Here is a 55,744-nt window from a genome sequence, read left to right as displayed (position 1 = left end):
GCGCGTGCTGGCCCGCGAAGCCGACGTGCGGGACCTTCCGCGGCTGCGCGAGGTCGTCGCGGAGGGGCTCGCCGGGTTCGGGCGGCTCGACATCGTCGTCGCCAACGCCGGGATCGGTGTGATCGCGCCGGTCTGGGAGATCACCGAGGACGAGTGGCGGGACATGTTCGACGTCAACCTGACCGGGGTGTGGAAGACGGTCACCGCGACGGTGCCGGCGTTGATCGAGCAGGGTGAGGGCGGCTCGATCATCCTCACCAGCTCGCTGTCGGGGCTGATCGCCGAGCCCAATCTTGCGCACTACACCGCCGCGAAGCACGGGGTCAACGGGCTGATGAAGGTGCTCGCCCAGGAACTGGCTCCGCATTTCATCCGGGTCAACTCGGTGAATCCGTGCACGGTGGACACTCCGATGATCCAGAACGAGACGATCAAAGACCTGTTCAACGGTGGCAGGCAAGGCGCCACCGAAGCGGACTTCCGGGCGGTGGCGACGGAGCTCAACGCGTTGCCGCTGCCCTGGATCGACGCGGCCGACGTGAGCAACGCCGTGGTGCACCTGGCCTGCGACGAGTCGCGGTATGTCACCGGGATCGTCCATGTCATCGACGCCGGCGCGCAGAGCCCGGCGAAGGTACCCGGCCGGACTTCTTTCGCGCGGAGCCCGGAGCACGACGACCTACGCCTGGAGAGGATCCCGAAATGACGAGCGAGGGCCGGCTGGCCGGGAAGATCGCGCTGATCACCGGGGCGGCGAGAGGGGTGGGCCGAGCGCACGCCGTCCGGTTCGCCGAGGAGGGCGCGGACATCATCGCGGTCGACGTATGCCGGGATCTCGACACCGTCCGTTATCCACTGTCCACTTCGGACGATTTGGCGCTCACCGCCAAACTGGTCGGCGAGCTGGGCCGGCGGGTGGCCACATACGAGGCGGACGTGCGGGTACTCAGCGAACTGGAAGCCGCTGTCGCGCACGGTGTTTCCGAGCTGGGGCGACTCGATATCGTGTGCGCCAACGCGGGTGTCATCGCCGGGCACGGCCTCACCTGGCAGCTGACCGAGCAGGAATGGCAGGACACGCACGACGTCAACGTCCGGGGCGTGTGGAACACGATCCGCGCGGTTCTGCCGGTGCTGCGCGACTCCGGCGGCGGCGCGGTGGTACTCACGGGATCCGTCGCGGCCTACCAGGCCGAGCTGGATCTCGCGCACCACACCTCCGCCGCGCACAGCCTCGACGGACTGATGAAGTCACTGGCCGTCGAGCTGGCACAGTTCGGTGTCCGGGTCAACAGCGTCAATCCCGGCCGGGTGCTGACCCCGCTGGCCGACAACGACGAACTGCGGCCGCTGTTCACGCTGTCCACCCACATCCTGCCGGTCTCGTGGCTGGACCCGGCAGACGTGAGCCACGCGGCCGTCTACCTCGCTTCGGACGAGTCCCGTCATGTCACCGGCACGTCGCTGCGCGTCGACGCCGGCGCCACCCACCCCTTCAAGCTCACCTGAGCCCCGGCCTGAGAACGGAGTCAACGATGACTGCGACCTACCAGGAAGTGATCGACAGCGCCCCACCATCACGGTTCCACAAGCGACTCGTCGTCGCCTGCTGCGGGGGCCCATTTCTCGACGGCTACATCATCAGCATCATCGGCGTCGCGCTCGTCGGCATCAGCGGCAGCCTCCTGCTGTCCAGTTCGGACAGCGGCATGGCCGGCGCCGCCGCACTCGTCGGGATCGGACTCGGCGCGCTCCTGTTCGGGGCACTGACCGACCGGATCGGCCGCGAGAAGATGTACGCCGTCGACCTCACCGTGCTCGTCGTCGGCTCCGTGCTCTGCGCACTGGTGAACGAGGCCTGGCAACTGATCGTGCTGCGGCTGATCCTGGGCCTGGCGATCGGGGCCGACCTGCCTATCGCGACCTCGCTGATGACCGAGTTCGCCCCCGCCAGGCGGCGCGGCATGATGCTCGGCTTCGCGGCCGTCGCCTGGGCCGCCGGTGGCGCGGCCGCCTATCTCGTCGGCTGGATCATGGTCGAACTTTCCGGCGGCTACGGCCTGTGGCGATGGATGCTCGCGAGCGGGGCGGTCTTCGCGCTGCTGGTCGTGGTGCTGCGGCGCAATGTGCCCGAATCTCCGCGCTGGCTCGCGAGCAAGGGCCGCATCACCCAGGCGCAGGCGGTGGTCCGGCGGATCTACGGTGTGGACGTCGACGAGGCCGGGTTCACGACGCGCTCGTCGGTGGCCGACACCGCCGTCAGCGGCCTCGGCGGCCTGCGGGTGCTGTTCCGTGGCGGCTATCTCAAACGCACGATCATGTGCACGGTGCTCTACATCGCGAACGTCACCCCGAACTATGCGATCTTCATCTTCGCCCCGGTGCTGCTGGCGAACTTCCACCTCTCCGGCGGTTCCCTCGACGTGCTGGGCGGGCTGGTGATCACGGTGCTCAGCATCGTCGGTGCCTTCCCGGCGCTGCGCTGGATCGAGACCGCGGGCCGGCGCAAGACCGCGCTCATCCCGCTGACCGTGACCCTGGTGCCCTTCGTGGCGCTGTGGCTCGTGCCCGAAGGCCCGGCATGGTTCGTGATCGTCGCGTTCAGCCTCTACGCGCTGACGATCGCCGGGCCCGGCATGCTGATCTGGTCCTACCCGAACGAGATCTTCCCGACCGAGGTGCGGGCCACCGCGCTCGGATTCATGGTCGCAGCGAGCCGGATCGGCGCCGTCGTCGGCACGTATCTGCTGCCCGTCGGGCTGGAGACGATCGGCGCGGGCAACGTCATGCTGATCGCGGCCATTCTGACCGCGGCCGCGATCGTCGTGTGTTACTTCTGGGCCCCGGAGACCCGTGGCCTGGCACTCGACGAGGCGGCCGGTTTCGGGCACGCCCGCGTGCGGAAGCCCGTTCGGGAATCGTGACCCAGGCGCGCACGGTCGAGCACTTCGAGGCGATGGCCTCGGCGGTATTCGCACCACTGCGGATCCGGCCGCTGGAACCCGGCCCCTTTGCGGCCGGGTTCCGCAGCGCGTCGGCCGGTGAGGTGGTGGTGTCCCGGATCCGGGGCCGTCCGTGCCGGGTGGGGCGGTTGCCGGCCCTCATCGGGGCGGGTGACCGTGAGCTGGTCAAGGTGACGGTGCAGACCGCGGGCAGCATGTGCGTCGAATAGGACGGCCGGACATGCCGGCTCGGCCCCGGCTCGCTGGCCGGCTACGTGACGGACCGGCCGTACGACCTCGTCCTCGAGGAACCGTACGACATCGTGGTCATCGGGATACCGCAGACGCTGCTCGGCGTGCACGCACACGCCTTGCGCGCCCGTACCGCGATCGCGGTCCCCGCGGCCACGGACACCCGGCGCCTGGTCCGGGGGTTCTTCAGCGGGATCGCCGAAACACTCGTCGCCGGCAGCCCTGCGGGCCGCCATCTCGCGGATGCGCTTGTCGCGATGGTGCGGTGGGAGCTGGCGGGGATTCCCATGGCATCGGCGGAGAACCTGGCCGACCGGGTCGAAGCGTATTGCCTGGCGGGGCTGGCCGACCCGGCGTTGTCCGTGGAGTCGGTCGCGCGGGCGCATCGCGTGTCGGTGCGCTATCTGCACAAGCTGTTCGAGTCACGCGAGCTGTCACTGGCCGCCTGGATCCGGCGGCAGCGGTTGACGCGGATCCGGCATGACCTCGCCGATCCGGCGTTCGAGGGCCGGACGGTCGCCGCGATCGCGGCACGCTGGGGCGTAACCGACGCGCGACATCTGAGCCGCGCCTTGAAGGCAGAGTTCGGGGTGACCGCGGCGGAGATTCGCCGGGCGGCGCGGAAGCCGCCCGGCGAAGTCGTCACGCCAGGCTCGTCCAGATGCTCTTGACCTCGGTGAACGCCTCGATGGCCGCCCAGCCCATCTCGCGGCCGAGTCCGGAGGACTTCATCCCGCCCCACGCGGCGGCCGCGTCGAGTGCGGGCGGGGTGTTGATCCACACCGTGCCCGCCTTGATCTCGTGTGCGAGCCGGTTCGCGGTGCCGATATCGCGGGTCCAGATGTAGGCCGCCAGCCCGTAGTCGGTGTCGTTCGCCTGTCCCGCGAGTTCCTCGGGATCGTCGTAGGGAAATACGGTCAGCACCGGGCCGAAGATCTCCTCGCGGGCGATGCGCATGTCCTGCGTGACACCGGCGAACACCGTGGGCCGGTAGAAGTATCCGCCGGCCAGTTCGCCGTCCGCGCGGCTGCCGCCGGTCACCAACTGCCCGCCATCGGCCTGGCCGATCCGCACGTACTCGTCGACCTGCTCCAGGTGCTCCAGCGAGACGAGGGGACCGAGCTGTGTACCGGGATCGAGGCCGGGGCCCAGTGTCATCGCCCCTGCGGCACTCGCCATCTTTTCCGCGAACTCGTCGGCCCTGGCGCGGTCCACGTAGAACCGCGTCGCCGCCGCACACACTTGGCCCGAGTTGAGCAGCCCGCTCATCAGGTTGCCTTCGAGCACCGTATCGAGGTCGGCGTCGGCGGCGATCACGCTCGGCGCCTTGCCGCCCAGCTCCAGCGACACCGTCTTCAGCGCGCGCCCGGCTTCCGCCGCGATCTCACGGCCCACCGCCGTGGAACCGGTGAACGAGATCTTGGCGACGTCCGGGTGCCGCACCAGCGCCCTGCCCACGTCCGGGCCACCGGTGACCACGTTGACCACCCCGGCCGGAATCCCGGCCTGCTCCAGCACTTCTGCGAGCAGGAGCGTGGTGAGGGGTGCCTGCTCGGCGGGCTTGAGCACGACGGTGTTCCCGGTCGCGAGCGCCGGCGCGAGCTTCCAGACCCCGATCATGAGCGGGAAGTTCCACGGGGTGATCAACGCGCATACCCCGACCGGTTCCCGCCGGGTCCGGTAGTCGAGCCCAGGCGCGGAAACCGGTGCCGTGACACCGGTGATCTTGGTTGTCCAGCCGGCGTAGTAGCGGAAATGCTCGACGGCGTTGGGCACGGAGAACCCGCCGCTGATCGCGAGCGGTTGGCCTTGGTCGATGGTCTCGAGCCGGGCGAACTCGTCGGCCCGCTGCTCCAGCAGATCCGCGACCTTCAGCAGCAACCGGGTCCGCTGCGCCGGCAGCATCGCGGTCCACTCGGCGAACGCGCCTTTGGCAGCGGCCACCGCGGTGTCCACATCGGACGGTGCGGCCTCCGGTAACTCGGCAAGAACCTCCCCGGTGGCCGGGTTACGGGTGACGAACGTGGCACCACTGCCGCCGTTCCACTTACCGCCGATGAACATTTCCGTACGCACGCGGACACTCCTTTGTGGTCACAACCGATGGTCCTCGGCGGAATGCTAGGCACGGCGAAAGTGCGGTGGTCTCCTTCAGACGCACGAATAGTCGCCAGTTCCGGCGCCCGGGACGATCGGTAGCGGTTCGCGATCGGCGTGCCTTGGCCGAGCGCGGAGCGCCAAGTAAAATGCATTGATTCTGAGGAAGAGCGCGAACCCGCGTTGCCGTGGCCCACGGGCAGGAGGTCACCATGAACTCGGACATCGAGACATTCACGGTGGACACCGTGGACCCCGGCGACCGGATCGATCGCTGGCAGGAGGTTCTCTCGACCACGCACGTACCGCAGACCGTGCATCCACTCGGGAACGCTTACCCTCGGCCATTCCGAGCGAGCCTACGACGCCGGCGGGTCGACGACATCGCGGTGATCGATGCGCGATCGGACGAGTTCCGGGGGAGACGCACCCATCGTGACATCAGCGCGCGCACCTCCAACTACGTAGAGCTGACGATCCCGCTGCACGGGCGGATGGCCGTCGGGATCGACGACAAGACCATCATCGCTCCCGGGGCGATGCTGTTGAGCAGGCACGACCGGCCATCGCAATACGAAATGCTGGAAAGGGTACGGCTGCGAACGGTCCTTATCCCGCAGGCCGCTCTGGGGTTTGCGGCCGGCACACTCTCCGCACCCCCGACAAGAGTGTTCATGAAGGCCGAGCCAAGCGTTCGACTACTCATCAGCCACATCGCGGCGCTACAGGCCGTGCCGACCCCGCTTTCCGGCTCCGCGGCGGCCGCCGCGCGCAACGCGGTTCTGGAGTTGCTGGTCGGCGCTGTGCGGTCCCAGGTGGCCGACGCCTCGACGACCGCCCTCGCTGCCCTCAGGTGCAGCATCGAGTGCTGGATCGACACCCGGCTCACTGCCGGTGTGCCCGACCAACAGGTCACGGCTGCGGCGGCGGCAGCGGCTCACAGCGTCTCCGTGCGAACCCTGCACCGGGCGTTTGCCGACGGCGAGACCTTCGGGTTCGTGGTCCGGAGTCGCCGAATAGAGCGGGCGAAGCGGGACCTGGTAGGCGAGCCCACGGCGACGATTCAGTCGATCGCCATCCGCTGGGGGTTCGCAGACGCGAGTCACTTCTGCCGAGCGTTCAAGGGCGTATACGGCGAAACACCGAGCGACTACCGGATCGCGGCCTCGGCCGGCTTCTCGAATTCTTGATTCAGGAGATCTCGACACCTCGGGGAAGGACGTATGACCACCAGTCGGCCACCAGCGCCGGGGTGTCGGTGCCCTCGACCGTGAAGGTGATCCTGCGAAGGACCTTGTAGCCGCTGCCCTTGGGCGTGACCTCGAGCGTTTCCAGTCTGGGCAGGATCACGTCGCCACGGTGCACCATGCGAATGAACCGGACCCTGTCGAGCCCGTAATTCAGAGCCCACATGTTGTCGGGATGGCCGTTCGCTGATCGTGCGACCGCGTCGAGCATCGAAAGCAAGTGGAACCCCTCGACGAGAGTCTCCGGAAACTCGGGGACGTAGCCATGGGGATAGGCCTTGTGGAGCCAAGTTCCTCGTTGGAAGTGGCTGCTGTCCTCATCATCCAGCGTAAACGGCTCCCCCTCCAAGACACTGCCCACGGTTGCGGGCAGGCTCTCGAAAGCCAGGCGCTCCTCTGCCATCTTTCCTCTTCCTTGGTGCGCTGAGATATGCGACATTCCGGGGTCAGTCCTCGAGATACAGCATCTGCAGTGCTGTTTCCACCGATATGGAGCGATATGTTTCGCGAATCCTTCCCTGCGCGGTCCGGTTGTTTTCATAGCGTTCTTCGGCCTGGCCGGCGTGGTGCATGACTTTCGCGTGCCGCTCGGCTGCGGCGGCAGACTGGCTCAGCATGGCCTGATAGGTCGACGGCCACCGCTCAGGATGCAGCGTCATCGTCGCGTTCGACTCGGCCCTCTGATCGCAACTGGTAAGCGCGATCGTCGACGCGTTCGTTCTGCCGGAAGGTGCGTAGGCATACGCGCTGACGATGCGGTCGATCGCCGATGCAGGCTCCTTCCAGACGTGCTCCAGTTCCCGGGGCGCGCGGTCCGGAACGAGGAGCCTCGTGACGCCGCGATCGTTGATCGCCCCGAGGACAGCGCGGTGGCCGGCAGTCACTTCGACCTCCTTGCGCGACGGAACGAAGTCGAAGGGGGCGAAATTTCCCCGGTATTCGCCGAAGTGGAACAGAAAGAAATCCGGGTAAGCCGGCTGCTCGCGACTGCGCCGTGCCTGCCGCTCGTCATAGAAGGCGGTGATCGCGAGCTGAATCAGCAAGGAGGCGCCGAGGGCGCCGAAGGGCCGGTCGACGACTATCCCGAGCCGGTCGAGTGGGCCCCAGCAGGGCAAGACATCATTGCGATCGGCCGGCGCGCCGTCGATTTCGATGGCGAACATTTCGGTCGACAGTTGTCGGGCTGTGTGCACGAGGGGATTCACCTCCGAAAGGTATTTACCGGCCGACGTCTTCCGACGAGATCGGGCGGTAGCACGTGGTGTCCACCTTTTCCCAGCGCGCCTTCAGCTGAAGGCCGAGGAAACGTGAGTAGTACCGGATATCCGCCAGGCCTCCGCCCGTCAGCCAGAAGTTTGGCTGCGGGGTCGGCGTCCAGCGGTTGCGATGCTCACCCAGCCAGGGCCCTGGATCCCGGTCCAGACCAGAACCGATGCCGTTGCACCTGCCGATGCGAGCCGCGATCTCGGCGGATGTGAGCCGCTCGATGACCGAACTCAGTGGCTTGTAGCCGGTGGCGAGGACCACCAGATCCGCTTCGATCTCGGTACCGTCGTCCAGGATTACCGAATGCGGCCGAAGCTCGGCAATGCTGCCGTGTCGCAGGCCGACCTCGCCCGAGGTGATCAGCTCGGTGGCACCCTCGTCGACATACCAGCCTGCTCCCCGGCGCAGCGCCTTGATGGCGATGCCGGCGCCGTCCTCGGCGAAGTCGAGTTTGAAGCCGACCGCCGCCAGCCGCTCGTAGTATCCGGCCTCGCGTTGCCTGATCCCGGCCCAGAGCTCCTTGTGCATTTCGGTGAGAATCCGAAGCGGATAAGAGGCGCGGATCAGGTCAGCCTGGTCGGTCGTCAGCCCGCCCGCAATGGCTTCCTCCGAGTAGAGGGCACCCAGCAAATCGTTCAACAAGACGCCAGACCGGACGATGTGCGTGGAGGAGCGCTGCACCATGGTCACCTGCGCGCCGTGCTCCCACAGATCTTGGCAGATGTCGTGACCGGAATTACTGGCGCCGATCACGACGCACTTGAGGCCCGTGTATGCAGCTCCGCTGGAATACTGGCTGGAGTGCATCAGATCGCCGGTGAACGACTGAGCACCGGGGACGTCGGGAGTGTGCGGTGCGCCGTGGTTACCGACCGCCAGAATCAGGTGCTTCGGCCGCAGTGTGGTAGCGACGCCGTCCCGAACAAGATCGACCGTCCACTCCTGAGCGGCGTTGTCGAACTCGGCCGCAACGCATTCCGTTCCGCCCCAGAAGTTGAGCTCCATGAGCGACGCGTAGGCCTCCAGGAAGTCCCCCATCTTGTCCTTGGGACAGAACACAGGCCAGTCATCCGGGTATGGCAGGTAAGGCATCGCGTTGTACCAGACGCCGTCGTGGAGGCAGAGACTCTCGTAACGCAGGCGCCACGCGTCCCCTGGCCGCTCGTGGCGATCGACGATCAGCGCCGGCACACCGAGTCGGCGGAGCGTGGCGCCGAGAGCAAGGCCGGCCTGGCCTCCGCCGACGATGAGGCAGAAGGGCTGAAGGTCGTAGCCCAGGCTTTGCGCTTCACGGCGCCGGCGCTCCTGCCAGCTGACTCGCCCACGCCGGGCTCCATGATCGGTCCCCGCGACACGGCGAGGCCCCGTTGCCTCCTCGAAACCCTTGAGCTCTACGGCGGTCGTGAGGAGGACCCACGCGAGTCCGTCTCGTAAACGCAGAATTCCCTCGCCTCTCAGCGCCGCTGTCTCGAAGGTGATTGATGCTTCGGTGACGTTGCCGGCCTGCCGCGCAGGCCCACTCATCGTCCATCGACGGGGGCGTACCCTCTCGACGGTCGCGTGCAGCATGTCGCCGATGGCCGCCTTACCCTCGAGCGTCGTGATGTTCCAGGTGAACGCAACGAGGTCTCGCCAGAAGCAATCCTCCGTGAAAAGGCTCAGGACGTCATTCACGCGTCCGGCGGTCAGCGCGGCCTCGAGGTCCGTCAGCCACGATTCGGCAACCGATGACGGGGTCGGCTGCCCGGGATCTGAAACCGCAGTCACTGTCATATTCACCTCGGGATGACGCAGGGGTACGAAGCGGCGATTCTGAGCTCTGTTACAGGGTGTGGCCGGACGGCGTAATGCCCATTGATCCGGCGCGCCAGATGAGAAGAACGAACGTGCCACGGTTGCTTCCTGACCGAATGGACGGTAAACAATTCGTCTTGGGGCGAGGATGTCAGCGATATGACGAGGAGTCTGAATGACGTTGTCGAACGGCTTGCGTGAATTGTGGGGCCAGGGCTTGCGGGTGGGTGCGGGAAGTGGCGCGGTTGGTGCGCTCTCGGCGTTGCTCGGGCGGGTGGCGTGACGTGGCCGAGGTACCCATCGACGACATCCTCGCCACCGTCCGGAGACTGGTCCGCGACCGGGTCGTGCCGGCCGAGGCGGAGATCGAAGAGACCGACGCGATTCCTGACGATCTGCGCCGGATGGCGAAGGAAATGGGGCTTTTCGGCTTCACGATCGACGAAAAGTACGGCGGTCTCGGGCTTTCCGTGGTCGATGAGGCGCGCGTGGTCATGGAGCTGGGTTACACGTCGCCGGCTTTCCGCTCGATGTTCGGCACCAACAACGGCATCGCGGGACACGTGTTGCTGCTCGGCGCCACTGACGAGCAGCGGGCCGAGTACCTGCCCAAACTCGCGTCGGGGGAGTGGACCGCGTCGTTCGCCCTGACCGAGCCCGAGGCCGGTTCGGACCCGAGTTCGATCCGCACGACCGCATACCGCACCGGTGACGGCTGGGTGATCGACGGCAGCAAGCGGTTCATCACGAACGCGCCGTTGGCCGACGTGTTCTTCGTATTCGCCCGCATCGGTGACGACGCCGGCGGGATCTCGACCTTCCTGGTCGAACGCGGCACGCCGGGCGTCACGGTCGGCCCGAAGGACCGCAAGATGGGACAGGCCGGGGCCTGGACGGCCGACGTCGGTTTCGATGGGGTGGTGGTCGGGCCGGACGCGCTGATCGGGGGAGAGCCGGGGCACGGCCTTTCGGTCGCGATGCGCTGCCTCGCGCACGGCCGGATCCACATCGGAGCCCTGTGCGTCGGCCTGGCCGAGCGGCTGGTCGACGAGTCGGTCGCCTACGCGACGTCGCGCACTCAGTCGGGTCGGCCGATCGCGGACTTCCAGCTCGTGCAAGGGCTCATCGCCGATTCCTACACCGATTATCTCGCCGCTCACGGAGTCGTGATGGAGGCCGCGCGCCGCTACGAGGCCGGGACCGACGTGCGGATCGCGCCCTCGGCGGCGAAGTATTTTGCCAGCGAAGCGGTGTTCCGTGTCGCAGACCGGGCGGTGCAGATCCACGGCGGTTCGGGCTACATGCGCGGCAACGCGGTGGAGCGGCTGTTCCGCGACGCCCGCCTGTTCCGGCTTTACGAAGGCACCAGCCAGATCCAGCAAGTGATCATCGCGCGTGAGCTGGGCCGCGCGGCACGGCGGCAGCCGAAGACCTGACGCCAGCACCAGTGTTCCCACGGAAGTGGCAGGCGCGGTAACCGCGGCGGGCAAAATAGAACCCGCGGGCCATCACGACCCCTGACGGCGGTCGATCACGCGGCGCAGCTTCCCGACCGATCGCTCGAGGGACTCCGGGGCGACGATCTCGACCCCGACGGAGACGCCGATGCCCTCCTTGACCCGGGTCATGATTTCGAGCGCGGCAGCGTGACGCTGAGTCGGGGTGGCGTCCGCGAGGCATTCCGCCAGGACTGTCATGTGGTCCATCCGGTCGCGCTTGGTGAGCTCGATCCGGAAATGCGGGGCCAATCCTTCGACGTCGAGTACGATTTCCTCGATCTGCGTGGGGAACACGTTCACACCACGCAGAATGATCAGGTCATCGCTGCGGCCCGTGACCTTTTCCATCCTGCGAAAGGCAGGCCGAGCGGTGCCGGGTCGTAGCGCGGTGAGGTCGCGGGTGCGGTAGCGGATAATCGGCATGGCTTGCTTGGTCAGCGAGGTGAAAACCAGTTCGCCGGTTTCGCCGTCGGGCACGACCTGCTCGTGCACCGGGTCGATGACCTCGGGGTAGAAGTGGTCCTCCCAGATGTGCAGGCCATCCTTGGTTTCCACACACTCCTGCGCAACGCCGGGCCCGATGACTTCCGACAGCCCGTAGATGTCGACGGCGTCGAGATCCAGGCGTTCTTCGATCTCGCGGCGCATCTGCTCGGTCCACGGTTCGGCGCCGAAAATGCCGGTCTTGAGTGAGCTGCGTCGGGGGTCGAGGCTTTGGCGCTCGAATTCGTCGAGCAGTGTCAACATGTAGGACGGGGTGACCATGATGATTTCTGGCCGGAAGTCCGTGATGATCTGCACCTGCCGGGCGGTCATGCCGCCGGAGGCGGGAATGACGGTGCAGCCGAGCTTTTCCGCGCCGTAGTGGGCACCGAGGCCTCCGGTGAACAGGCCGTACCCATAGGCGTTGTGCAGCTTGTGGCCGGGGCGACCACCCGCGGCGAAGATCGAGCGTGCCACGACCGTCGCCCAGGTGTCGATATCCTGCTCGGTGTAGCCGACGACGGTCGGTTTGCCGGTGGTGCCGCTGGAGGCGTGGATGCGCCGCACTTGCTGCGGTGGCACGGCGAACATGCCGAACGGGTAGTTCTCGCGCAGGTCCTGCTTTGTCGTGAACGGAAACTTCGCGAGATCAGACAGGTCACGGCAATCGTCTGGATGCACCCCGGCCTGGTCGAACTTCCTGCGGTAGCGCGGCACATTGGTGTATGCGTGCTGGAGTGTCCACTGTAGATGCTTCAGCTGGCGGGCACGCAGTTCGTCGGTGCTGAGCCGCTCATCGGGCGAAAGGTCGTCGATGGTGGGTGCGGCGCCGACCCGTCTGGTGTTCGGCACTTTGCTGTGCGCGGTGGTCATTCCTGGGGACTCCCGTTCTTCACACGCGGCGAGACCTCTTTCGCGGACTCGGTCAGGTGCGCTCCGTCGACGGCGAGAGCGGACTTCTGGATTCGCATGCTCGGTGTGCGGGGGAACGGTTCAGTCCGGTGTTCGAAGTAACGGGGTACCTTGAACGCGGACAGACGTTCCGCGCAGAATGCGGCAAGTTTTTCGGGTTCGAAGACCTGCCCCGCATGCAGTTCGACGTACGCCTTGATCTCCTCGCCCCACAACGGATCCTGTACGGGCACCACGGCACTATCCACAATGGACTCATGCTGTCGGAGTACGGCCTCGACTTCCTCCGGTGCGATGTTCTCCCCGCCGCGCCGGATGATCAGTTTCTTGCGGCCGAGGAAGTACACCACGCCGTTCTCGTCGCGCCGGACGACGTCGCCGGTGCGCAGCCAGCCGTCCTGAAGCACCTCCGCAGTGGCCTTGGGCCGGTTGAGGTAACCGCCCATCATGTCCGGGGTGCGCACGATCAGCTGACCGGTTCCCGGTCCGGCAATGTGGTCGCCGTTGTCGTCGATCAGTGCGATGTCCACGTCGGGGACCGGGATGCCGATGGCGCCGGTGCCGATGTAGTGCTCGCTCGCGGCGATGGGCATCGCGATCGCGGAGCCGCATTCGGACATGCCGTAACCCTCGACCCACGGGAAGCCGAACCGGTCGACCAGTTCGCGATGCCGGTCGGGCGGGACCCCGATCTGAGCGGCGAACCGCACCCGGTGCTGTCTGTCCTGTTCGGACGGTGGGGCGCTGAGCAGGAGGGTGGGGATCGCGCCGATGCCGAGGAAGGTGGTCACCCCGAACTCGCGCACCACCGGCCAGAACCGTGACACGCTGAACCGGCGCATGCTCACGAACCGTGCGCCCGAGCGCAGGCACGCCAGCCACAGCCAGATCGAGTCGCCGTAGTAGAACTGCAGAGGGTTGAGCAGGACGTCATCGGGGGCGTAGGGCAGGATGCGCAGCTTGAGATCGGCGTAGCGCAGGTACTGCCGCTGGTCGTGGACGCAGCCCTTGGGGGGACCGGTTGTGCCTGAGGTGTAGGTCAGGCCCGCCATATCGGACGCCGAGGCACCGGTGCCGGTCAGCGAGGCCGGTGCCAGGTCCCGTCCGAACTCCGCGAGACCGGATGGCTCGTCATCGGCCACGGTCACGACCCGTTCTGGGAGCAAGTCGCCCAGTACCGCCACCGCCTGTGGTTCGCAGACCGCGAGCACGGCGCCCGAATCCCGGACGACGTGGGCCGCGTCCGCGGGTCCGATCCGCGGGCTGAGCTTGACCGCGACTCCCCGCGCCGCCAGCACAGACAGCCACGCGACGAAGAACTCGGCACGGTTGCCGATCGCCAGCACCACCCGGTCGCCCGGCGTGATCCGGGTGCGCAAGTACGCGGTGAATCGTCGGCATTCCTCGAGCAGGGTCGCGCGGCTGACCGTCAGCCCGTCCTCGAAGGTGAGCGCCGGTGCGTGCGGGTCTCGTTCGAGCAGCGGCACCACGGCATCGGCCACGGGGACCGCCGGGAACTGGCTCCAGATCGGTGGAAGTGGTTCCGGCCAGCGCGGCACGACACGTTCGACGGCCTGCATGCTCCTCCTTGGCTACAACGATTTCCGTAGCCGACAGTGAACTCAGGCCCGTGCCGGACCGCATTGAACCTGCGTGCCAGTCCCTCGCACGCGGCCGCCAATCAGCAGAGTTCTTGAACCACGCCAGATCGACGTCGAACACGAATCCATTGTGCCTTGTTGCCGCTTACCTCCTCGGTCGCCATCTCGCCGATGATGACCGGCTTGCCCACTGTGGCGAGTTTCGCGTACCTGGACCGAAAACCCCGGTATGGAGCCAAAAGCGGCATGACATCGGCGGACTGGGGATCGTGATCAGGAGACCCTGCTCCCCACAAGCACCGACGGCCCGCCGATGAAGATCATCGACAGGCCGTCGGTGACCGCTGGCCGGGAGCCGAAACCTACTAACCGAACCGCCGGAAACACCGATCACGGGATAGACCCCGACCTGGAAATCAGCGAACTCCAGCACATTCAAGCCGTGATGGCCCGATTCCGCCGGAATCACGGACCCGAACTCACCCTCGACGAGATCCGAGAGATCAGCACCGTCATGACAGCCGTGCGCATCCTCATGCGTCGCTACACCCACGCGCTGCCCGCCGCCATTTAGCCGTGGATCCACGGGTCGATGGGTGACTCCAGGCAAAAGGGGGCGGAAAACTGGTCCCAGTCCGGTAGATCGGGCCCGGACAGGCTCGAAACACCATGTGATCACCGAGGGCGGCGGCCTCCCGCCGGCGGTGACGGTGGCGGGCGGCAACCGTCACGATGTCACCCAACTACTCCCGCTGATCGAGTCGATTCCGCCGGTACAGGGACGACGCGGGCGGCCCCGCCGCCGCCCCGACGAGCTCTACGCCGACCGCGCCCACGACTCCGACAAGCACCGAGACCTGGTGCGCGCGAAGGGGATCGATCCCCAGTTCGCCCGCAAAGGCACCGCGCCGAGGCGCCGCTGACCGACCTGGATCCACTGGCCGGACACGACGCCGAACTCGTCGGCCGCCGCGCCAACGACGACTGGCAGCTCGCCGCCGTCGCCGGACATGCCCAGGAGACGCCCGCTTGGGCCGCCGCGCTGGTGGACGCCACCACCGCCCGTCCCCGTGCTGATCGCCGTCGTGGACGACAGTGACACCGCACTGCTGCTGGCCGACAGCCCCGAAGGGCACCGGTGGATCACCGTGCTCAACGCCCCCGCCGACAGCGGGGGCCGCGCGGCGGTCGCCGACTCGAGGGCGATGACCGCGATCGCCGGGACGGCCGTCGCGTGGGCCGCCGAGGCCGGACACACCGTCACCGCCGAACCTGTGCTGGAGGCGTTGTGCGCGGCCGACCGCGACAACCGCGCGGCCGACAAGGCGTTCAGCGACGCCCTCGACGCAGGCGATTTCGCGGCAACGAACGAGGTTGTGCGTAACCAGATCTCGTTCATCGAGGTCTACGTCCTGCGGGTGCTGGGCGTGCTCGGGCGTTCGATGCCTGCTGCGGAGGCGGACTCCTTCACCACCAACGGCGGAACGTCGAGGGAATCGAGCGAAGTGGTTGTGGCCCAACGGGTTCGCCGTTGGGCCACAACCATAATCGCACGGTTGTCCAGCTAGTTCGTCGGTACAGGGGCAGCCGCCGCCTCCGCTTCCCACCCAGGGCGTTGGCGATCGCGGTGGGACCGAACTGCTCGCCGGAGTGGTCGCGCAGGTGGTCCCCACCATCCCACGCAACGCGCCCGGTGCTAGCCGCGCGGCCTTTCGTCCCCGCCGCCATCTGTCGCCGAGTCGCCGTCGGTCGCCGCGCCGCCATCGCTGGACTTGGCCGCCTCGGCGGCGACGGGTTCGGCCTGCGCAGGGTCGCTCGCCTCGGTGTCGGCGCTGTCCTGGGTGTCCTCGGCAGCGGCGTCGGTTGGCTCGCTGATCGCCGATTCGCCCTCGGTGGGTGTGGCGGCGACGGTGTCGGTGTCGTCCGGGGCGACCGGGCTGTCCGGGTCACGCTGCCGTCGGCAGCCCAGCGGGCGAGGATCTTCTGCACGGTCGACTTCCCGATCTTCGCGGCGGTGGACAGGTCGGCGGTGGTGCTGTCCGGGTTGGCGTGCAACGCCGCCCACAGCTTGTCTTCAGTGTCCGTGCGGACCTTCGCCGTAGTCGTCGGGTCGGGCACCGACCGCAGGGCACGAGCGGAGCCCGTCGTGCTGGTAGTGCGGGTTTTGCGGGTGCGGGTCTTGCTGGACATGACGTTCCCTCGATTCGCGGTTCGAGATCGGTGGTGGGTGGTCATGCCCCGGCCGGAGCGGGTGTGGCCCCCGGTGCACTGCCGGCGTGTTCGGGTCACACGGACATGGACGCAAACAAGATGACCGTCTCATGTAGACGGCGGCGTGTACGAAACCGCACGCTCTGGTCGTCGCCAAGGTCATACGCAAGACTCAGTCGTCAGCTCCGGGCACCAAGTACGGGCGCGCTATTTCTTCTCCTCGCGTCGACGAAAACTATCGCGTATCGACTACGCCAGGCTCCGTTTCGGGAATCATTGCGGCCTGTGGGTACGCGGCGACGTGAGGGCCGATGCGCTATCGTCTCCGCCGTGGAGAACATGATCATCGTGCCGGGCTGGGGTGGTTCCGGAGGTGATCACTGGCAGTCCTGCTGGCTGCGGGACCGGTGCGGCGCCGTTCGGGTCGAGCAGCGAGACTGGGAGCGGCCGGACCGGGATGAGTGGGTTGCTGAACTGGACGACACGGTCCGGCGGGCCGCAGGACCGGTCGTGCTCGTCGCACACAGCCTCGGCTGTCACACCGTTGCCCATTGGGCTCACCGGCACGACGCCCAGGTCCGTGCGGCGCTGTTGGTGGCGCCACCCGATATCGGCTACTCGGCATCCCGCGGCGCGCCGATCGCCGGCTTCGGCCCGCCTGCGGCGGACCCGTTACCGTTCCCGACTGTCCTAGCGGCCAGCAGCACCGACCCCTGGGCAGAGATCGACTGGTCCCGCATGCTGGCCAACCAGTGGGGCGCACGGTTCGTGGCCCTCGGCGACGCCGGCCATGTCAACACCGAGGCCGGCTTCGGCCCATGGCCCCAGGGTGAGGAGCTACTCCGAGACCTCCTCGCCGAGACCGCCGACTGAGGCCACACTTTGTTCGGGTGCTTGTCCTCCCGCCATGATCACCGATGTGACTCGGTGCCGGTGTTGTTCACCCCGGCCCAGGCGGCGGACCTGTTGCAGGTTCCGGAGTCGTGGCTGCGCCGCCGGTCGGCCCGCCGCCTCGTGCGTGCACCTTCCTGGGCAAGCACCTGCGCTTCGCCCACGCCAACCTGGAGCAGATCATCGCTGACGCCGCCCGCCCCGCGATCACACACCAGCACACCGCGCCCGAGACAAATACGGCGCCGCGTCGCCGGGGCCGGCCACCGGCACGACCCCGGACCGTTTCTGGTCGCCCCACCCGATAACTCGCACAGATTCCTTTTCAGTCCTGAACACAGTTGGGTTGCGTTTTTCCGTACACAGAGCGCCCATATGGCCGTGTCGAATTTTCCGGCACGGCCATATCCACTTTTCTCCTTGAAAGAGGGCGACTAATGGCATGGGTAGAAAGACAACCGTGCCGCCGACGTGGAGTCCGACCAGCGACGCTGCCGGTTTGTCGACCCTCGACTGGCGGAAACCACCATCGACGAGTGGATCCGCCAGTGGTCGGACGCGCACCGCGTCGCCGACATCACCTGGGCGACCTACGACTCCCACATCCTGCCCCGCTGGTCCGGCACCAGCCTGGGCGACATTAAGCGCATGGGAGTGAAGGGGTGGGTGAACAAAACACTCCGTCCCAACACGGCTGACAAAAGCGCCCAGGACATCCTCGTGCTGTTCTCGATGATTCTCGGGGAACCCGTGGACGAGGAATTGATCGGCGCGAACCCGTGCCGGAAATTGCGGATCAGTTTCGAGGACCGGCCGGAACGTCCGCACGCCGCCACCGACGAGGTGGACGCACTGGCCGGGCGCATGTCCCCGGACATCGGACCGATGGTGGTCACCGATGCCTGCACCGGGCTGCGGTGGGGCGAGATCGCCGGGTTGCAATGGATCCGCACCTACCTCGACGACGACCCGCCACATATCGACATCGACCCGAAGTTCGGCGCACTGCACGAGGTCCGCGGACGGGTGGAACTCGGCCCGCCCAAAACCCCGGCCAGCGTCCGCACGGTGCACCTGCCACCATTCCTTGCCGACGAGCTACGGGCGCACCGAGAAGGCAACCCCGACGCCCAGTTCGTGTTCACCGGAGCCAACGGCGGGCTCCACCGCCGCTCCAACTTCCGCCGCAGGATCTGGCTACCCGCCCAGGCCGGGGACGAGAAGAAGGGCTGGCCACCTCTCAACCAGGAGCTGCACTTCCATGACCTGAGTCACACGCACAAGACATGGCTCATCGAGGACCATTGGAGGTTGTGGTCAGGAGGCCGTGCTCCCCATTTGCTCCCCAAAATCAGAAAAGCCTGCCGATGAAGATCATCGACAGGCCGTGTGACCAGCGGAAATACGGGGTGGGCGATACTGGGATCGAACCAGTGACCTCTTCGGTGTGAACGAAGCGCTCTCCCGCTGAGCTAATCGCCCCCGTGCGGTACGAGGCAGAACTCTACCCGAGGGCATCTGGGCTGTGACAAACGGGTGGTCTTATCCGTGCACGGTCCGCGTATGAGCAGGTACGCAGCGAACAACCAGGTGGTCGCGAGCGTCGTTTCCGACCCTGCCCGAACGTGTCACCTGCGACATCGCAGACTCGATGCTGTCGCTCCGCGGCTAAACCGAGCAGTATGTAAGACGTGGACGATCACGGGACAGGAAGTGGGTTGGCGAATCGATGAACTCAACCGGGTGATTGTGCGTCAAACGGAGAGCGAATCGGGAGGCCGACGCGTCCCACCCGGAGAACCCCGGCCGGGCGGGCCGTGGAGGGAGACGAAAGGTAAGACCATGCGTAACGATCACGTGACGCTCCGTTCGACGGCGGTGTTCGATCTGCTCGCACCGCGTACGCCGGCGGTGCCGGTCAAGGTCGAGCTGCGCTACGACACCCGTGACCCGTACGCCATCGTGGCGGCGTTCCGCACCGGCCGCGCCGGCTGGGTGGAATGGGTTTACGCCCGCGACTTGCTGGCTGACGGCCTGCTGGCCGAGGCGGGCGACGGGGACGTTCGGATCCGGCCGTCGGTCGAGGACCCCGAGTCGGTGCTGATCGAGCTCAACTCGCCGTCCGGGCACGCCATGTTCGAGGCTTCCGCGCAGGAGCTGGCCGACTTCCTCGACCGGACTTACGACGTCGTCCTGCCGGGCAACGAGCACCTGTGGGTCGACGTGGACGACGCGCTGACTCACCTCATTCCCAACGATCTCGGCTGATGACTCGCTGCAATCGGAACCGGCACCCCCCTGTGATCGCGGGAATCCGGATCCGATATGGTTCTCCTACCACGACGGCGGCACGGTAAGCGCCGAAGTCGCGGACAGTGCGGACGTAGCGCAGCTGGTAGCGCATCACCTTGCCAAGGTGAGGGTCGCGGGTTCGAATCCCGTCGTCCGCTCGGAGAGAGGCCTTCTCGGGCCTGTCGCGGTGGAGTGGCCGAGAGGCGAGGCAACGGCCTGCAAAGCCGTGTACACGGGTTCGAATCCCGTCTCCACCTCGCGCGATTAGCTCAGCGGGAGAGCGCTACCTTGACACGGTAGAGGTCACTGGTTCAATCCCAGTATCGCGCACCATCTGTTTTCCCTGGTCACATGGCCTGTCGGCGATCTTGGTCGGCGGGCCATTGTTGTGTCTGAGGAGCAGTCGGGTCCGGTGAAGACAAATCGGGCGTGCGGGTGGCGTTCGCGGTGATCGACTTCGATACGAGGGTTGTCGTCGAGGTAGGTGCGGATCCATTGGAGTCCGGCGAGTTCGCCCCATCGCATGCCGGTGTAGGCGGCGGTGATCGTCATCAGCGTCGACTTCGTCCGGGTTGGCGTGCGGTCGCTCGGGACCGTCGGCAAAAGTGATGCGTAGTTTGCGGCAGAGTTGGCGCCGATGTATTCCTCATCGGCGGCTTCGCCGAGAATCGTCGAGAACAAAATGATGATGTCTTTGACGGTTTTGTCGCCGAGTTTCGTGCGGAGTGTTTTGTTGACCCATCCTTTGACGTGGATGCGCTGAATTTCGCCGAGGGCGGTGCCGGTGTTGTCGCTGACGTGAAGGGCGTCCGTCCATGTCCGGATCCACTCGTCGACTGTGGTTTGTGCCAGGCGGGGGTCGACGAACCTGTCTCGCCGCTGGTCGGACTCGACATCCGCCGCGTGGTTGGCCGCCTGCTCGTGGGAGGTGAATCCGTTCTCCGTGTGGATACGGGCGAGAGCACACGATCGAGACCCTGAGCGACGCTCTCCTGTCCGACCGATGACGTCCCACGCTATCGAAAGGATTGGCCTGCACCAATGATTATCGATGTCCACGCCCACGTCAGCCCGGACGCGTATGTTGACGCGTATCGCAGCGCCCGACGTGCGGAGTCCGGTGCGGGCGCCGCGGAACTGTCACATGTCGATCAGTTGGCGAAATTCCCCGGCCCGTTCTCCGACGCGCCTTCGCAGATCGAGGCGCGACTCGAACAGATGGACGAGGCCGGGGTGGAACGGCAGGTGCTGTCGCTCGCGAGCCTGTTTCTCTATTTCGGCGACGAAAAGCGGGCCGCGGCGATGGCGAGGATCGCGAACGAGGCTATCGCCCAGGTGGTCGCCCAACGGCCGGACCGCTTCTCGATGTTCATTTCCCTTCCATTGCCCCACGCCGGCGCGGCCGTCACGGAGATCGATCACTGGCGCGAGGCCCCGAATGTCGTCGGCGCACAGGTGGGCACCTCGGTGCTCGGCAGATCCGTCGCCGATCAGCACTACGACCCGGTGTTCGCCGCGATCGAGTCGGCATGGGCGGTGGCCTTCTACCATCCGACCGGGAATGGGGCGGGGTCCGCGCTGATCAACGACTTCGGCCTGGAGGTGTCGCTGGGGACGTGCGTCGAGGACACCGCGCTCGCCGTCCAGCTCGCCATGTCCGGGATCCCGGGCCGTTTTCCCGCGGTTCGACACATCGTTCCCCACTTCGGCGGAATGGTCTCGCTGCTCCTCGAACGGCTCGACAACCAGGGCTCGACGCTGCGTCCGTCCCTGGCGGAGCCACTCAGCACGACGCTGCGCGAATTCTTCTACGACACGGTCGCGCACGGCTCGCTTCCGGCTCTTCATGCCAGCTGCATCGCCTTCGGCCCAGAGCGGCTCCTGCCTGGTAACGACTACCCGATCGTCCAACTTCACGAGCCGTATGCGCGGACGTTTTCGTGGATCGAGGACAGCGACCTCGCGCCGTCGATTCGTAACCGGATCCTGCATGGCCTGCGCTTCAACCACGCACCGATCGTCGGGCCTGACGAGGTGCACGCGGGCTCCCTGGCGGCCGCCGTGGCAGCACTCGACGCCGGCTTCACGACGGTGGTCGACCACCTGCATGTCGTCAACTCGCCCGACCATGCGCGCGCGGCACTCGAGGCCGTGCGGGCATCCGGAATCCGCGCGATGTGGTGTTATGGGCTGACCGACGCCAACCCGCCCGAGCCGGTGTTCGGCAGCCCCGGCGAGCGGCGCGCGGATTTGGTCTGTACGAGTCGGACCTTGGCCAGGATTTCGTCGGCGGTGGCGGTCCAGGTGAATGGTTGGGGGTTGGTGTTCCAGTGGTCGATGTACTCACGGATCTGGGTGGTCAGCATCTTCACGCTGGAGAAGGTGCCGCGGCGGATCGACTGGCGGGTCATGATGCCAAACCAGATCTCGATCTGGTTGGTCCACGAGGCTCCCTTCGGGGTGAAGTGGAAGCGCACGTTCGGGTGCGCCTCCAGCCACTGCTGCTGGATGTCCGGGGTGGTGGTGCTGGACAGGTTGTCCAGCACCACGTGAATGTCGTTGCCCGCGTGCGGTTTCACCGCTTTCTTCAGGAAGGTCAGGAATTGCGCGCCGTCTCGGGCGGGATAGCACTCGCCGGTGACTTCGCCGGTGCCCACGTTCAAGGCGGCGAACAGGTTCGTGATCCCGTGGCGAACGTAGTCGTGGGTGCGTTTCTCCGTCTTAGGACTACAACGCCGCTTGCGTGCCGCCGGCGCACCCACACTGGCGGTCGCTGCCCACTCCGGCAACTGCCGCACCGCCTTCGGCGACGAGCTGCACCCCCTCATCAGGGGCATCGCAAGTCCCCGCCTGGGCTGGCTCGGCCTGTTCCAGGCGGCTGACCTGGGAGCCCTCGCCGTCCTGCGCGCGGCCCTCGATCCAACGGCGTGCGGTGGCGACTACTGCCGCTGGCTTCGCGAGTCGATCAGCGACATCGCCGAGAACGATCTGAACCACCGAGAGCGCTGATCGCGGCCACCCGGTGAGATCCGCACCGGTCTCGCGTCAGGCGAGCACCTTGTTGAAACGCCGGAGGCCCCACATCAGATGGTCCGCCGAGAACCGCACGGGTTCCCCGCCGTGCTTCTGTGGATGGCTCGCCGTGTAGAGACCGGGACGAATGGCCTCCAACCGCGAGCGGAGCCGGCCGGTGGCGCCAGCGATCGGGAACGGTGACGTCAGGGTGGCGACGAATGCGTCGCCGTCGAGATCAATCCGGACGGAGCTTTCACCGTTCACGTAGGTCCCGGTTTCCGGTGCCGCGCACGTCCCGGGAAGGGGAGTGAACGTCGGTGGTCCGGGAATGTTCAGCCGGTTCGCGATGCCGGTGAAGAACTCGCGGGCCAGCCCGTCCGCCTCGGGCCCGGTGCACAGGAGCGCGGCCGCGCACCCCAGGGCCGGGAACACCCGCAGGAACGCGCTCTGGCCAGGCGTGCTCCCGTCGTGCTGCAGCACCTCCACCTCGCCCCACCGGTCGAGTGCCCAGCCCAGACCCCACGGCTTGTGTGGCCGACGCATCGCCCGGATCGCCGACGGGCTCAGCACCGTGGTGTCCTCGCGCAGGAAGATCGTGGCGAAGGACAGCAGGTCGCGCACGGTGGCGGAAACTCCACCCGCCGGCCCCATCGATCGTGGTATTCCCCAGACGTTCGCGCGCGTCACAGCGCCGTCTTCGGCCATCACATGACCGGCCGCGGCGGCGTGCAGGAGGACTTGCTCGGGCAGGGTCGCGGTATGCCTGAGCCCTAGGGGCTTGATGATCCGATCCCGGATCGCGTCGTCCCACGTGCACTCGCACAACACTTCGATCAGGCGCCCGGCAACGGCGAACGCCGAGTTGCTGTAGGAGAATCCGTCACCGGGCGGATGCAGCGGCGATACCTGGCGAAGGCCGGCGACGAACCGCCTGAGCGCGTCGTCACCGCGACCGGTGTCGTTGAACAGGTCGCCCGGAATCCCGCTCGTGTGGCTGAGGAGGTGTCTCGTGGTGACACCGCACTCGGGACCGGCCAGAGCGAACTCGGGAAGCGCGTCGTGAACCGGGGCATCGAGGTCCAGCCTGCCCTCGTCGGCAAGCTGGAGCGCCACGCAGGTGGTCCATACCTTGGTGATCGACCCGATTTGGAACAACGCCTGGTCGATTACCGGAGCACCGGACTCGGTGTTCAGGATCCCGGTGGTGGCAAGCTCGACCGCCGCCGCTCCGTCCGGACCGGTGAGCCTGAGCAACCCCGCTTGGGCGCCGACCACCTGATACTTCTCGGCGAGCCGCTCGAATTCGCCTGCCACCACTGACCTGTCCCTTCTCAAAGGCTGAGCCGAAGTCCTTCATGGGCGAAGACCACCGGCCCGCCGAAGATGCCCTCGGCGACCCGAACGGCACGTGCCGCCGGCTCCGATTGCGCAATGCTCGGCGTCGAGTGCACCAGGACCAGCTTGCCGACACCGGCTTCCTTCGCCATCCGCGCGGCCTCCTCCGGTCCGCACATCGTGCCGACCATCCCCTCGGCGACGCACTCGTCGATGTGCTCGCTCCCGTCCTGGTGATCCCAGCAACAGCACAACATCATGTCCGCGTCCTTGGCCAGTGTGACCACTTCCTCGCACGGCGCGGTGTCCCCGGTGATGACAACACTGCCGTCCGGTGTCTCGATGCGGTAGGCCAGCGAGTCGAGATACGGCTGCACATGGGCGGCCCGGGCCATGCTCACGCTCCAGGCACCCCCGTCGACGGTGTCGCCGGGCTCCAGGTCGCGGGTCCGGAAGTCGGGCCAGGGCCGGGGAAGCACGCCGCCGCGCATTTCGAAGGTCTTCTGGCTGGCCGGATGCTCGATCCGGGCGCGGATATCGCGGCGAAAAACGCCGTTGGTGCCGACCAGTTCGTCGACGATCGCCGTGGTGGGCTGAGGACCGCACACCATCATCGGAGGCGTGTCGTTGACGGCCTGGTCCCACCGCACGAGGAGCAGGCATGGCAGGTCGACGGCGTGGTCGTAGTGGTGATGGGTGAGGAACGTCGCCGACAGGTCGAGAATGCCGAGGCCGGCGCGAGCGAACTTCTGCGTCGCCGCGGGGCCGCAGTCGAACATGACCAGCTCGCCCCCGGTCTCGACGACGTAGCTGCTGCCGAACCGGTCCGGAGTGGGGGTGGGTGTGCCCGAGCCGAGAATGTGAACGTTGGTCATGATTCCTGTCCTTTCACCGCGACTGCCTGCAGTTCGAACGACACTCCCGCGGGAACGAGATCCAGCGACAGCGTGGTTCTCGCCGGCGGGGACTGCGGCCATCGCTCCCGGAATTTCGCGTCCCAGATCGGATGGTCGCGGCGGTCGCCGAGGAACGCTTCGATGCGCACCACCGACCCGCGATGCACACCACACTCGGCGAGCACCTCGTCGAGGAAGGCCAGCACGTCATCGACCTGTCCGGCGAAATCACGGGTTTCACCGGCCAGAACCGCGGGCGACACCAGCCCCGCGGTGAAGACGAGGCCACTGGCGGTCACCGAACTCGATATCCCCGACAGGCGTGGATCCATGCGGCGGTCATTCACCGAGATCACGGAACCCGGCCATGCGGTAAACCCCCTGCGGATGTGAAGTGTCACCGGCGAAACCGCGCCGGACGAGTTCGGTGACGTAAAGCTCGTCCCATTCGATGTTCGCAAGACCGACTTGCGTGCCCAGCTCGCGAACGAGCCAGGTGGTGATCGAATGCTTGTAGTCCCGGGTCACTCCCTGTGCGATCACCACCGGCAGCTCGAATATCAAACGGTCCACGGGGAAGGTCGACGCCAGACGCTCGACGAGTGCCGATCTGACGTCATCCGCGGCGAAAAGCTCCGACGCCTCGAGGAAAACCCAATCCGCGCCCGCATCGAGACAGGTGCCGACATCCGCGACGATCGTGTCGTCGTCGAGCTTGCCCACCTTCTTGCCGACCTCGCCGAAAACGAGCAAACCGCGTGATTTGGCCAGGGAGATCGCCGCCGCTTTGTCCGCCGCTTCGAGATCGAGGAGATTGTCGGAGATCTCGACGCCGCGGAAACCGAGTTCGACCACTTCATCTACAAAGGACTCGAACCGGTCCAGTTTCAGCGCCAGCTCGGCGAACAGGCCGCCGGGGAATGCCGGAATCGCGTGCTCATCGTAGAGCCGCAGTTTCCGCGAGAGGACCGCACGAGGCATGAACCTGCTCACCCCGGCGGCGACTTTCGCGAAGTCGATATAGGTGCCCGACGACTCCAGGGTGTCCGCCTGCCTGCCCAGGCCCATACCCCAGTCGCTCATCATCGACAGGCCGGTCGTCCTCGGCTTTCCCGGCCGCTCAGGTACGGCGAAGGCCGCGAACGGCAGTTCTTCCGAAGTTGTGTCCACAGTTTTTTCCTTCCAGACACCCGAATCCATCTCGCAGATCTATTGACGCCCGAGCAGCCTGCTGCGTCCACCACTGAAAACCTACTAACCTATAGGTGTGGCATATGAATTAAGTCAGGCCGGACCGGACGCGCGGCGTCTCGCGTACTTCCTCGCGGTGGTCGACGCGGGGACACTGACGCGCGCGGCGGAACAATTGCGCATCGCCCAGCCATCGCTGTCGCTCGCCATTCGCGATCTCGAACGTGACTTCGGCGCTCCCCTCTTCAACCGGGTGGGCCGCCGGCTGGTCCTGAACGACACGGGACGCGCCCTGGTCGACGTCGCGCGGCAGATCGTCGCCAACCTGGCGTCGGCACGCGCCGCCGTCGAGGCGCGGACCAACCTCACCACGGGCCACATCACGATTGCGACGTCACCCTCGCTGACCGCCGAGCCCCTCGCGATGCTGATCGGCGACTTCCGGAAGCAGTACCCCGGTGTGACATTGCAGGTACTGCAACACGATCCGGTCGACATTCGCCGGTTCGTCTCCGCCACCGAAGCGGATCTCGGCCTGCTGGTCGAGGATTTCGGACAGAACTCCCAGGACCAGCTGGTCGTGCACCGCCTCGGCCTGCACGAGGTGGTCGCCGTCCTGCCGCCGGGGGCCAGGGTGCCCGAGCCGTTCGGCCGGATCACGCCGAGCTCGTTCGCATCCTGGCCGCTCGTCGCCACCGAGCCGGGCACCCGCGTGCGGCAGCTCATCGACGATTTCGCCGCCGACGGCCTGCCCGTCCGCATCGCGGCCGAGGTCTCGCACCGCGAATCAATGGTGCCGCTCGTCCTGAGCGGGGTCGGTGCCACGTTGCTGCCGTGGTCGCTGGCCCGGCTGGCGGGCCGTCTTGGCGCGGTCGTCGTCGGGTTGGACCCGCCGGTGCTCAGCCGGATGATCCTCGTCCACCGCAGCCAGCTGCGCCAGGCGGCGACGGCCTTTGTGGACGCCCTCCTGTTCGGCCGCTCGGACATCGTCATCGCCGAGTCCGAGCAGCCGCAGTGAGGTCACCGAGTAGCGGACCTTTCGAGGAACGCCTGCGTGCGGGCCTGAGTGGGTGATCCCAGCACCTGCTCGGCCGGTCCCTGCTCGATGATCCGGCCTTCGTCGAACATCGCGACCTCGTCGCCGATCTGCCGGGCGAAGTCCATCTCGTGGGTCACGATCACCATCGTCATGCCGCTGTCGGCCAGCCGCCGGATGACGCCGAGCACCTCGCCGACCAGTTCGGGGTCCAGCGCGCTGGTGGGCTCGTCGAACAGCATCAACTTCGGGTGCATCGCCATCGCACGGGCGATCGCGACACGCTGCTGTTGACCGCCGGACAGCTGGCTCGGGTAGGCACGCGCCTTGTCGGCCAGGCCGACCGAAGCCAATAGCTCGTGCGCATCGTGCTCGACCCGGCCCCGGTCGCGACCGCGCACGAGTCTGGGCGCCAGCGACACGTTCTCCAGCGCCGTCATGTGCGCGAACAGCTCGAAGTGCTGGAACACCATGCCGATCTCGGACCGCTGGCGCGAAACCTTGCGTGCTCCCACCTCGTAGAGTCGATCGCCGCGCCGCTCGTAGCCCATCGGTTCGCCGTCGACCAGTAGCTGTCCGCCGTCGATCGGCTCCAGATGGTTGATGCACCGCAGGAAGGTCGACTTGCCCGAGCCGGAAGGACCGATGATGCACAGGACCCGCCCCGCCGCGACGCTCGTCTTGACGCCGCGGAGAACATCGGTCCCGTGGTACCTCTTCCGTACCTCGACCGCTTCCACCATGGGCCGCTTCACCGGAGCACTCATCGCACCCTCCCACCACCGCTGGCGGCCGACCGGCCGAGATGACGTTCCAAAAAGGACTGCCCGATCGTCGCCACCGTGGTCAGCGCCAGGTACCAGAGACAGGCGACGACCAGCAGCGGGATCTGCTGATAACTACGGGAGTAGATCTGCTGCACCGTCGTCAGCAACTCGGCATAGGCGATGACGCTCACCAGCGAAGTATTCTTCAGCATGCTGATGACCTCGTTGCCCAGCGGCGGCACGGCGACCCGCATCGCCTGGGGCAGAATGATCTTCCTGGTGATCTGACCGGGCCGCATGCCCAGCGACATCGCGGCACGGGACTGTCCCGGCGAGATGGACAGAATCGCCCCGCGCACGATCTCCGAAATGTAGGCCGCCTGTGCGAAGCCCAGCGCGGTCACCGCCGCCACCAGCTGGGTCACAACCTGGTTGGTCTCCACCGAAACGAAAGACGGACCGAACGGGATCCCGATCGACAACTGCGGGATGAGCGCCGACAGGAAGTAGACCACGAGGATCAGCACGAGTGGCGGGATACTCCGGAAGACCCAGATGTAGATCCGCGCCGCCCAGGCCAGGATCGGGTTACGGGACAACCGCATCACGGCCAGCGTGACACCGGTGGCGAGCCCCAGTATCTCGGCAAGAGCGGTCAGCTCCAGCGTCCGCAGGACGCCGTCGAGCACCGGCTGCGAGAAGAGGTAGCTCCCGACGACGGACCACTGCCACCGTTCGTTGGTCACCGCCAGATGCGCGGCCATCGCGACGAGGACCAGCACGACCACGGCCGCGACCCACCGCCACGGCCGGCGCAGCGGGACCACCTTGAGCGCGCCCTCCACCCTCTCGGTCGTCTCCTGCTCGTCGCTCACCGGGTGACTCCTGGTCGTCGGCCGACTCATCGGTTGAGGCCATGGTTGGTGACAATGCTGGTCACGAGGTTCGGTTCGGGCTGCCCCCACTTGTCACCGAGGATGGCCTTGTACTGCCCGTTCTCCAGCAGGTAGGTCATGGCGGCCGTGAAGGCGTCGAACAGCTCCGTCCGGTCCTTCGCGATCTCGGCGCCCGAGTAGCCCAGAATAGGCGTCGGTCCGACGACCTTGAACTGCGCGGACGACTTGACCATGTACGCGGCGCTCGCGCTACTGGCCTGCACCGCGTTGACTCGGCCGGTGCTCAGTGCCTGCAGCATCGTGTTGCCGTCCTGAAAGGACTGGATGTCGATCAGTTTCCCGGGCGGGCACTGCTTGTTCTGCTCCTTCATCGTGTTCTCCTGATAGGACCCTTCGATGACGCCGACCTTCTTGCCGCACAGGGTGTCGTTGGTGGAGATGCCGTCCTCGGAGCCTGCCCGCACCATCGTGGCCACGCCGGACTGGTAATAGTCGACGAAGTTGACCTGCGCCTCCCGGGACTTGAGGTCGGCGATTCCCGACATCGCGACGTCGTACCGGCGGGACAGAAGCCCGGGGATGAACGCCGTGGAGCTGGCGCTCACCACGTCCACCTTCAGGCCCAGCACCGACCCCACCGCCTTGGCCAGGTCGGGTTCCATACCCTCGATCTGCCCGCTGTCGGTCTTATAGGCAATCGGTGGGCCGGCAGTGGTGTCGGTGACCATGGTCAGCGTGCCTTTGGACTTCAGGTCGGCAGGCAGCCGGTCGGCGATTTGCGCGATCCGGGACACGTTGACCGGTGCGGGGGTGGGAGAAGACGCCGTCGATCCAGAGCCGCAGGCGGTGAGGAGGACCGCGGCCAGGGCGCCCAAAGCTCCGGCGGCTAGTCGAGTGCGGGTCCGCATTGGAAATATCCTTCCGTCGATCAGCTCTTACGATTCCTCCTATTAGCGGTCGCGACAGCCCGCGGGTCCACAACCCCCTTCCTACCGAGCTATAGGTCAGAACTATAAGCAGGCTGCGGACCCACCGCGGAAACACCGTGTTCACCGGTCGTGTCGCGGCTGACGCCTGCCGTTATGCGCGCATCACGGCAGGCGTCCGGATTGAGCGTGTTCACGGTCGTATAGGCCACGCCAACCCACCGTCGTTCAGTCAGGGTCAGCGCGCGGCCATAACAGCGAAGCCGGCGATGTATTCCGGGATCGCCCGATAGAACCGCTGGTGCACGGTATAGGCCGGACTGGCAGTGCTCAGCGCACTGAAGGCAGCCAACCAGGTGCGGACCTCGTGTGCTGAATTCCCGGCATCCCCGGCCATCTGATCCGGTGTCATCGCATCGGCGCCCGACAGCGCTCTGCGGTGGAGAAGGTCGAGGAATGCGTTGTCCCACGCGGGATTCAACTCCCTGATGGTGGCCGTGCCGGCCGCGAACGCCCGGGCGGTGTCGATGACGCGCTGTTGCCGGGCAGCTCGAGCCGCAGTGGTCGGGTGTCGTCCGTCGAGCATCGCCTCCCGCTGCTCGTCGGTGGCGGTATCCCATCGCGGCACCGGTGGATCGTGGGACAGTCCGCCCGATCCGACGAGCAGCACCCGCTCGGTAGTGAGGTCCGTGACGAAGGAGCCGACAGCCGCACCCATCAGGCGGATGCGACGCATCGTGGTGAACGGTTCGGCAACCGAGTTCACAAAGATGGGGATGACCGGCTTGGCGGCAATATCGCCGAACAGTACTTCCAGCGGCTGGACCGCTCCATGGTCGACCTCCATGCGCCGGGAGATCGCCATGTCGATATCCCGGTGAATCACCTCTTGCGCGAGTTTCGCCGCCGTGCCGGCCGGCACATCGAGGGGTCCGGCCTGGCTGTCGAAGTCCCCGACCGCGACCGCGTCGAAGCCGACGCAAAAGGGGGGCATCAAATCGTGGAAGAATCCGTTGTAGTGATCGGGAGCGAACAGCACGACGAGTGTCGGGTCATACGCGAGGACGAACTCGCGAAGCTCGGAAATCGCATCGTCGAGTGACCGGCGGACCTCGGCGCGCGGTTGGTCACCGAGTTCCAGTAGCGGGGTGTGGGACAAGCAAGCTAGGGCGACGCCCATTTCGGCTCTCCATACGTGTTGTCGGAAGGCTCGGCACTCGTGCCGTACGCGTCGTAAGACATTGCCCTGAGTACGGCTGCGAACGTCTTGCTCGTCTCCTGGGCGAGACACGCTGCCGCGATGAATCGGTCCGGTCGCAGGAACAGGACCCCGGCCGCACGATCGTCGAACCACGTCTTGAGCCGGCCCGTGTGATCCCCCAAAACCGTCACCGGCGAGCCGGCGTATTCGCGTTCGGCCCAGGCTCGCTGGGGTCCGGGCACCATACAGACGAGGCGCGCGCCCAGCACCTTGACGTGTTCGAGATCCGCGGCGGACAGCAGGGCGGAAGGATCCTGGGCCCATGCGGCGATCGCCCACCAATTCCCGATGACGTCATCCAGTGGTGTCTCGCCTCGCGCGGTCTGCACACGCGGCTGAATGAACTGCGTGCCGACCGCGGACTTCCGGTGCGGGGCGTTGGTGACCTGCACGAGTTTGCGGACGAGCGCGGCTGCCGAACGGCCGGGCTCGCCGCTGTTCTCGTCGACGACGACGCCTTGGGCGTACCGGGGCATCGGCTTGAACCGCATGTCGGTGAAATAACTCTTGACCGTGGGAAGCACGTTGATTCCGCGAGCGATGATGTCGCGGATGGCCGCGCCCATCGGTCCCAGCGTCATGATCGAACCGGCGGTCATGTTGAGTTCGATCATCGCCGACGCGTGCGCACGGCGCTCCTGATCATAGGTGTCGAGGAGTTCGTCCCGGCTGAACCCACGGAGCACCGAGGTGAGCTTCCAAGCCAGATTGGTGGCGTCCCGGATACCGGAATTCCACCCCTGGCCCAGCCAGACCGGCATCAGGTGAGCGGCATCGCCGGCCAGGAGCAAGCGCCCCGCGCGGAAACTGGTCGCGAGTCGGCCGTGGTGGGTGTAGACGCGCCGGCCGATGATCGACAGATCGTTCGGGTCGGGCACGTGCGGGCGGAGCAAGCCGGCCATGAACTCGGGGCCGTCGAGCAGGTCGTCGGATTCGTCGTCGAAGAGCATGAACTCCCAGCGGCGGATGCCGTGCGGCAAGCCGATCGAGACGTAAGGGCGTCGCGGGTCGGCGCCCAGCCAGGCGTTCGGCGTGCCGAGCGGGTCATTGGCCACATCGACCACGAGCCAGCGGGTCGGGGGCGACTTGCCCTCGAACTCCACGCCCATCAGCTCCCGGGTGCGTGAGCGGCCACCCTCGCATCCGACGACATAGCGGGCTGTGATCTCCACGGCGGCCGACTCGCCCTCGGCCGCGGAACTGACCACCGCACGCACGCGGTTTCCGGCTGGATGCAGGTCGACCAGTTCGTGCCCGAAGCGCACGTCGACGGTGTCGAACCGCCCCAGTCCGGCGAGCAGTTCACGGTCGACGAGCGGCTGGACGAATCCATGTTTGCGGGGCCAGCCGAACTCGTCGGTCGTCGGGTTGTTGGTGACCAGCACCTGTCCCCTGCCGTTGACGAGCCGCATGATGTGTTGCGGCACAGTGTGTTGCGAGATCTGCTCGGCCAGGCCCATCGTCTGGATGGTGCGGAAGGACTCATCGTCCAGCCCCACTCCTCGCGGATAGTCGATGAGAGCCGACCGGCTCTCGATGATGGTGACCTTCTGCCCCCGCAGTCCGAGCAGGTTGCCCAGTGTCAGGCCCACCGGGCCGGCCCCGACGATCAGGACCTCGGTATCGACGTCGCTGGTTCTCCTGTTCATGACGGCGTCAACGGCCGAGGAGAAAGTCGAGATGGATGCGGTTGAATTCGTCGGCCTGCTCGTACTGCGGCCAGTGTCCGGCATTCTCGATGACAGCGAGCCGGCCGTTGGCCAGCAGGTCCGCCATGCGGCGACCTTCGTCCACCGGTCCGGAGGGGTCCTTCGTCGTCCAGATGACCAGTGCCTCGGTCTCGATCGACCGCAGGTCCTCGTCGGTGAACATGTTCCGCTTGCGCGTCTCGAGGTCCTGCAGCGCCATGTTCATCCGGCAAGCCATCTTCCAGTCGGGCTGCTGGAAGATCATCTGACGCGTCTTGATCAGATCGTCCGTGACGGTGGCAGGGTCGGCCATCAGCCACTCGAGCCGCGCGCGCACACGTTCCCAGCTGGGGTCCTCCGCCGCTTCGGCCGACAGCGTCAGTAGGCGTTCCATGACCTTCGGGTTGGCCATCGTGCCGCCAGGAGTGTTGAGCCCGATCTTCTCCACCCGCTCCGGGTGGACCTGGGCGAACTTGGCGGCCACCCAGCCGCCCAGCGACTCGCCGGCGAGGTAGGCCTTTTCGGCGCCCAGGGTGTCCAAGACGGCACGGACCTGTTCGATGTAATGCCTGATCTCGAGCGGGTGCTCGGGCTTCGACGAGTAGCCGTGCCCGATGAAGTCGATCGCATATGTGTCGAAGTGCTCGCCGTGAGACTTCAGGTTGCGGACATAAGCCTCGGCGTGCCCGGTCGTGCCGTGCATCAGCAGAAGCAACGGCTTCGAGGCGTCACCGGAGTGCAGATACCGCGTCCGGAATGGACCTGCCTGAAGGAATCCCTGGTCGAACTCGACCTGATTGAGGTCCGACCAGACACTGGTGAACCGTGGGACTTCGGGCATCGGACTCGCCTTCCCTCGACCGTCAACGTCAACCCATTAAGAAGCACCGCCGCAAAGTTGTCAAATAGCTGACAGACAAAGGTATGACTGTCAGATATCTGCATCATTGGCTATGCTCGACGGAAGTCGACGAACCGGGATACTGCCCATCGAGGCGGGAGAGCTGGCATGAAGGTCTGCGTGTACGGCGTGGGTGCGATTGGCGGGCTGTTCGCCGCCCGGCTGGCGAGAGGTGGCGTGTCCGTTTCCGGCGTCGCTCGCGGGGCGACCCTTGCGAGCTTGCGGGAGCGGGGCCTGGTGTTGATCGAGGGCGAGGCACGCCGGCGCATCGACATAGCGGCGAGTGACGACCCGGCCGCTCTCGGCCGTCAAGACGTGGTCATCGTGGCGGTCAAGACGACCGCCATCGAGTCGGTCGCCGAGGGCATCGCTCCGCTGCTGACCGGCGACACGGTCATCCTGTCGGCGATGAACGGCGTGCCATGGTGGTTCTTCAACGGTCTGGCAGACGCTCCGCCCGGACTTCGGTTGCCGTCGCTCGACCCCACCGGTGTTCTCGACCGGAGCATGCCCGCAAGCCAGGTGATCGGCTCAGTGGTCCACTTGAGCGCCTCCTCTCCCGAACCGGGAACCGTCCGGCACGGCGCTGGGCGGCGGGTCATTATCGGCGCCCCGGCGGGGCCGCCCGATGGCCGCGCTGAGCAGGTCGCCGAACTGCTCCGCCGGGGGTCGTTCGACGTCGAGGTGTCGGACCGCATTCAACGCGACATCTGGTACAAGCTGTGGGGCAACATGACCATGAACCCACTTTCGGCCATCACCGGGGCGACCCTGGACCGGATCCTCGACGACACTCTGGTGCGCCAGTTCGCCACTCGGTGCATGCGCGAGGCCGCTCAGGTCGGCGCCCGAATCGGACTGACCATCACCGATGATCCCGAGAAACGTCATGAAGTGACACGTGCTCTGGGCGCGGTCCGCACTTCCATGCTGCAGGACGTCGACGCCGGCCGCGGTGTGGAACTCGACGCCTTGGTGACGGTCGTCAGTGAACTCGCCGACGCACTGGCGGTGCCGGCGCCGAATATCGATGCCTTGCTCGGGCTGGCACGGTTGCACGCTCGCGTTCGGCACCTCTATCCGTAAGTGTTAGTGAATCGCCTCAGGAGGATGACCGTTGCCAAGAAAGTCCGATCGCCAAGCGGATTCAGAAGTCATCTCCGCGTCCACGCTTGGCGGCGCAGCCTTCCCCGAGGTCTCCATGCAGGTCACGCGCCGGCGGATAGCAGGTCTGCACGAGGTTGCCGCGAGCCTGGGGATTTTACTGACGAGATCGGCGCTCGCCCATGTGCAGGAGGCCGAGGCAAGGGTGCACCGGCCCGCGGGGTGGAGCTGGAGCGGTTTTCGCATCATGTACATCATCTGGATGTTCGGCGAGGTCGAAGCACGGGATGTCGCCCGAATCTCCGGAGTGAGCCGTCAGACCACCTCGTCGGTGCTGGCGACCCTCGAATCGAAGGGCCTTGTTGACCGGCAACGAACCTCGACCCAGGACAAGCGCCTTATCGCTGTCCGTCTGACACCCGAAGGTAAGACAGCCTTCGAAAAGGCATTTGTCGAGCAGAACGAGCTCGACTCCGAAATCTTCACAACCTTGACCAGCGAAGAGCAACTAACTCTCCAACGCCTCCTGCAGCGGGTACTTACGCAGATCACCGCTTCGCTCTCCGGCGACGACTGAACCGGGAGCGCGGGGTTCAATCGCCGGCCCTGGCCGCCCACGAGGCGAAATCGGACACATCGACGTTTCCGCCACAGATCAGCAGCCCGAGGCGGCACTCCTGCCCTACTCGTGCGGCAATCTCGTGAGCGGCCGGTACCAGGCAACCGGCAGCAGGCTCCGCCCAGACCTTTCCGTGTTCGGCGAGATCCAGCGTGCCCGATATTGCTTGGTCGTCGGTGAACACGAGAATGTCTTCGACCAGCGACGACACGTGGTCGTAAGCAATCTGCGACACCATGGGAGGACTCAAGGTCGAGATCGACGAAGTCGGCGTGAATGTCACGGGTCCGCCCGCGTTCAGCGCCCGGGTCATGCCGTCGGCACCTTCGAGTTCGACGCCCCAGACCCGAACGCCCGGCAACACACCGCGTACCGCGACGGCGACACCGGAAATCAACGCACCACCTCCGATGCTGACGAGTACATCGGTCAACTGAGGCGCAGCATCCGCCATCTCGAGTCCGGCCGTGCCCTGACCGGCGAGCACAACCGGATCGGCGAACGGGTGAATGACGGTGAGCCCGCCACGCTCGAGTTCGTTCATCAACGCGAATGCCTCCGCGACGTCCCCCGCCACATGTAGCTCCGCGCCGGCCGCTTTTGCGATCGCGATCGCTCGGGCGGGCGCGGACAGGGGCATCACCACCGTCGCGTTGATGCCCAGCTGCCGGGCCATCACGGAGACCGCGATCGCGTGATTCCCGCCGCTGACCGCGACAACACCACGCGCGCGCTCGACAGGGCTGAGGATGGACAGCTTGGCGGCGACACCGCGCGCCTTGAACGAACCAGTTCGTTGTAGCGACTCAAGCTTCAGCACCGTCGGCACGCCGAACAGGGTGGACAGGCCCGCGCTGGTGACCGTAGGTGTACGGATCACGTACTCCGAGATGCGCGCGGAGATGGCAGCAATCTCATCGACATCAATCATGCGAATCACCACGTGCGGGAACCATATTCTCCTTGTCCTCTTTCAGTGCAGCTGGCTCGGAGACCACCCTGGACTTGTCATGTGGACCTATTTACCGCCAATCGCGCGCCCTGGGTCCAGTACCTGGTTCCTACTAGGTCATAGGCGCGACATATGATCTCGGACAACCATCCGCAACGGCAGCACAGCCGGGCATTCTCCGAGTTCTTATTGCCGGCGGTGGCCGAGATCCCGCAACAACTTCCGCGCCGCGCGGCATCCAAGGACGCGGACCGCCGATCAGTGACGAGATCGGAATGCTGATCGCCCGCTTGGCGACGGAGACCCAGGCCTGGGGCGTGGTCCGGGATTGAGCACTGGGAAGGCCCCGGTTGCAGTGAGATATGAGGCTGGTCCGGCTGGACTGTACCGGGAGCTGACGGCGGCGGGATCCGGTGTCTGGTTACCAGGCCCTCGAAGTGGCCGCGCCCGTCCGGTGATCGGGCGACCTGAAGCGGTGCGCGATGACGCAGTGCAGGTGATCAAGCCCTGGTTACCCGGCCGCCGCGCATTCTCCGTCATCACCCTTGCTCAGTCTATCGAGTTACGATAGATTTTCATCGTGACTCGATAGGAGAGTAGGTCATGGGGAAGCTGACGATGTATGCGCTGCGCGTTGTGCTGGTGTTGGTGCTCGCCGGCACCGTGTTCGTGCAGGCGTTGATGGTGTGGGCGTTGGTCAGCGGGAGCGACCCGGAGGACGGGTCGCTCCCGCTGACCCCGCTACGTGTGATCACGATCCTGGGCATCGGGGCGGTCCAGGTCATCGGGATCTGCGTATGGCGGCTGGTGACGATGGTGCGACACGGAACCGTGTTCTCCCACGCCGCCTTCCGGTACGTGAACGTCATCATCGGCGCGATCGTGGTGGCTGCCCTCGTGTGGTTCGCGGTCACGGCCCTCAACGCGCCGGGCCAGCGGGACGACCCGGGCGTCACCGTCATCATGGGCGGGATCGGCGTCGCCATCCTGGGGGTCGCACTCCTCGTGCTGGTGCTGAGAATGCTGCTCGCCCAGGCCGTCGCGCGCGACGTCGAAGCGACGCAGATGCGGGCCGAATTGGACGAGGTGATCTGATGCCGATCGCCGTCGATATCGATGTGATGCTGGCCAAACGGAAGATGTCCGTGGGCGAGCTCGCGGACCGCGTGGGGATCACGCCCGCCAACCTCGCAGTACTCAAGAACGGCCGCGCCAAGGCAGTGCGCTTCGCGACCCTCGCCGCTCTCTGTGAGGTGCTCCAGTGTCAGCCGGGCGACCTGCTGCGCTGGGAGGCCGAGGACACCGCCGGCATCTGAACAGGCACGATGCCCAGACTGTTCGGCAAGGGTGCAGCGTGTCGACGAAAGGGACCGGTACTCGATGCCGTCATTCGAGATGGCGAGCACAGCTCGAACACGCTGATCAGCAGGTCGTACTGCGGCCCTGTCAAACACTTGCTGCCCGCCGAACTGGCCCGTTGGCCGCCGCGCCGGCACCGTAGTGCCGCGACATGTCGTCCGAGGTCCAGCCCAGCAGCAACATCAGATCGCCCGTGTCGCCGCCATGCCGTTTTCACTCGCGGGCAAAGTTGTGCCGCCACCGATACGCACGGACACCGGACTACCCCCGCCGCCTGATCATGATCTTGATCCCATTCGGTGCCAGCCTCCGCACACCGCACTCGGCCGGCCACAGGTCCGCCAGCTCCGCCCCGTTGTGCTTCGCACGTGCCCGCAGATAGCGGCTGATCGCCCGGGCGGTCTTCGCCCCGAACCTTCTCCGGTCGCGGGCTGTTTCACCCGCTCCATCGGCGAGCGATCGATGTCCTGCTCATCCACCAACAGCCACTTGAAGAACTACTGGAGCCCCTTGTGCTTGTTTCAACGCCGTCGACGCTGAGCGGGTTTCGATCATCCAGCCCTGAAACGCCTCAACGTGAGCCTTCGTCACCGCGTTGTAGCGCGTGGTCTCCGGATGATTGACCGACCGCAAGGTGCGGTCCCCGTCCCGGATATATCCAGCCCACGTCTTCGACAGGCCGGCAGTGAGCTTGGTCAGGTCCGGCAGAGGCATTGGCCGTGCCCTGAACAGTGAGGTGATGCTGGCCGTGGACGATCTCTGGATCACCGATGATCCTTTTGTGATCTTGGTGAGTACTTCGAGGTCGAGCACGCCGCTCATGGACACCTTGACTCGCACCGGCGTGAGCACGTGCGCCCGGCGCAGCCGTCTCATCAGGTCCAGACCACGCCCGGCCTGGGCCGCCCAGTCGAGGACGACCAGGTCCGAACCCCCGTGAAAGGGCCCGGTCTAGCCCGCTCCGGGCGTCGGCGGCGTACATGAGGTGTGCCAGAGGTTGAGTATCGGATAGAGATATGAGATTCTCCCACGCTCGGCGATCCATTGTTGAAAAGCTCGCTCAAGCCTGTCGTCGGCGTAGGTGACAGCTTTCTGAAGTGAAATTCCGCTATCCGCGATCCGCAGGATGTAGTTTTGGGTCTCACCCTGCGCGACTTCCTTATCGAAGGACACGATCTCGTTGTGGAGAATGACTATGTCGGTCATGAGTGTGCTGAGATCATTAATTGGGTGTGCATGGTAGGCAATGTCGGGAATCTCGAAGTGCCCGATCCGTTCGGCCATATCATAGGTAGGGGCGCAGCCGATGCGGCGTTCGGACAGCCTTTGTTGGGAGCTGGCGGGGCACCGCTGACGCGGTGACGCGTTTCGGCGTAATGAATAAGAAAAGTAATCCCGCCAGTGGATGGCGGCTCGACGTTTCCAGGTTGGACTCGTACCGATCTGCTCCCGTTTCCACAGATCACGGAAAGCGTGCAGGACAGGGTGAGCGTCCTTCGCCGGGGACGGTTCAACGTGCTATGCCGTCCGCGATGAATGCGCTGGCTTGCCGTCGGAAGAAAATCGCGACTTCGGGCCGTTGCGTCAACCACTACATTTTCTGGTATTCCGGGCTCGATGCGGGATCTGCGGGAATCATGCTTGGGAGGGCAGCCGCCTACCGGAACGGGGCTGGGGTGGGGAGCGGAACTGCCGCTCCCCACCCCAGGCCCCACAAGTCACATCGTGGTGAGCAGTTGCTGCATCTCGGTGATCTCGGCTGTCTGGCTGTCGATGATGCGCCGCGCGAGTGCCTTCGCGTCGGTGTTGGAGCCTTGGGCGAGCTCGGTTTTGGCCATCTCGACGGCACCCTGGTGATGGTGGACCATCATCTGCAGGAACATCTTGTCGAATTGCGCGCCGCCGGCCTGTTGCAGTTTCTGCATGTCGGTGTCGGTCATCATGCCGGGCATCGAGGCGCCGGGCATGGACCCGTGGTTCATTTCGGGCATCGACGGCATGCCGCTCGGCGCCGCGCCCCATTGTGTGAGCCAGGTCTGCATCTGCTGGATCTCCGGGTCTTGCGCGCTCTGAATCCGGCTCGCCAGGTCCTTGACCTTCGGGTTGCTGCTGCGTGACGCGGCGAGTCCGGCCATCTCGATGGCCTGTTGGTGGTGCGGGATCATCGCCTGCGCGAACGTGACGTCGGCGGCGTTGTGGGCGGACGCTGGCGCGGGGGCTGCGCTGCTGCTCATCATGCTCATGCCGTTGTGCGGGGACCCGTCGCCGTTGCTGCACCCCGCCAGGACCAGACCGGTGGCGGCGATAGACATGGCGATACCCAGGATTGTCTTGTTCACGTCGATTCCTTCGATGTCGTGTGTGGTTGCGATCAAGGCGAAACGGCACACGAAGGCGCCGCGCGCCATGTCACAGCCGCAACACGCACACCGAAGTCAGTAGAGATCGGCCACCGGAACCGGCCGGACGATCAGGCGCGCGGGCGCGTGCCCGAGGGGAGGGCACGCGATGCCGGGTCGTGAGCCGCGCGAAACCCAGGACCAGCAGAAGAACCAGGAGTGCGCCGAAGGTGAGCTGCCCGAGTACGGCGAGGCATTGGTGCAGCATCGCGCCCATGCCGTGGTCGTCCGTCATCGGCGCCGCGGACAACGTGGGCGACGGCTCCGCGGTCATCGCGACTACGGACATCGCGGCGCCATCGGCGGAACCGTGCTCTGCGGGCGCGTGATGCATGGCGATCAGACCCAGCGCCAGGACGGCGAGCAGCAGCCAGCGCGTCAGCTGGTGCTGGTTGGCGCTGCTCATGGTCCTACGGTAACCGGCGCACTGGGCAAGATCGCAATTCGGGGCGCTCCTGTGTTACTACACACCGACGACGCCTGCGCTGCGTGGTCAGCGGAGTTTGTCGTAGGTGTAGAACGTGCTCACGTCGAGCATGTCGCCCGGTGTTACCGGCTGGCTGGTGAGGATCGAGTACATGACGTCGTCGATGCGGTGTGGCGGCCTGCTGCGCGGCGGGGAGATCCCCGTCGGCGGCCCAGTCCCAGTAGGGGAGAGCGAACTCCTCCGTGCCGAGGACGCGTTGCATCTGCAGTTCCGGAAGGAGCAGCATCAGCCGGTGCCAGGGCAGGAAAACCGGGCCACTGTGGGCGGCGTTCCGGTCGCCCTGGGTCGGCGGGGTGAGGCGGCCCATCGCAAGGTGATGCCACACCGTGAACAGGTCATAGGTGGACACCTGCTGCGCCGGCCCGGCGATGCCCGCCCGTGGGTGTCGCGGGTGGGGATGCCGCGTTTGCGGAGTTTGGTCACTACGGTGGTGTGGTCGACACCCAGGTGTTCGCCGACTCGGGCGAGGGGCCAGCCGAGGTTGTAGAGGTGGATGGCGTGGTCGACCTGCTCGGGAGAGTCCGCGGCGGCGCATCGGTACGTCGTGTCGTTTGCGGATGTTGCTGACTGTCCGCCGTTCGATGCCGAACCGGTGGCCCAGTTCGTAGACCGTCGCTCCGGCCTGGTAACCGGTGACGAGTTCCTGGACCTGGTTGACGTCGAGTTGGCGTGCCCGCCGTGGTTTGGGGCGCTCAAGAGACGGTCGAGCCGGTGCAGCAGGGTCGGGTAGCTTCTGGAGCAGGGCCTCCAGGGCTTCTGCGTGGGGGTTTGTGTTGTAGTGAGTTCCCCCGAGGCCACAGTTTTCATGATCGCCCGGCACTACGGTTTTCGCAGGACGTACGTTGTTTTTCGGCGTGCAGGTTGCCGTCGCCATGACGGCACATCGTCGTTGCGTGGTGTCGGCCCGGCAATGAGGAGATCTCGGCTCTGACTGGATTATCTCCGCTTCACCGGCCGATCGCGATCGTTGACCTCCGTTCCTGGCACTGCGCGGCGTCCACCCGATAGTATTTTCGGATAGCGCGCAGGAACAATGCTTCCGGAAGCCATCTCTTCAAGGCAACTCCCCCGCGCTGAGCGATCGAACCTGCCGGATACCGGAGTTTCTTCCCCGGTGATGCGATTATGTGTGCTACCCGCCGGGCCACCACGTCTGGACCCTGCCCCTGCGTCTCATCGCGGAGGACGACCTCCATTACATTGCTCGCTCGCGTCTTGAGCGTGGGATCGGTGCCGAACGCTGCGGTCGTGCGGCGGTTTGCGGGGAAGTCGGTCCTGATGTCGGACGGCTGCACGATGGCAATGCGGATTCCATCAGAGGAAACCTCGTGGGCAAGCGCTTCCGACCATCCTTCCACGGCAAATTTCGATGCGCAGTAAAAGGACTCGAAGGGTAGGCCGAGCATGCCGGCAAGAGAGCTGATGTTGATAATCATTCCGCTCTTGCGCTGCCGCATGCTCGGCAGCACGGCGCAAGTCATTCGATGATACCCAAGGAAATTTACTTCGAACTGCTCTCGTGCCTCATCGGCGGAAGTCTCCTCCACCGCTCCCAGGAGGCCGAATCCCGCATTGTTCACCAGGACGTCGATGTGCCCCTCGCGCTTTAGTACGGTGGAGACGGCGCACTTGACGGAATCATCGTCTGAAACGTCCAGCACCAAAGGTCGGATATCACCCTCGGCGTGACCACGTCTTGAGGCGCCGTACACCGTGCACCCTGCTCGGGACAGTCGATCTGCACAGGCGGCACCAATGCCGGACGAACTCCCCGTCACGAGGACAACGGGATTCGATTTACGGAGTTTCCGGTCCATGCGTCCTCCTCCTTACCAAGGGTGCTCCACGCGTCCGCAAAGCAATTCGTCATCCGCTCGATATCCGATGCTGTGTGTGATGCCATCATGCTTACTCGGAAGCGCTGCTGGTTTGGCGGAACTGCCGGGTACTCGACTGTATTGACGAAGATGCCGGCATCGTGCATCTTCCTGCTCGCTGCTCGAATGTCCATTGTGGGTGGCGTTCGGATGGGGATGATCGGTGACTCGGGGTCGCCTTCCGTGCGTATGCCGACCCGGTGGAAGCTCTCCTGGGCCTGCCGGATGTTGTCGCGCAGGCGGCGCAACAGGCCGGGCTCGCTTTCCAGGACGTCGAGTGCACCCAAAGCCTGGGCGACCAGGGTGGGCGGCATGGCGGTGGAGAACATGTTCGAACGAGACATGAGCCGCAGGTACTGGATCAGCTCCTTGCTTCCGCAAGCGAAGCCTCCCAGGCCGGCGAATGCTTTACTGAGGGTTCCCGTGATAATGGGAACCCTTCCCTCTCTGGAAAATCGCTCGACCGCGCCGCGTCCTGTCGGACCCAGTACTCCGGTTGCGTGTGCTTCGTCGAGTATGACGGTCGCGTCGAATCGGTCGGCGAGGTCGGTGATGTCGTCCACTGGGGCAACGTCGCCGTCCATCGAGTACAAACCCTCAATTCCGATGAATATGTCGGATTGTTCCGGCGCGTGTCGGTTGAGTAGCTGTGCCAGATGTTCCACGTCATTGTGCCGGAATGCCGCATGATGCACTCGGGCCATTTTTAGGCCGTCGAGAAAGGATGCGTGCATGTATTCGTCGACCAGGACGAAGGAGCCGGGCCGGCAGCAGGCTGATACCACGCCAAGGTTTGTGCTGTATCCGCTCGAGAACAGCAGTGCGTCCTCTGTTCCTTTCAGCTTGGCCAACCTCTGCTCGAGCTCCCGGTGCCATCGGGTGAATCCGCTCAACAGCGGTGCTCCGCCGAGCCCGACGGCTCCGCTGTCCAGTGCCCCACGGACGCGGTCGGCCACCTGTGGGTGATCAGCCAGACTGAGATAGCTGTTCGAGCCGAACATCAGCATCTTCTTCTCGGTCAGTGTGTACGGGTCGAGGACGGTGACCTCGCGACCGATGGGCGAGGTGATCTCCCGGCGATAATGGGCATCGAACCCGGTGTCGCTGATCAACTGTGCAAAACCGCCTAGCCGAGCGGTGAAGGGCAACCGCATGATCGGATCGGCGACTGCAGCAAGGTCTATGTGCTCGCTGCTGGTAACGGGCTCGGCGACTGCGGCCGCTTGGGAGAGTACGAGCAACTGGTGGGCGAGTTCGCCGAGGCTGGGATCGCCGGCGGTCGTCTCGACCGGTACCCGGAAGCCGGTCCGCTGCTCGAGGGTCCGTGCCAACGCGGCTGCATTCAAAGAATCGAGTCCCAGGGCGTTGAGCCGAGTCTCCGGGCCGGGGCTTTCGGCCGGTGAAAAATCGACCAGTTGCCCGATGGCCTCGAGGACGAGGGCGAGAAGCTCCGACTCCGCATCTTGCGGGCCAGCTTCGTCGGCTCCGTCGCTCGCCTCCGGCCCGGTGCGCTGGCTGAGCATCCTGCTCGGCATCCGGCGCCATTCGTTCACCAGGTCCAGTTCATCCGCGAGCCACGCCTGCCGGACTGCATGGCGCTGGATCTTGCCGCTGGTGGTCTTCGCAACGGTTCGTGGCCGGACCAGGGCCACTCCGTGCAGCGCCACGCGATGTTCTCGGGCGACCGCATGCCGGACCGCCTCGATCACCTCACCTGCGTCGGTCGTCTTGGCCGGGTCGATCTCCGCGACAGCCACTGGCAGTTCCTGCCCGCCCCGCGGATCGTTCACCGAGAACACGGCCGAGCACCCGGCGCGGATGGCAGGGTGGCAGGCGGCGACCGTGTGTTCGATGTCTTCGGGGTAGTGATTCAAGCCGTTGACGATCATCAGATCCTTGAGGCGGCCGACGACGTATAGCTCGCCTTCGACGAGGACGCCAAGGTCGCCGGTTCGCAGGAACGGGCGTTCTCCGTCGTCGGCTAGGCGCGCACCGAAGGTGCGCGCGGTTGCGTCCGGCCGCAACCAATAGCCGTGCGCGACGCTGCCGCCGCGGACCCAGATCTCGCCGACTTCTCCCGCAGCCCGTTGACGGGCTGAGTCCGGGTCGACAACGACGACCTCCTGGTTCAGCCGCGGCCGCCCGCAGGAGACGAGAACCCGCGAATCCCCGTCGCCCGGGGAGGATTCCGTGAATCGGCCCTGCCTGAGCGCTGAGGCGTCGGCCTGGTGCACCGCTGCCCCCTCGCCCTCTCGCACGCCGGTCACGTAGAGGGTTGCCTCCGCCAGTCCGTAGCACGGGTGGAATGCGGCGGGCTTGAATCCATGCGGGGCGAAAGTCTCCGAAAAGCGGTCCAGGGTTGCTGCCCGGATCGGTTCGGAGCCGTTGAAGGCTACGCGCCAGCAGCTGAGATCCAGGCCGGTCCGCTCCTGGTCGGTTATCTTGCGCGCACAGAGGTCGTACGCGAAGTTCGGTCCACCGCTCGTCGTCGCCCGAAAATGGGAGATCGCCTGAAGCCACCGAGCCGGCTGTTCAAGGAACGCGAGCGGCGACATGAGTACGGTTGAGCCGCCGTAGTAGAGCGGCTGAATGACATATCCGGAGAGGCCCATGTCGTGGTAAAGGGGCAACCAGCCAACACCGATTGTGGAGCTGTCGTGGCCGAACCCTTGCCGGATCTGCTCTGAATTGTGCAGGAAGTTCCCGTGCGTCAGGACGACGCCCTTGGGCGTTCCGGTCGAACCTGAGGTGTACTGGAGCATGGCGGTGTCGTCCCGGTGAATCCGAGGCGAATGCCAGTCGTCTGCCAGCCGTCGATCCAGCTCGTCGGTCGCCACCCACTCGACGGTGCCCAGCTCAGGTGCGTCATGAATGAGCAGGCCGGCGAGTTTCTTGATGTCGGAGGTGGTGAAAACGTAGCGGGCTGAGCAGTCGGCGACGATGGCGCGCAGGCGTGGGAGCGTCCGGGTCAATTGTGCTGGATCCGGTGGGAAGGCAGGTACCGCGATCGCCTGGCCGAACGCGCAACCGAAGACCGCCCGGATGAAGTCGAGGCCCGGCGGGTACAGGAGCACGATGCGTTCTCCGGCGGCCGCCCGGGACTGGAGCCACGTACCAATCGCCCGCGCATCGCGATCGAGGTCGGCAAAGGTCATCTCGTCGGCCGGATCGGCGATGTCGCCGGTAGAAAGGAAGCGATACAGAAGCGATCCAGGTTGGTCGGCTGCGCGCTGCGACACCAGCTCGACCAGGCTTTGGATATTGTTGTGCAACGTCATGAGCCTGTCCTTTCCCGGCGGTCCGCCCCCGGTACCCGCACGGCTGGCGTCATCGTGCCGCAGGAGTGGGCAGGCGCTGGTTTTGGCAGCCGGGGCCACAGGTATCTCGGCGAAAGCGAAGGTTCGTCCGCCGGTCGTTGCCTTGCCCTGCTGCGGGCTCGGTGAGCCAATGTCCTCCACGCCTGTCCAGGCATCGCTGCGATGGGCAGCGGCACTGCGCCGGAAGGGGCTCGCAGGGATCGGCGGCTCCGGTGCGGTTGATGCTGGGACAGTGCCGGGGAAGAAGAGGCGATACACCGCCGTCGGGAAGAGTCTCGCACGGGCAGAGTTTGACATCCGGTTGTGCCTGTTGCGTGGTAACTGTCCGCCCAGACAACGATTCTGCCCGAAATAAGGGCTCGGGGAACGATGGTACGTTCGATGATGCTCAGCAGGAAAAACGGTGCCGTTCAGCGTGGTTCGGTGCAGTTGGATGCCGTTGTGCGCGCAAGTGTGCTCCAGAGTTCCTCCAGCGAAAACAGTAAACGTCGGGGGGCGGCCGATCGCGCGCCTGCGTAAATAAGTCCGATTGGCGAGTGCGGCGACCTGGCTGCAACGGTTCGACGGCCAGACAAGGCAGCAGCGGTGGGTCGCCAGCGGGATCGGCACGAGCGGGCGCGCGTGGAGCGACGAGCCCCGCCGCACCCGCCGCGGCCCTGCTCTGTTGCATCGTCGGGTGTTGCGGCAAGGCAGTGGCGTCGTTGAGGTATAGACCGCAGGCGCAGTCCAGCGCCACCTCGGATTAGGTATGCACGCGGTGAATATGACCCTTCATGAACATGCATTTGACGAAGGTCAGGTCCGCCTCTTTACTTGTCTCCCAACACCAGTCATGCCGAGCATTCGACGCAAGGGGAGGCAACGTGATGGCGCTGCGGGACGCAACGGCCGGCTACGCCGAGGGCCTGCAGCTGCCGATCGTCAAATCGCGACCAACCGGGCTCAGGTCGCGGCGATCCGCACCGGCGAGCGCAGGCTGAGCGAACTCATCCAGCGATGCGGTTCCGGCGTGATCGAAAAGACCTTCGAGCTACCGCACGGTCGAGGGCAGGGTGGTGAGCGCGACCAAGCGCGTGGCGATGCGGTGGTGGATGACCTACCCGATGATCATTGTGGACTGTGTTTTCCGCGCGCTGTCGGAGGTCTACCCCGACGGAGCCATCGCCGGGCATCACGCGGATCTCGGGGTGGCACTGATGCCCGGATACGACCCGCGTACGGGGCGGCTGTTCTTTACCAACTTCGGCCCGCAGGGCGGTGGGGTGTCGTCGGAGCGCACGACGCGGTGCCGAATCAGCTGTCGGTCATGCGGACGGGCGGCGAACTCGTCGAGTTCGTCAACGGCAAGGTGGGACTCGCTGCCGGTGGCATCCGGCACCCGTGTCACCGTGCGTACCGGCGGTGGCGGGGGATATGGCGACCCCAGAAAGCGCGCCGCCGAATCCGTCGGGGTGGCCGTTGTCGCCCATTCCGATGACCCGTGCGACTTCACGATTGACGCCGACGCAACCATGGCGTTGCGCGCCTGAGACACCCCTTCTGACAAGGAGAATCCCCATGCCCGCCTTCGGTATCGCCAACATCGTGGTCGATGCGACCCCGACCGTCGCTGTGCTCGCCGGTGAAATGGTGTACCCGCTGCGGCGGCTCGTGGGAGCCGACGCGCCCGACGCCTTCGCCGGCGTCCTCGCCGACTGGTCGGCGTGGATCGACACGATCGCGGAAGCCCTCGCGCAGCACCCGGCACCGAGTGGCTTGCCGGCCGAGGAGGTCGAATTCGGGCCTGCCGGTCTCGGCCGCCCGACCATCTGGTGCGCGGGTGCCAACTTCACCGACCACGTCGAGGAGCTGATGCCGCAGCCACCGGCCGACTTCGCTGAACGTGCGTTCCATTTCCTGGCCCAGCCCGGTGTGCTGTCCGGGCACCGCGGCGTTGTCGAGCGACCGGCGGGCGTCCAGAAATTCGACTGGGAGGTCGAGCTGACCGCCGTCATCGGCCGCCGGGCACGCCGTGTCTCGCCCGAGGATGCCCTCGACTACGTCGCGGGATACACGGTGGCGAACGACCTTTCGGTCCGCGACCCCGGCCTCCTCCGGCATTCGATCTTCGGCGTGGACTGGACCGCGTCGAAGAACGCGGACGGGTCGACTCCGGTCGGGCCTGCCGTCGTCCCGGCGCGGTTCATCGACGATCCGTCCAATCTGGACCTGGGTCTGACGGTGAACGGGGAGGTGCGGCAGAAGTCCAACACCGCCAAGATGATCATCGGTCTGCGTGCGCAGATCGCGGCACTCAGCGCTTCGGTCACGCTGGAGCCGGGCGACCTCGTCCTGACCGGGACCCCCGCCGGGACGGCCGCTGCCCACAATGACGCCTACCTCGTCCCTGGCGACGTCGTCGTTGCCTACGTCGAGGGGCTCGGTTCGCTACAGACGACCATCGCGTAGGTCCCGCCGCAACCCGCACAGCCACCTTCGACTCCGGGAGGGGCTAATGGCAACGGGGCCATCCACGCCATCTCGTTCGACCGGCCCGAATCCCCCGGGGCAGACGCCGTCGGCGAAATCATGTCGCCGCCACTGACCGCGACCCGGATCGACCGCATCCCGGCGGGGCGCTTTCACGTCCGCTTGGCGTCCTTCGTCGGTGCGGGCACATTCTTCGTGTTGCCCGAGTCGGCGCGCCGGCTGGGAAGCCCGGGAAAAGGGACATGTCCTGGAGGCGCCGAATCCCGTCGCGGCACCGCGTTCCGGACCAGCAGCGCACACTGGAAGAGATTTCCGGGTAAGCCGGCGCGGGAAGCGAGCAGCGGAGGACGCAAGATGCAGGCGGAGCGGGAGGACGGTGGCGCGCGGCCGATCGCGGTCGGCTCGAGCAGCTCGGGCCTCGACGGCCTCGTGGCCATCGACCTCAACTTGCTGCTGCCGCTGAGGTTGCTCCTGGAGGAGCGCAGCGTGACCAGGGCCGCGGATCGAATGGGACTCTCGCAGCCGGCCATGAGCCACGTCCTGGCTCGGTGCCGCAAGCTGTTCGACGACGATCTTCTGGTACGCGTCGGCAAGTCACTGGAGCTCACCGCGCGCGGCCGTGATCTCATCGAGCCGCTCACCAGGGTGCTGCACGATCTTTCCCGGGATGTCTTCGCGCGTCAGGACTTCGATCCCGCGACATCCACCCGCTCCTTCCGGATTTCGGCGACGTCTCCCACCGCGATGGTGCTACTTCCGCGGCTGCTGGCCGGCTTCGAGCGTGAGGCGCCGTTGGCCTCGCTGCAGCTGCGCCCTCCGATCGAGCACGAAGACGACCTTCTCGACAGCCCGGAACTCGACATCGCGATCGCCGGCGAGATGGTGGCTTCGCAGCTGCCCAGAGAGCCTCTCTACTACGACCGGTGGGTGGTCGCCACCGCGCCGGACGTGCGAGTGGCCGGTAACACCATCTCGCTGGAGGAGTTCCAGTCACTGCCACACATCGTCTTCGAGACGACGAACGGTGGGCGCATCCCCGCATATTCCCTGCTCGACGCCGCCGGAATCACCTACACCATCCGATTACGAAGTCATGACTTCGGGCTGTTGCCCATCCTGCTCGGGCAAACGGCATGCGTGGCGCTGATCCAGGAGCGGCTGGCGGTCCAATTCAGCCGGGCGAGACTGATCAGGGTCTTCCAGCCGCCGGTGGAAATTCCGCCGCTGCGGCTGGATCTGATCATCAACCCGCGCTTTGCACGGGACCCCGCCCGTGGTTGGCTACGAACGCAACTGAGGCTGGCGGCCGTCCAGCCGACCGCGGCTCACGGCCGGTGACCTCCCGCCGGTGCGCTGTCCAGCGCGGCTATCGCCGCACGAACCTCGGCCGGCTCGTGCTCCAGGCTCCATTGCTCGAACAGAGCCAAGGCCGCATGACCGAAGTGGGTCCCCAAAAGACGTGCCGCGCTGGTCGCGTCCTGCGACCTGCACGACTCCACGATTTGCCTGTGCTCGGCCATGGTGGACTCCCAGATGGTCGGCGCCGCGGCACCGAAACCGATCCGGCGGAAGCGCTCCGTCTGGTCGGCCAGCCAGCGGACGGCGCGGTTCATCGGATCACCGACGCGGCTGACCAGCAGCGCGTGAAACGCCTGATGCGCCGAGTCCCACGAATCGATGTCTCGCGCCTCCCGCGCCTCGTCCATCTCACTCAACCTCGCGTTCAGGTCCTCCAGATCTTGGGTTTCCAGCAACGGGACGGTGATCCGGATGGCTACCGACTCGAGAGCGATCCGGCTGGCGAACGTCGAATCGACGTCGGCCGGCCTGATCGGCGAGGCACGCATGCGCCGGTTGGGCTCGAAGACCAGCAATCCTTCACCCTCGAGCAGCCGCATCGCCTCCCGCATGGGGGTCGTGCTCACCCCGAGCTGCTTCGCGAGTTGAACCTGTGACACGGCCTCACCGGGCGGGATCACGCCGTCGAGCAGCATCCTTCTGAGCTCCTGGTAGACCGCCTTGGGGGAGTTCCTCGACGTCTTCGACACGTCCGGCGTCGCAGCGTGCTGGGGGGCCATGACACCAGATTATCGAATACTGGCCACGCAAGGTCTATAGACTTCGAGAGCGAAAGTCTATAGAGTCTGTCGAAGCAAGGGCTTGCCCCGCGCCGCACCGGACGGTGCTCCACCGCGCGCGGCGTGGGACATGGGTGCAGCGAGGCACTAGGGAAGGAGTCCGGGCCATGTCGGGTGCTGAGGCGGGTCTGGTGGTCGCGGAGCGATTCTTTCGCAGTTTCGAATCCGGGGACTTCCAGACACTGGAGCGCATCTTGGCGGTTGACGCGAAGATATGGCATAACGACGGGAATGGTGAGCAGTCGCGTGCGGACAACCTCGAGACGCTCAAACTGATTCACGCGAATATCGAGAGCTACGCGGGTCGCTTCCCGACGGCGATGAGTGCAGCCTGGAGATAGCCGTGTTCCTCGAGATTTCCGGGGGCCAGGTCCATCGTTTCGAAGAATACTTCGACCCGGCCGCGGCCGGGCGAATCTTCACCAAACTTGTTTCGAGCTGATCGGCGAAAACTTTTGCCAAACTTGTTGAGGTCAAGGAGGACCATACGTCGGGCAGGACGAGGTCTTCCCGTACATGATCGAACGGAAATATGGCCGCATCATCACGACAGCGTCCGGAATGGGCCGCACCGGGACCCACACCATGGCGAACTACGTAGCGTCCAAGTGGGGGGCTCATCGGCTTGGTCAAAACCGCGGCCAAGGAGCTGGGGCCGCACGAGATCACCGTCAACGCGATCAATCCTGGCATGGTGGACACCAAGCTCACTCGAAACGAGATGACGAGGCGCCTGGTCAACCCTGGCGTGGCGAACCCGACCGACGAGGATGTCGACCGGATCATCCTGGAAACCGGAATGCACCACCTGCCTTATCCGCGGATACCGGTTACCCGGCGAATCACACGTGAGCACCTCGTAGTTCCCATTCGACAGGACCTGTCACTGAAAAGAAGAGAGGTGCGCGATGGCGGCTCGCTCCTTCCGGGGGGTGACCCCGCGACCATCAGGGATCTTCCCCCTCGATCGGGACGTATTCGTGAGGGACAAGTTGCCTCCGGAACTTCTCGCTGTCATGGACAACGTCCACCGCAATGCCCTTGCTCCCTACTCGGGCATCACCAGCGACGGGACAGTTCAAAGTGGACTGTTCTCCCTCGAGGGTGGGCCCGAGGCCGATATCGCGACGATGGTCGCCGCGGCAGCGGACTATCTGGCCGGCCTGAAACCGCTCGAGCGGACCGCCGGTCAGCTGAGCACCGACGCCGAGCAGTGGCGGCTATGGACGAACGCGTACCCGACCTGGCGCCCTCACGGATTGTTGCTTGCGGATATGTCGCATACCCAGCGAGACGCGGCACTGGCCGTACTGCGCGCGAGCCTCAGCGTCGAGGGCTACGAGCGAACCCGGACCGTGATGCTGTTCAACCAGATCCTGGGAGAACTCATCGATGACTACACGGCGACGCTTCAGGAGTGGATGTACCGGTTCACCGTCTTCGGAGTTCCGTCCGAAACCGAGCCGTGGGGCTGGCAGCTGGCAGGCCATCATCTCGACCTGCATTGTCTGGTGGTGCGCGGGCGCATGGTGCTGACCCCCGCTTTCCTGGGGGCAGAGCCCGCCGTGGCAGACGACGGTCCGTGGGCAGGCCGGCGACTGTTCGACGAGGAGACCCGAATCGCGCGCGACCTCATGGCCTCCCTCCGAGCCGGACAGCGGGAACGCGCGACGATTTTCTCTTCGATGAAGACCAAGGATCTTCCGGCCGAGCTCAATCATCCGACCGAAGGACGGATGAGAGCAACTACCGGCGCCGACAACCTTGTCCTGCCCTACCAGGGCATTCGTGCGGCCGAGTTCGGCTCCGACGCGGGTGAGCTGCTGCTGGAGCTGGTGGGAACCTACGTCGGGCTCGGTCCCGCGGAGCAGGCGCGGAACCGCCTTGAGCAGGTACGCCGGCACCTCGATGACACCTTCTTCGCGTGGGTCGGCGACCCTGACCAACGGGAGACGTTCTACTACCGGATCCACAGTCCCGTCATCCTGATCGAGTTCGACCACCATCCAGGGGTCTTCCTCGCCAACGACGATGCGGCGAACTTTCATGTGCACACCGTGGTGCGAACGCCCAACGGAAATGACTACGGCAAGGACCTGCTGCGTCAGCACTACTCGAGCCATCACCGTCACCTCCACGACGGGTGAAACCGATAAGGAGAGCCATGGAGTTCGTGCGAGAGTTCGTCCCATCGAAGCTCGCGGAAGACCGCTTCGACTACACCGTCCTGGCGGACATGGAAAGCTGTCTCATCGTGGGTTGCCGCGCGCCCGGTGTAGTGAGCGGATTTCCCCGGCACCGGCACCACGCCGACCAGCTGTACTACGTTCTCAAGGGGCGAATGGACCTCGAGCTGAACGGAGAACATCACGACGTCGCAGCAGATTCCGTGGTCTTCATTCCGGAGGGGACGCCGCACAGCAACAGTTATCCCGACGCGGCCGAAGAGTGGCATCTCGACCTGATAGTCCCCGCGCCTTCGACGATGGGCACGGTGGCGGTCGATGTCGACGCCGATGTCACCGGGGGCCCTGGCACCGGCTTTGTGCGCGCGGTCGGCGATGTCGTGGGGGATGAGGTTCTGCCGGGATTCCGCAGCTTTGTCCTGGCCGACCGGACTGTTGGCAGCCGGCACATCTCTTTGCGGATGAACGAGGTTGACGCGGGCAGCGAGAAGCTTCCGTGGCACATTCATGATTTCGACCAGTTCTACTTCGTGCTCGACGGTGTCCTCGAACTGGAAGTCGGGCGCAAACGTTACAGCGTCCCCCCGATGAACCTCGTGGTGCTGCCGGCCGGGGTGCCACACCGAAACTGGAACGAGGGAAGCGTGACCGAGCGCCACCTGGCCCTGCTCACGCCGCACCCGGTTGCCGGCGAGCCCCCCGACTACGGCGTGAATTTCGAGCTGACTGGCAACAACTTCTAGCAAATTTCCGGAGCAGAGGACTGGCTCGGAGAGGAGGCAAAGATATGCGTATTGGCGTTCTCGGACTGGGGCTCGGCGGCGCCACAGCGGCCGCGACACTTTCGCGACGTGGTCACGAAGTGGTGGTCTTCGAGCAGGCGCCGGAGATCAAGGAGGTGGGTGCCGGGATAGCATCGTGGCCGAACTCTGTTCGCCTCCTGCGCAGGCTGGGCATCAGCGACCGGCTCGCGGAGATCGGCGCGGTCCGGCGCCAGCGCGAGGTTCTCGATCAGCACGGGAACTGGATCGGCGATTTCGCGGGTGAAAGCAGTGACGGCACGCCCGCCTACTTCTTCCACCGGGCCGAACTGCTGTCCACGATCTCCGGGCTGGTGCCCTCGGATTCGGTACGACTCGGCCGGCGATGTGAGGCGGTGGAGGAATCGCCCACGTCGGTTCGGCTTCGCTTTTCCAGCGGGCCGGACGAGGAGGTGGATCTCCTGGTGGGGGCGGACGGCATCCGGTCGGTCGCCCAGGGGGCCGTGGTACCGCCGGCCCCGCCGGTCTACTCGAACCTTGTCGCGTATCGGGGCCTGGTGCCGGCCGAGGACACGGACAGCCCGATCCTCGGCCGGGGCGGCGTATGGACCAACCGCGAGAAGTACTTCCTGGCGTTCCCGGTATCGGCGGGCCGTCAGATCAACTTCGTCGGCGTCACCCCGACCGACGGGTTGCCTGACGAGTCGTGGTTCGCCGAGGCGGACAAGGACGATCTCCGTCGCGAGTTCCTCGACTGGGATCCGGTCATCATGTCGGTCATCGACCGGGTCGCCGGCACCTTCCGCTGGGGCCTCTACTTCCGTTCCCCGCTGCCACGGATGGTCAGCAACCGCATCGCGCTACTGGGGGACGCGGCACATCCCATGCTCATCCACGCCGGGCAAGGCGCTGGTCAGGCCATCGAAGACGCCTTCGCGCTCGCGGTTCTCCTCGAGGGTGCGAAGCCCGAGGACGTGCCCGATCGCCTGCAGGAATACGAGCGGCTCCGGCTGCCCCGGGCGACTCAGGTGCAGCTCGCTTCCCGCCGGAACGCACAGTTTCTTCATCACGCCTTCCCGCTCGCCGACGGCGAGCAGCGACCCACCGGACTGTTCGATCCGAGCTGGATCTCGGAGTACGACGCCGAGCAGGAGGCACTCCGGGTCGACTCGAAACTTTGATCTCCCGTACGGAAATGATTGAAAGGACCACCTCAACCATGCCTCACCAGCAGGACACGCCGGCCACGGTTTCCAAGGTCGGGTATCTGAGCTTCGAGACGCCCGACCTGGACCGGCTGATCGCCTATTACACCGAGATGCTCGACTTCGTCCTCGTGGAAAAGAGCAACGACGAGGCGTACCTGAGCCCGAGCTTCGATCACCACGCTGTGGTGCTGCGGCGAGCGAAGGAGGCCCGAAACCGCACCGAGGTCGGCTACGAAGTCTGGGGCGACCTCGGGGACGCGGCCCGCCGCCTGGAAGCCGCGGGAATCGAAGTCGACCGGCGCAGCGACATCGCGCCGTCGACGCCCGACGTGCTCGTACTGTCCGAGCCCGATACGGGAACGAAACTGCACCTCTTCGACGCCCAGTCGACGAGCGGGATCAGCGGCTATTCCCCGCTCCGGCCGACCAAACTCGGCCACATCGCCGCGTTCGTCCCCGACCTGAACAAGCTTCAGTCCTTCTACGAAGATCTCCTGGGCTTCAAGTGGTCAGACACGATCGGCGACTTCTTCGTCTTTCTTCGCTGCAACACCGACCACCACGCGGCGAACTTCCTGGCTTCGTCGAAGTACACCGGGATGCACCATGTCGCGTACGAGATGCGCGATCTGAACCACCTCCAGTCGATGCTGGATCACCTGGGCAAGAACGGTCATCCGCTGGAATGGGGTCCGGGCCGCCACGGCGCCGGGCACAACATTTTCACCTACCACAAGGATCCCGACGGCAACCTCATCGAGCTGTTCACCCAGATCGACCAGATCGTGGACGAGTCGAAGGGATACTTCGAGCCGCGCCCCTGGCACGAGGATTTCCCCCAGTACCCCAAGACATGGGAGGTGGATCTCGCTGCCGTCAACATCTGGGGTCCCATCAACCCGTCGCTGATGGATCACTGATCGGATACTTCTGATGCAGATGGACTGGCCTGCTGTTCGGCCCATACCGCGGGAAATGCGCGCCGCCGTGCTGCGGGAGTTCGGCCCTCCGGAGGTCCTCCGCGTGGAGTCAGTGCCGACTCCACGCCCGGGAAAGAACGAGGTGCTGGTACAAGTCGCCGCCGTGTCGGTCGGGAGACTGCTCGATGTGGTGGCGCGGGCCGGAAGGCATCCGTGGGCGCGGTTCACGTTTCCCCATGTTCTGGGGGCTGAGCACGCGGGCCTGGTCGCCGCGACCGGAGCTGGCGTGACCACCGTCGAAGTGGGCGACCGCGTCGCCTCCTTCCCGTTGATCGTGGACGAGCAGGAAGAAATGGCTCGCGCGGGCTTCCCGGAGCTGTCACCGACGGCTCAGCTGATCGGTACTCATCGTCCGGGCGCCGATGCGGAGTACGTCTGCGTCCCGGAGGCGAACGTCCGCGTGGTGCCCGACGGCGTCACCGCTTCGGAGGCAGCGGCCACCTTGCTCGGCGCGACGGTTGCGATGACACAGTTCGAGCGGGCGGGCGG

Annotated in this window: 54 protein-coding genes, 4 tRNA genes and 6 pseudogenes (1 of these 64 cut by a window edge); 35 read left to right on the top strand and 29 right to left on the bottom strand. The window is 65.8% G+C overall.

The window, feature by feature from the left end; genetic code table 11:
• The 6 genes and pseudogenes from GKO32_RS21920 to GKO32_RS39900 form a co-directional block, all read left to right on the top strand.
• Window positions 1–706, top strand: partial view of a mycofactocin-coupled SDR family oxidoreductase gene (locus GKO32_RS21920; protein ID WP_154758756.1) — the 3' portion only. 200 nt of this gene lie to the left of the window's left edge; only the last 706 of its 906 coding nucleotides appear in the window; the start codon falls outside the window, past its left edge; it ends in the stop codon at window positions 704–706.
• Window positions 703–1,509 (top strand): mycofactocin-coupled SDR family oxidoreductase, encoded by an 807-nt coding sequence (locus GKO32_RS21915; RefSeq protein WP_154758755.1) that lies wholly within the window; start codon window positions 703–705, stop codon window positions 1,507–1,509. Before GKO32_RS21920 ends, GKO32_RS21915 begins: the two co-directional genes overlap by 4 nt.
• Before the next feature lie 26 nt (window positions 1,510–1,535).
• Window positions 1,536–2,924, top strand: a complete 1,389-nt coding sequence (locus GKO32_RS21910; RefSeq protein WP_154758754.1) for an MFS transporter — start codon at window positions 1,536–1,538, stop codon at window positions 2,922–2,924.
• On the top strand, window positions 2,921–3,172 hold the full coding sequence (locus tag GKO32_RS21905) for an AraC-like ligand-binding domain-containing protein (protein WP_154758753.1): 252 nt from the start codon (window positions 2,921–2,923) through the stop codon (window positions 3,170–3,172). Before GKO32_RS21910 ends, GKO32_RS21905 begins: the two co-directional genes overlap by 4 nt.
• A gap of 12 nt (window positions 3,173–3,184) precedes the next feature.
• Window positions 3,185–3,448 (top strand): annotated as a pseudogene (locus tag GKO32_RS39905) (AraC-like ligand-binding domain-containing protein); the annotation flags it as partial.
• Between the two features lie 3 nt (window positions 3,449–3,451).
• On the top strand, window positions 3,452–3,865 hold the full coding sequence (locus tag GKO32_RS39900) for a helix-turn-helix domain-containing protein (RefSeq protein ID WP_312868295.1): 414 nt from the start codon (window positions 3,452–3,454) through the stop codon (window positions 3,863–3,865).
• Here the strand turns inward: GKO32_RS39900 and GKO32_RS21895 are convergent.
• On the bottom strand, window positions 3,837–5,270 hold the full coding sequence (locus GKO32_RS21895) for an aldehyde dehydrogenase family protein (RefSeq protein WP_312868290.1): 1,434 nt from the start codon (window positions 5,268–5,270) through the stop codon (window positions 3,837–3,839). The two genes, GKO32_RS39900 and GKO32_RS21895, sit on opposite strands and share 29 nt — an antisense overlap.
• Window positions 5,271–5,503: 233 nt before the next feature.
• Between GKO32_RS21895 and GKO32_RS21890 the strand changes: the two genes are divergently transcribed.
• Window positions 5,504–6,481 carry an AraC family transcriptional regulator gene (locus GKO32_RS21890; protein WP_154758751.1) on the top strand — a complete coding sequence of 326 codons (978 nt, stop codon included), beginning with the start codon at window positions 5,504–5,506 and terminating at the stop codon, window positions 6,479–6,481.
• Between the two features lies 1 nt (window position 6,482).
• Here GKO32_RS21890 and GKO32_RS21885 read toward each other — a convergent pair whose 3' ends face one another.
• From GKO32_RS21885 to GKO32_RS21875, 3 genes are read right to left on the bottom strand one after another with little or no spacing between them, the layout of a single operon-like run.
• Window positions 6,483–6,941 carry a hotdog family protein gene (locus GKO32_RS21885; RefSeq protein ID WP_166459690.1) on the bottom strand — a complete coding sequence of 153 codons (459 nt, stop codon included), beginning with the start codon at window positions 6,939–6,941 and terminating at the stop codon, window positions 6,483–6,485.
• Between the two features lie 43 nt (window positions 6,942–6,984).
• A complete protein-coding gene (locus GKO32_RS21880; RefSeq protein WP_154758749.1) occupies window positions 6,985–7,743 on the bottom strand; it encodes a hypothetical protein in 759 nt (252 codons plus the stop codon).
• 13 nt (window positions 7,744–7,756) lie between these two features.
• Window positions 7,757–9,577 (bottom strand): NAD(P)/FAD-dependent oxidoreductase, encoded by a 1,821-nt coding sequence (locus GKO32_RS21875; protein ID WP_154758748.1) that lies wholly within the window; start codon window positions 9,575–9,577, stop codon window positions 7,757–7,759.
• A gap of 305 nt (window positions 9,578–9,882) precedes the next feature.
• On the opposite strand from GKO32_RS21875, the gene GKO32_RS21870 reads away from it, so the two are divergent.
• Window positions 9,883–11,034, top strand: coding sequence for an acyl-CoA dehydrogenase family protein (locus GKO32_RS21870; RefSeq protein WP_312868288.1), 1,152 nt, complete (start codon window positions 9,883–9,885; stop codon window positions 11,032–11,034).
• A gap of 72 nt (window positions 11,035–11,106) precedes the next feature.
• On the opposite strand, the gene paaK is transcribed toward GKO32_RS21870, so the two are convergent.
• On the bottom strand, window positions 11,107–12,453 hold the full coding sequence (gene paaK, locus GKO32_RS21865; RefSeq protein WP_154758747.1) for a phenylacetate--CoA ligase PaaK: 1,347 nt from the start codon (window positions 12,451–12,453) through the stop codon (window positions 11,107–11,109).
• Entirely contained in the window at window positions 12,450–14,072 is a 1,623-nt protein-coding gene (locus GKO32_RS21860; protein WP_154758746.1) for a class I adenylate-forming enzyme family protein, read from the bottom strand. Before GKO32_RS21860 ends, paaK begins: the two co-directional genes overlap by 4 nt.
• Before the next feature lie 334 nt (window positions 14,073–14,406).
• Between GKO32_RS21860 and GKO32_RS21855 the strand changes: the two genes are divergently transcribed.
• From GKO32_RS21855 to GKO32_RS21845, 3 genes and pseudogenes are all read left to right on the top strand, one after another.
• Window positions 14,407–14,667: a hypothetical protein gene (locus GKO32_RS21855; RefSeq protein WP_154758745.1), complete on the top strand. Its 261-nt coding sequence runs from the start codon at window positions 14,407–14,409 to the stop codon at window positions 14,665–14,667.
• A gap of 34 nt (window positions 14,668–14,701) precedes the next feature.
• Window positions 14,702–15,001 (top strand): annotated as a pseudogene (locus tag GKO32_RS21850) (transposase); the annotation flags it as partial.
• A gap of 162 nt (window positions 15,002–15,163) precedes the next feature.
• Window positions 15,164–15,661, top strand: a complete 498-nt coding sequence (locus GKO32_RS21845; protein WP_246244344.1) for a hypothetical protein — start codon at window positions 15,164–15,166, stop codon at window positions 15,659–15,661.
• A gap of 128 nt (window positions 15,662–15,789) precedes the next feature.
• Here GKO32_RS21845 and GKO32_RS38505 read toward each other — a convergent pair whose 3' ends face one another.
• On the bottom strand, window positions 15,790–16,158 hold the full coding sequence (locus tag GKO32_RS38505; RefSeq protein WP_208024503.1) for a hypothetical protein: 369 nt from the start codon (window positions 16,156–16,158) through the stop codon (window positions 15,790–15,792).
• Between the two features lie 485 nt (window positions 16,159–16,643).
• On the opposite strand from GKO32_RS38505, the gene GKO32_RS21835 reads away from it, so the two are divergent.
• The gene (locus GKO32_RS21835) at window positions 16,644–17,177 is read left to right on the top strand and encodes an RBBP9/YdeN family alpha/beta hydrolase (RefSeq protein WP_154758780.1); all 534 of its coding nucleotides are present in this window, start codon (window positions 16,644–16,646) and stop codon (window positions 17,175–17,177) included.
• A 489-nt stretch (window positions 17,178–17,666) separates the two neighbouring features.
• Complete coding sequence (locus GKO32_RS21830; protein WP_154758744.1) at window positions 17,667–18,566, top strand: site-specific integrase; 900 nt, start codon at window positions 17,667–17,669, stop codon at window positions 18,564–18,566.
• 39 nt (window positions 18,567–18,605) lie between these two features.
• On the opposite strand, the gene GKO32_RS21825 is transcribed toward GKO32_RS21830, so the two are convergent.
• A tRNA-Val gene (locus tag GKO32_RS21825) sits at window positions 18,606–18,677 on the bottom strand.
• A 360-nt stretch (window positions 18,678–19,037) separates the two neighbouring features.
• Here GKO32_RS21825 and GKO32_RS21820 point away from each other — a divergent pair.
• The 4 genes from GKO32_RS21820 to GKO32_RS21805 all read left to right on the top strand — a co-directional run bounded on the left by GKO32_RS21820 (window position 19,038) and on the right by GKO32_RS21805 (window position 19,820).
• Complete coding sequence (locus tag GKO32_RS21820) at window positions 19,038–19,463, top strand: SsgA family sporulation/cell division regulator (RefSeq protein ID WP_154758743.1); 426 nt, start codon at window positions 19,038–19,040, stop codon at window positions 19,461–19,463.
• Window positions 19,464–19,572: 109 nt separating this feature from the next.
• Window positions 19,573–19,645: transfer RNA gene (locus GKO32_RS21815), tRNA-Gly, on the top strand.
• 28 nt (window positions 19,646–19,673) lie between these two features.
• Window positions 19,674–19,744: transfer RNA gene (locus GKO32_RS21810), tRNA-Cys, on the top strand.
• A gap of 1 nt (window position 19,745) precedes the next feature.
• Window positions 19,746–19,820 (top strand) — tRNA-Val (locus GKO32_RS21805).
• On the opposite strand, the gene GKO32_RS21800 is transcribed toward GKO32_RS21805, so the two are convergent.
• Window positions 19,791–20,546, bottom strand: coding sequence for a site-specific integrase (locus tag GKO32_RS21800; protein ID WP_154758742.1), 756 nt, complete (start codon window positions 20,544–20,546; stop codon window positions 19,791–19,793). The genes GKO32_RS21805 and GKO32_RS21800 overlap by 30 nt on opposite strands.
• On the opposite strand from GKO32_RS21800, the pseudogene GKO32_RS40610 reads away from it, so the two are divergent.
• A pseudogene (locus GKO32_RS40610) lies at window positions 20,529–21,422 on the top strand (amidohydrolase family protein); the annotation flags it as partial. The gene GKO32_RS21800 and the pseudogene GKO32_RS40610 overlap by 18 nt on opposite strands.
• 248 nt (window positions 21,423–21,670) lie before the next feature.
• Here the strand turns inward: GKO32_RS40610 and GKO32_RS40605 are convergent.
• On the bottom strand, window positions 21,671–22,249 hold the full coding sequence (locus tag GKO32_RS40605; RefSeq protein ID WP_376765987.1) for an IS630 family transposase: 579 nt from the start codon (window positions 22,247–22,249) through the stop codon (window positions 21,671–21,673).
• Between GKO32_RS40605 and GKO32_RS38100 the strand changes: the two genes are divergently transcribed.
• A complete protein-coding gene (locus tag GKO32_RS38100; protein WP_166459683.1) occupies window positions 22,194–22,496 on the top strand; it encodes an SDR family NAD(P)-dependent oxidoreductase in 303 nt (100 codons plus the stop codon). The two genes, GKO32_RS40605 and GKO32_RS38100, sit on opposite strands and share 56 nt — an antisense overlap.
• Before the next feature lie 36 nt (window positions 22,497–22,532).
• Here GKO32_RS38100 and GKO32_RS21785 read toward each other — a convergent pair whose 3' ends face one another.
• Genes GKO32_RS21785 through GKO32_RS21770 form a run of 4 tightly spaced genes read right to left on the bottom strand, consistent with a single transcriptional unit; the run spans window position 22,533 to window position 25,903 of the window.
• Complete coding sequence (locus GKO32_RS21785) at window positions 22,533–23,816, bottom strand: serine hydrolase domain-containing protein (protein ID WP_166459689.1); 1,284 nt, start codon at window positions 23,814–23,816, stop codon at window positions 22,533–22,535.
• 17 nt (window positions 23,817–23,833) lie between these two features.
• Entirely contained in the window at window positions 23,834–24,712 is an 879-nt protein-coding gene (locus GKO32_RS21780) for an MBL fold metallo-hydrolase (RefSeq protein ID WP_166459688.1), read from the bottom strand.
• A complete protein-coding gene (locus tag GKO32_RS21775) occupies window positions 24,709–25,065 on the bottom strand; it encodes a RidA family protein (RefSeq protein WP_154758738.1) in 357 nt (118 codons plus the stop codon). The genes GKO32_RS21780 and GKO32_RS21775 overlap by 4 nt, the downstream gene beginning before the upstream one ends.
• 7 nt (window positions 25,066–25,072) lie before the next feature.
• Complete coding sequence (locus GKO32_RS21770; protein WP_166459687.1) at window positions 25,073–25,903, bottom strand: phosphosulfolactate synthase; 831 nt, start codon at window positions 25,901–25,903, stop codon at window positions 25,073–25,075.
• Between the two features lie 97 nt (window positions 25,904–26,000).
• Between GKO32_RS21770 and GKO32_RS21765 the strand changes: the two genes are divergently transcribed.
• Window positions 26,001–26,942: a LysR family transcriptional regulator gene (locus tag GKO32_RS21765; protein ID WP_154758736.1), complete on the top strand. Its 942-nt coding sequence runs from the start codon at window positions 26,001–26,003 to the stop codon at window positions 26,940–26,942.
• A 2-nt stretch (window positions 26,943–26,944) separates the two neighbouring features.
• On the opposite strand, the gene GKO32_RS21760 is transcribed toward GKO32_RS21765, so the two are convergent.
• The 6 genes from GKO32_RS21760 to GKO32_RS21735 all read right to left on the bottom strand — a co-directional run bounded on the left by GKO32_RS21760 (window position 26,945) and on the right by GKO32_RS21735 (window position 33,339).
• On the bottom strand, window positions 26,945–27,727 hold the full coding sequence (locus GKO32_RS21760) for an amino acid ABC transporter ATP-binding protein (RefSeq protein WP_281353909.1): 783 nt from the start codon (window positions 27,725–27,727) through the stop codon (window positions 26,945–26,947).
• Window positions 27,724–28,602 carry an amino acid ABC transporter permease gene (locus GKO32_RS21755; RefSeq protein ID WP_312868287.1) on the bottom strand — a complete coding sequence of 293 codons (879 nt, stop codon included), beginning with the start codon at window positions 28,600–28,602 and terminating at the stop codon, window positions 27,724–27,726. The genes GKO32_RS21760 and GKO32_RS21755 overlap by 4 nt, the downstream gene beginning before the upstream one ends.
• A 26-nt stretch (window positions 28,603–28,628) precedes the next feature.
• Window positions 28,629–29,531: an ABC transporter substrate-binding protein gene (locus GKO32_RS21750; protein WP_154758734.1), complete on the bottom strand. Its 903-nt coding sequence runs from the start codon at window positions 29,529–29,531 to the stop codon at window positions 28,629–28,631.
• 256 nt (window positions 29,532–29,787) lie between these two features.
• Window positions 29,788–30,729, bottom strand: coding sequence for a 3-carboxyethylcatechol 2,3-dioxygenase (locus GKO32_RS21745; RefSeq protein ID WP_154758733.1), 942 nt, complete (start codon window positions 30,727–30,729; stop codon window positions 29,788–29,790).
• Window positions 30,714–32,459, bottom strand: a complete 1,746-nt coding sequence (gene mhpA, locus GKO32_RS21740; protein ID WP_154758732.1) for a bifunctional 3-(3-hydroxy-phenyl)propionate/3-hydroxycinnamic acid hydroxylase MhpA — start codon at window positions 32,457–32,459, stop codon at window positions 30,714–30,716. Before mhpA ends, GKO32_RS21745 begins: the two co-directional genes overlap by 16 nt.
• A 7-nt stretch (window positions 32,460–32,466) precedes the next feature.
• Window positions 32,467–33,339 carry an alpha/beta fold hydrolase gene (locus GKO32_RS21735; RefSeq protein ID WP_154758731.1) on the bottom strand — a complete coding sequence of 291 codons (873 nt, stop codon included), beginning with the start codon at window positions 33,337–33,339 and terminating at the stop codon, window positions 32,467–32,469.
• A 168-nt stretch (window positions 33,340–33,507) separates the two neighbouring features.
• On the opposite strand from GKO32_RS21735, the gene GKO32_RS21730 reads away from it, so the two are divergent.
• The gene (locus GKO32_RS21730; RefSeq protein WP_154758730.1) at window positions 33,508–34,485 is read left to right on the top strand and encodes a 2-dehydropantoate 2-reductase; all 978 of its coding nucleotides are present in this window, start codon (window positions 33,508–33,510) and stop codon (window positions 34,483–34,485) included.
• Window positions 34,486–34,516: 31 nt separating this feature from the next.
• A complete protein-coding gene (locus tag GKO32_RS21725; protein ID WP_154758729.1) occupies window positions 34,517–35,080 on the top strand; it encodes a MarR family winged helix-turn-helix transcriptional regulator in 564 nt (187 codons plus the stop codon).
• 16 nt (window positions 35,081–35,096) lie between these two features.
• Here GKO32_RS21725 and GKO32_RS21720 read toward each other — a convergent pair whose 3' ends face one another.
• A complete protein-coding gene (locus GKO32_RS21720; protein ID WP_154758728.1) occupies window positions 35,097–36,053 on the bottom strand; it encodes a threonine ammonia-lyase in 957 nt (318 codons plus the stop codon).
• A 624-nt stretch (window positions 36,054–36,677) separates the two neighbouring features.
• Here GKO32_RS21720 and GKO32_RS21715 point away from each other — a divergent pair.
• Together GKO32_RS21715 and GKO32_RS21710 are read left to right on the top strand one after the other, a co-directional pair.
• Complete coding sequence (locus GKO32_RS21715; RefSeq protein WP_154758727.1) at window positions 36,678–37,169, top strand: DUF2975 domain-containing protein; 492 nt, start codon at window positions 36,678–36,680, stop codon at window positions 37,167–37,169.
• Window positions 37,169–37,390, top strand: coding sequence for a helix-turn-helix domain-containing protein (locus tag GKO32_RS21710; RefSeq protein ID WP_154758726.1), 222 nt, complete (start codon window positions 37,169–37,171; stop codon window positions 37,388–37,390). The genes GKO32_RS21715 and GKO32_RS21710 overlap by 1 nt, the downstream gene beginning before the upstream one ends.
• A gap of 514 nt (window positions 37,391–37,904) precedes the next feature.
• Here GKO32_RS21710 and GKO32_RS39245 read toward each other — a convergent pair.
• The 7 genes and pseudogenes from GKO32_RS39245 to GKO32_RS21675 form a co-directional block, all read right to left on the bottom strand.
• Window positions 37,905–38,255, bottom strand: a complete 351-nt coding sequence (locus GKO32_RS39245) for a hypothetical protein (protein ID WP_246244341.1) — start codon at window positions 38,253–38,255, stop codon at window positions 37,905–37,907.
• A 129-nt stretch (window positions 38,256–38,384) separates the two neighbouring features.
• Window positions 38,385–38,930 (bottom strand): annotated as a pseudogene (locus tag GKO32_RS21700) (terpene synthase family protein); the annotation flags it as partial.
• A 221-nt stretch (window positions 38,931–39,151) separates the two neighbouring features.
• Window positions 39,152–39,745, bottom strand: coding sequence for a DUF305 domain-containing protein (locus tag GKO32_RS21695; RefSeq protein WP_154758778.1), 594 nt, complete (start codon window positions 39,743–39,745; stop codon window positions 39,152–39,154).
• Window positions 39,746–39,842: 97 nt separating this feature from the next.
• Window positions 39,843–40,238, bottom strand: a complete 396-nt coding sequence (locus tag GKO32_RS21690) for a hypothetical protein (RefSeq protein WP_246244335.1) — start codon at window positions 40,236–40,238, stop codon at window positions 39,843–39,845.
• 4 nt (window positions 40,239–40,242) lie between these two features.
• Window positions 40,243–40,854 carry a tyrosinase family protein gene (locus GKO32_RS40600; RefSeq protein ID WP_154758776.1) on the bottom strand — a complete coding sequence of 204 codons (612 nt, stop codon included), beginning with the start codon at window positions 40,852–40,854 and terminating at the stop codon, window positions 40,243–40,245.
• 412 nt (window positions 40,855–41,266) lie between these two features.
• Complete coding sequence (locus GKO32_RS21680; RefSeq protein WP_154758724.1) at window positions 41,267–42,136, bottom strand: SDR family NAD(P)-dependent oxidoreductase; 870 nt, start codon at window positions 42,134–42,136, stop codon at window positions 41,267–41,269.
• A complete protein-coding gene (locus tag GKO32_RS21675; RefSeq protein ID WP_166459686.1) occupies window positions 42,094–45,474 on the bottom strand; it encodes an aminotransferase class I/II-fold pyridoxal phosphate-dependent enzyme in 3,381 nt (1,126 codons plus the stop codon). Before GKO32_RS21675 ends, GKO32_RS21680 begins: the two co-directional genes overlap by 43 nt.
• A 1,094-nt stretch (window positions 45,475–46,568) precedes the next feature.
• Here GKO32_RS21675 and GKO32_RS38095 point away from each other — a divergent pair.
• The 3 genes from GKO32_RS38095 to GKO32_RS21665 all read left to right on the top strand — a co-directional run bounded on the left by GKO32_RS38095 (window position 46,569) and on the right by GKO32_RS21665 (window position 49,320).
• The gene (locus GKO32_RS38095; protein ID WP_246244332.1) at window positions 46,569–47,042 is read left to right on the top strand and encodes a hypothetical protein; all 474 of its coding nucleotides are present in this window, start codon (window positions 46,569–46,571) and stop codon (window positions 47,040–47,042) included.
• 28 nt (window positions 47,043–47,070) lie between these two features.
• The gene (locus GKO32_RS21670; RefSeq protein WP_166459685.1) at window positions 47,071–47,961 is read left to right on the top strand and encodes a fumarylacetoacetate hydrolase family protein; all 891 of its coding nucleotides are present in this window, start codon (window positions 47,071–47,073) and stop codon (window positions 47,959–47,961) included.
• Between the two features lie 120 nt (window positions 47,962–48,081).
• Entirely contained in the window at window positions 48,082–49,320 is a 1,239-nt protein-coding gene (locus GKO32_RS21665) for a LysR family transcriptional regulator (RefSeq protein WP_154758721.1), read from the top strand.
• Here GKO32_RS21665 and GKO32_RS21660 read toward each other — a convergent pair.
• Entirely contained in the window at window positions 49,308–50,060 is a 753-nt protein-coding gene (locus tag GKO32_RS21660) for a GntR family transcriptional regulator (protein WP_154758720.1), read from the bottom strand. The two genes, GKO32_RS21665 and GKO32_RS21660, sit on opposite strands and share 13 nt — an antisense overlap.
• A gap of 167 nt (window positions 50,061–50,227) precedes the next feature.
• On the opposite strand from GKO32_RS21660, the gene GKO32_RS21655 reads away from it, so the two are divergent.
• From GKO32_RS21655 to GKO32_RS21625, 8 genes and pseudogenes are all read left to right on the top strand, one after another.
• On the top strand, window positions 50,228–50,461 hold the full coding sequence (locus GKO32_RS21655; protein WP_154758719.1) for a sigma-70 family RNA polymerase sigma factor family protein: 234 nt from the start codon (window positions 50,228–50,230) through the stop codon (window positions 50,459–50,461).
• Window positions 50,462–50,618: 157 nt separating this feature from the next.
• Window positions 50,619–50,738 (top strand): annotated as a pseudogene (locus GKO32_RS40595) (SDR family NAD(P)-dependent oxidoreductase); the annotation flags it as partial.
• 7 nt (window positions 50,739–50,745) lie between these two features.
• Window positions 50,746–50,829: pseudogene (locus GKO32_RS40590) on the top strand (SDR family oxidoreductase); the annotation flags it as partial.
• 271 nt (window positions 50,830–51,100) lie between these two features.
• Window positions 51,101–52,267, top strand: a complete 1,167-nt coding sequence (locus GKO32_RS21645; protein WP_166459684.1) for a DUF3500 domain-containing protein — start codon at window positions 51,101–51,103, stop codon at window positions 52,265–52,267.
• Between the two features lie 17 nt (window positions 52,268–52,284).
• On the top strand, window positions 52,285–53,049 hold the full coding sequence (locus GKO32_RS21640; protein ID WP_154758716.1) for a cupin domain-containing protein: 765 nt from the start codon (window positions 52,285–52,287) through the stop codon (window positions 53,047–53,049).
• Between the two features lie 44 nt (window positions 53,050–53,093).
• Entirely contained in the window at window positions 53,094–54,248 is a 1,155-nt protein-coding gene (locus tag GKO32_RS21635; protein WP_154758715.1) for an FAD-dependent oxidoreductase, read from the top strand.
• Window positions 54,249–54,286: 38 nt separating this feature from the next.
• Window positions 54,287–55,195 (top strand): VOC family protein, encoded by a 909-nt coding sequence (locus tag GKO32_RS21630; RefSeq protein ID WP_154758714.1) that lies wholly within the window; start codon window positions 54,287–54,289, stop codon window positions 55,193–55,195.
• Window positions 55,196–55,250: 55 nt separating this feature from the next.
• On the top strand, window positions 55,251–55,744 hold a 494-nt coding region (locus tag GKO32_RS21625; RefSeq protein WP_208024500.1), incomplete at its 3' end, for an alcohol dehydrogenase catalytic domain-containing protein.

This window comes from Amycolatopsis pithecellobii (genome assembly GCF_009707865.1).
In the GTDB taxonomy this organism is placed as follows: Bacteria; Actinomycetota; Actinomycetes; order Mycobacteriales; family Pseudonocardiaceae; genus Amycolatopsis_E; species Amycolatopsis_E pithecellobii.
This window is presented reverse-complemented; position numbering and strand designations above follow the sequence as displayed.

Excerpts from the sequence above, each read along its gene's own strand:
- GKO32_RS21720 (WP_154758728.1), bottom strand. The coding sequence starts at position 36,053 with ATGATTGATGTCGATGAGATTGCTGCCATCTCCGCGCGCATCTCGGAG.
- GKO32_RS21780 (WP_166459688.1), bottom strand. The coding sequence starts at position 24,712 with ATGACCAACGTTCACATTCTCGGCTCGGGCACACCCACCCCCACTCCG.
- GKO32_RS21875 (WP_154758748.1), bottom strand. The coding sequence starts at position 9,577 with ATGACAGTGACTGCGGTTTCAGATCCCGGGCAGCCGACCCCGTCATCG.
- paaK (WP_154758747.1), bottom strand. The coding sequence starts at position 12,453 with ATGACCACCGCGCACAGCAAAGTGCCGAACACCAGACGGGTCGGCGCC.
- GKO32_RS21690 (WP_246244335.1), bottom strand. The coding sequence starts at position 40,238 with ATGAGCAGCGCCAACCAGCACCAGCTGACGCGCTGGCTGCTGCTCGCC.
- GKO32_RS40600 (WP_154758776.1), bottom strand. The coding sequence starts at position 40,854 with ATGCGCCGCCGCGGACTCTCCCGAGCAGGTCGACCACGCCATCCACCT.
- GKO32_RS21750 (WP_154758734.1), bottom strand. The coding sequence starts at position 29,531 with ATGCGGACCCGCACTCGACTAGCCGCCGGAGCTTTGGGCGCCCTGGCC.
- GKO32_RS21735 (WP_154758731.1), bottom strand. The coding sequence starts at position 33,339 with ATGCCCGAAGTCCCACGGTTCACCAGTGTCTGGTCGGACCTCAATCAG.
- GKO32_RS21775 (WP_154758738.1), bottom strand. The coding sequence starts at position 25,065 with ATGGATCCACGCCTGTCGGGGATATCGAGTTCGGTGACCGCCAGTGGC.
- GKO32_RS21860 (WP_154758746.1), bottom strand. The coding sequence starts at position 14,072 with ATGCAGGCCGTCGAACGTGTCGTGCCGCGCTGGCCGGAACCACTTCCA.
- GKO32_RS21630 (WP_154758714.1), top strand. The coding sequence starts at position 54,287 with ATGCCTCACCAGCAGGACACGCCGGCCACGGTTTCCAAGGTCGGGTAT.
- GKO32_RS21885 (WP_166459690.1), bottom strand. The coding sequence starts at position 6,941 with ATGGCAGAGGAGCGCCTGGCTTTCGAGAGCCTGCCCGCAACCGTGGGC.
- GKO32_RS21890 (WP_154758751.1), top strand. The coding sequence starts at position 5,504 with ATGAACTCGGACATCGAGACATTCACGGTGGACACCGTGGACCCCGGC.
- GKO32_RS21660 (WP_154758720.1), bottom strand. The coding sequence starts at position 50,060 with ATGGCCCCCCAGCACGCTGCGACGCCGGACGTGTCGAAGACGTCGAGG.
- GKO32_RS21640 (WP_154758716.1), top strand. The coding sequence starts at position 52,285 with ATGGAGTTCGTGCGAGAGTTCGTCCCATCGAAGCTCGCGGAAGACCGC.
- GKO32_RS21670 (WP_166459685.1), top strand. The coding sequence starts at position 47,071 with ATGCCCGCCTTCGGTATCGCCAACATCGTGGTCGATGCGACCCCGACC.
- GKO32_RS39900 (WP_312868295.1), top strand. The coding sequence starts at position 3,452 with ATGGTGCGGTGGGAGCTGGCGGGGATTCCCATGGCATCGGCGGAGAAC.
- GKO32_RS21675 (WP_166459686.1), bottom strand. The coding sequence starts at position 45,474 with ATGACGTTGCACAACAATATCCAAAGCCTGGTCGAGCTGGTGTCGCAG.
- GKO32_RS21710 (WP_154758726.1), top strand. The coding sequence starts at position 37,169 with ATGCCGATCGCCGTCGATATCGATGTGATGCTGGCCAAACGGAAGATG.
- GKO32_RS21915 (WP_154758755.1), top strand. The coding sequence starts at position 703 with ATGACGAGCGAGGGCCGGCTGGCCGGGAAGATCGCGCTGATCACCGGG.
- GKO32_RS21835 (WP_154758780.1), top strand. The coding sequence starts at position 16,644 with ATGATCATCGTGCCGGGCTGGGGTGGTTCCGGAGGTGATCACTGGCAG.
- GKO32_RS21855 (WP_154758745.1), top strand. The coding sequence starts at position 14,407 with ATGAAGATCATCGACAGGCCGTCGGTGACCGCTGGCCGGGAGCCGAAA.
- GKO32_RS21820 (WP_154758743.1), top strand. The coding sequence starts at position 19,038 with ATGCGTAACGATCACGTGACGCTCCGTTCGACGGCGGTGTTCGATCTG.
- GKO32_RS39245 (WP_246244341.1), bottom strand. The coding sequence starts at position 38,255 with ATGAGCGGCGTGCTCGACCTCGAAGTACTCACCAAGATCACAAAAGGA.
- GKO32_RS21760 (WP_281353909.1), bottom strand. The coding sequence starts at position 27,727 with ATGAGTGCTCCGGTGAAGCGGCCCATGGTGGAAGCGGTCGAGGTACGG.
- GKO32_RS21655 (WP_154758719.1), top strand. The coding sequence starts at position 50,228 with ATGTCGGGTGCTGAGGCGGGTCTGGTGGTCGCGGAGCGATTCTTTCGC.
- mhpA (WP_154758732.1), bottom strand. The coding sequence starts at position 32,459 with ATGAACAGGAGAACCAGCGACGTCGATACCGAGGTCCTGATCGTCGGG.
- GKO32_RS21665 (WP_154758721.1), top strand. The coding sequence starts at position 48,082 with ATGTCGCCGCCACTGACCGCGACCCGGATCGACCGCATCCCGGCGGGG.
- GKO32_RS21910 (WP_154758754.1), top strand. The coding sequence starts at position 1,536 with ATGACTGCGACCTACCAGGAAGTGATCGACAGCGCCCCACCATCACGG.
- GKO32_RS21695 (WP_154758778.1), bottom strand. The coding sequence starts at position 39,745 with ATGTCTATCGCCGCCACCGGTCTGGTCCTGGCGGGGTGCAGCAACGGC.
- GKO32_RS21635 (WP_154758715.1), top strand. The coding sequence starts at position 53,094 with ATGCGTATTGGCGTTCTCGGACTGGGGCTCGGCGGCGCCACAGCGGCC.
- GKO32_RS21680 (WP_154758724.1), bottom strand. The coding sequence starts at position 42,136 with ATGGACCGGAAACTCCGTAAATCGAATCCCGTTGTCCTCGTGACGGGG.
- GKO32_RS21715 (WP_154758727.1), top strand. The coding sequence starts at position 36,678 with ATGGGGAAGCTGACGATGTATGCGCTGCGCGTTGTGCTGGTGTTGGTG.
- GKO32_RS21730 (WP_154758730.1), top strand. The coding sequence starts at position 33,508 with ATGAAGGTCTGCGTGTACGGCGTGGGTGCGATTGGCGGGCTGTTCGCC.
- GKO32_RS21745 (WP_154758733.1), bottom strand. The coding sequence starts at position 30,729 with ATGGGCGTCGCCCTAGCTTGCTTGTCCCACACCCCGCTACTGGAACTC.